This is a genomic window from Siphonobacter sp. BAB-5405, from assembly GCF_002872335.1.
Taxonomy (GTDB): Bacteria; Bacteroidota; Bacteroidia; order Cytophagales; family Spirosomataceae; genus Siphonobacter.
The window spans coordinates 1-57,671 of sequence record NZ_NJAG01000026.1 but is presented as its reverse complement, the minus strand read 5'-3'; the positions used below and the strand labels follow the sequence as shown (position 1 = coordinate 57,671).

General features: G+C 48.0%; 49 protein-coding genes. 17 read left to right on the top strand and 32 right to left on the bottom strand.

Annotated elements, in window-relative coordinates; translation table 11 throughout:
• Positions 1–14 precede the first annotated feature (14 nt).
• The 14 genes from BWI97_RS18060 to BWI97_RS17995 form a co-directional block, all read right to left on the bottom strand.
• Positions 15–566 (bottom strand): hypothetical protein, encoded by a 552-nt coding sequence (locus BWI97_RS18060; RefSeq protein WP_094813056.1) that lies wholly within the window; start codon positions 564–566, stop codon positions 15–17.
• Positions 563–1,312, bottom strand: a complete 750-nt coding sequence (locus BWI97_RS18055; RefSeq protein ID WP_102202228.1) for a porin family protein — start codon at positions 1,310–1,312, stop codon at positions 563–565. The genes BWI97_RS18060 and BWI97_RS18055 overlap by 4 nt, the downstream gene beginning before the upstream one ends.
• An 8-nt stretch (positions 1,313–1,320) precedes the next feature.
• Positions 1,321–2,646 (bottom strand): LVIVD repeat-containing protein, encoded by a 1,326-nt coding sequence (locus BWI97_RS18050; RefSeq protein ID WP_102202227.1) that lies wholly within the window; start codon positions 2,644–2,646, stop codon positions 1,321–1,323.
• Positions 2,647–2,772: 126 nt separating this feature from the next.
• Complete coding sequence (locus tag BWI97_RS18045; protein WP_102202226.1) at positions 2,773–3,156, bottom strand: hypothetical protein; 384 nt, start codon at positions 3,154–3,156, stop codon at positions 2,773–2,775.
• 196 nt (positions 3,157–3,352) lie between these two features.
• On the bottom strand, positions 3,353–4,012 hold the full coding sequence (locus BWI97_RS18040; RefSeq protein ID WP_102202225.1) for a phosphatidylserine decarboxylase family protein: 660 nt from the start codon (positions 4,010–4,012) through the stop codon (positions 3,353–3,355).
• 138 nt (positions 4,013–4,150) lie between these two features.
• Positions 4,151–4,498 (bottom strand): protease inhibitor I42 family protein, encoded by a 348-nt coding sequence (locus tag BWI97_RS18035; protein ID WP_102202224.1) that lies wholly within the window; start codon positions 4,496–4,498, stop codon positions 4,151–4,153.
• Entirely contained in the window at positions 4,498–5,196 is a 699-nt protein-coding gene (locus BWI97_RS18030) for a molybdopterin-dependent oxidoreductase (protein WP_102202223.1), read from the bottom strand. Before BWI97_RS18030 ends, BWI97_RS18035 begins: the two co-directional genes overlap by 1 nt.
• Positions 5,197–5,295: 99 nt before the next feature.
• A complete protein-coding gene (dxs, locus tag BWI97_RS18025) occupies positions 5,296–7,224 on the bottom strand; it encodes a 1-deoxy-D-xylulose-5-phosphate synthase (RefSeq protein WP_102202222.1) in 1,929 nt (642 codons plus the stop codon).
• Between the two features lie 228 nt (positions 7,225–7,452).
• Positions 7,453–8,358, bottom strand: coding sequence for a rhomboid family intramembrane serine protease (locus BWI97_RS18020; protein ID WP_094813073.1), 906 nt, complete (start codon positions 8,356–8,358; stop codon positions 7,453–7,455).
• Between the two features lie 100 nt (positions 8,359–8,458).
• Positions 8,459–9,241: a rhomboid family intramembrane serine protease gene (locus BWI97_RS18015; RefSeq protein ID WP_094813075.1), complete on the bottom strand. Its 783-nt coding sequence runs from the start codon at positions 9,239–9,241 to the stop codon at positions 8,459–8,461.
• A 73-nt stretch (positions 9,242–9,314) separates the two neighbouring features.
• Entirely contained in the window at positions 9,315–9,986 is a 672-nt protein-coding gene (gene nth, locus BWI97_RS18010; protein WP_094813077.1) for an endonuclease III, read from the bottom strand.
• Between the two features lie 70 nt (positions 9,987–10,056).
• Entirely contained in the window at positions 10,057–10,308 is a 252-nt protein-coding gene (locus BWI97_RS18005; protein ID WP_094813079.1) for a hypothetical protein, read from the bottom strand.
• Entirely contained in the window at positions 10,283–10,882 is a 600-nt protein-coding gene (locus BWI97_RS18000; protein ID WP_094813081.1) for an RNA polymerase sigma factor, read from the bottom strand. The genes BWI97_RS18005 and BWI97_RS18000 overlap by 26 nt, the downstream gene beginning before the upstream one ends.
• Before the next feature lie 291 nt (positions 10,883–11,173).
• A complete protein-coding gene (locus BWI97_RS17995) occupies positions 11,174–12,709 on the bottom strand; it encodes a lipopolysaccharide biosynthesis protein (protein WP_102202221.1) in 1,536 nt (511 codons plus the stop codon).
• Positions 12,710–12,838: 129 nt separating this feature from the next.
• On the opposite strand from BWI97_RS17995, the gene BWI97_RS17990 reads away from it, so the two are divergent.
• The gene (locus BWI97_RS17990; protein ID WP_094813085.1) at positions 12,839–13,312 is read left to right on the top strand and encodes a hypothetical protein; all 474 of its coding nucleotides are present in this window, start codon (positions 12,839–12,841) and stop codon (positions 13,310–13,312) included.
• A gap of 69 nt (positions 13,313–13,381) precedes the next feature.
• Here the strand turns inward: BWI97_RS17990 and BWI97_RS17985 are convergent, their stop codons facing one another.
• The 3 genes from BWI97_RS17985 to BWI97_RS17975 form a co-directional block, all read right to left on the bottom strand.
• Complete coding sequence (locus tag BWI97_RS17985) at positions 13,382–15,034, bottom strand: S41 family peptidase (protein WP_102202220.1); 1,653 nt, start codon at positions 15,032–15,034, stop codon at positions 13,382–13,384.
• An 88-nt stretch (positions 15,035–15,122) separates the two neighbouring features.
• Complete coding sequence (locus tag BWI97_RS17980; RefSeq protein WP_094813087.1) at positions 15,123–15,698, bottom strand: hypothetical protein; 576 nt, start codon at positions 15,696–15,698, stop codon at positions 15,123–15,125.
• A gap of 15 nt (positions 15,699–15,713) precedes the next feature.
• Entirely contained in the window at positions 15,714–16,058 is a 345-nt protein-coding gene (locus BWI97_RS17975; protein ID WP_094813089.1) for a hypothetical protein, read from the bottom strand.
• Positions 16,059–16,276: 218 nt separating this feature from the next.
• On the opposite strand from BWI97_RS17975, the gene prfA reads away from it, so the two are divergent.
• The 5 genes from prfA to BWI97_RS17950 all read left to right on the top strand — a co-directional run bounded on the left by prfA (position 16,277) and on the right by BWI97_RS17950 (position 20,540).
• Complete coding sequence (prfA, locus tag BWI97_RS17970; protein WP_102202219.1) at positions 16,277–17,347, top strand: peptide chain release factor 1; 1,071 nt, start codon at positions 16,277–16,279, stop codon at positions 17,345–17,347.
• A 247-nt stretch (positions 17,348–17,594) separates the two neighbouring features.
• Positions 17,595–17,795, top strand: a complete 201-nt coding sequence (locus BWI97_RS17965) for a hypothetical protein (protein ID WP_102202218.1) — start codon at positions 17,595–17,597, stop codon at positions 17,793–17,795.
• Positions 17,796–17,814: 19 nt separating this feature from the next.
• A complete protein-coding gene (locus tag BWI97_RS17960; RefSeq protein ID WP_102202217.1) occupies positions 17,815–19,077 on the top strand; it encodes a DNA recombination protein RmuC in 1,263 nt (420 codons plus the stop codon).
• A 97-nt stretch (positions 19,078–19,174) separates the two neighbouring features.
• Positions 19,175–19,747, top strand: a complete 573-nt coding sequence (nadD, locus tag BWI97_RS17955) for a nicotinate (nicotinamide) nucleotide adenylyltransferase (RefSeq protein WP_102202216.1) — start codon at positions 19,175–19,177, stop codon at positions 19,745–19,747.
• Positions 19,748–19,751: 4 nt separating this feature from the next.
• Complete coding sequence (locus tag BWI97_RS17950) at positions 19,752–20,540, top strand: NAD(P)H-binding protein (protein ID WP_102202215.1); 789 nt, start codon at positions 19,752–19,754, stop codon at positions 20,538–20,540.
• A gap of 3 nt (positions 20,541–20,543) precedes the next feature.
• Here the strand turns inward: BWI97_RS17950 and BWI97_RS17945 are convergent, their stop codons facing one another.
• Together BWI97_RS17945 and BWI97_RS17940 are read right to left on the bottom strand one after the other, a co-directional pair.
• Positions 20,544–21,329: a (Fe-S)-binding protein gene (locus BWI97_RS17945; RefSeq protein ID WP_102202214.1), complete on the bottom strand. Its 786-nt coding sequence runs from the start codon at positions 21,327–21,329 to the stop codon at positions 20,544–20,546.
• A gap of 27 nt (positions 21,330–21,356) precedes the next feature.
• On the bottom strand, positions 21,357–22,679 hold the full coding sequence (locus BWI97_RS17940) for a (Fe-S)-binding protein (RefSeq protein ID WP_102202213.1): 1,323 nt from the start codon (positions 22,677–22,679) through the stop codon (positions 21,357–21,359).
• 212 nt (positions 22,680–22,891) lie between these two features.
• Between BWI97_RS17940 and BWI97_RS17935 the strand changes: the two genes are divergently transcribed.
• The 7 genes from BWI97_RS17935 (at position 22,892) to BWI97_RS17905 (ending at position 29,153) form a co-directional block, all read left to right on the top strand.
• Positions 22,892–23,191, top strand: coding sequence for a hypothetical protein (locus BWI97_RS17935; RefSeq protein WP_094813101.1), 300 nt, complete (start codon positions 22,892–22,894; stop codon positions 23,189–23,191).
• A 55-nt stretch (positions 23,192–23,246) separates the two neighbouring features.
• Positions 23,247–24,350 carry a DNA topoisomerase IB gene (locus tag BWI97_RS17930; RefSeq protein ID WP_102202212.1) on the top strand — a complete coding sequence of 368 codons (1,104 nt, stop codon included), beginning with the start codon at positions 23,247–23,249 and terminating at the stop codon, positions 24,348–24,350.
• A 182-nt stretch (positions 24,351–24,532) separates the two neighbouring features.
• Positions 24,533–26,071 (top strand): YifB family Mg chelatase-like AAA ATPase, encoded by a 1,539-nt coding sequence (locus tag BWI97_RS17925; RefSeq protein ID WP_094813105.1) that lies wholly within the window; start codon positions 24,533–24,535, stop codon positions 26,069–26,071.
• Between the two features lie 88 nt (positions 26,072–26,159).
• On the top strand, positions 26,160–26,642 hold the full coding sequence (folK, locus tag BWI97_RS17920) for a 2-amino-4-hydroxy-6-hydroxymethyldihydropteridine diphosphokinase (protein ID WP_369826603.1): 483 nt from the start codon (positions 26,160–26,162) through the stop codon (positions 26,640–26,642).
• Positions 26,643–26,843: 201 nt separating this feature from the next.
• Positions 26,844–27,563, top strand: a complete 720-nt coding sequence (locus BWI97_RS17915) for an SIMPL domain-containing protein (protein WP_094813145.1) — start codon at positions 26,844–26,846, stop codon at positions 27,561–27,563.
• A gap of 128 nt (positions 27,564–27,691) precedes the next feature.
• Entirely contained in the window at positions 27,692–28,627 is a 936-nt protein-coding gene (locus BWI97_RS17910; protein ID WP_102202211.1) for an L-threonylcarbamoyladenylate synthase, read from the top strand.
• A 31-nt stretch (positions 28,628–28,658) separates the two neighbouring features.
• Positions 28,659–29,153, top strand: a complete 495-nt coding sequence (locus BWI97_RS17905) for a hypothetical protein (RefSeq protein WP_102202210.1) — start codon at positions 28,659–28,661, stop codon at positions 29,151–29,153.
• A 5-nt stretch (positions 29,154–29,158) separates the two neighbouring features.
• Here the strand turns inward: BWI97_RS17905 and map are convergent, their stop codons facing one another.
• The 4 genes from map to purB form a co-directional block, all read right to left on the bottom strand.
• Complete coding sequence (gene map / locus BWI97_RS17900) at positions 29,159–29,923, bottom strand: type I methionyl aminopeptidase (RefSeq protein WP_102202209.1); 765 nt, start codon at positions 29,921–29,923, stop codon at positions 29,159–29,161.
• 62 nt (positions 29,924–29,985) lie between these two features.
• Positions 29,986–33,093: an AAA family ATPase gene (locus BWI97_RS17895; protein WP_102202208.1), complete on the bottom strand. Its 3,108-nt coding sequence runs from the start codon at positions 33,091–33,093 to the stop codon at positions 29,986–29,988.
• 53 nt (positions 33,094–33,146) lie between these two features.
• On the bottom strand, positions 33,147–34,352 hold the full coding sequence (sbcD, locus tag BWI97_RS17890; RefSeq protein WP_102202207.1) for an exonuclease subunit SbcD: 1,206 nt from the start codon (positions 34,350–34,352) through the stop codon (positions 33,147–33,149).
• A 285-nt stretch (positions 34,353–34,637) separates the two neighbouring features.
• Positions 34,638–35,984: an adenylosuccinate lyase gene (purB, locus tag BWI97_RS17885; RefSeq protein WP_102202244.1), complete on the bottom strand. Its 1,347-nt coding sequence runs from the start codon at positions 35,982–35,984 to the stop codon at positions 34,638–34,640.
• Between the two features lie 340 nt (positions 35,985–36,324).
• Between purB and BWI97_RS17880 the strand changes: the two genes are divergently transcribed.
• Complete coding sequence (locus tag BWI97_RS17880) at positions 36,325–37,734, top strand: APC family permease (protein WP_102202206.1); 1,410 nt, start codon at positions 36,325–36,327, stop codon at positions 37,732–37,734.
• 72 nt (positions 37,735–37,806) lie between these two features.
• Here the strand turns inward: BWI97_RS17880 and BWI97_RS17875 are convergent, their stop codons facing one another.
• The 9 genes from BWI97_RS17875 to rnr form a co-directional block, all read right to left on the bottom strand.
• Positions 37,807–39,615 (bottom strand): long-chain fatty acid--CoA ligase, encoded by a 1,809-nt coding sequence (locus BWI97_RS17875; RefSeq protein WP_233207898.1) that lies wholly within the window; start codon positions 39,613–39,615, stop codon positions 37,807–37,809.
• A gap of 130 nt (positions 39,616–39,745) precedes the next feature.
• Positions 39,746–40,873, bottom strand: a complete 1,128-nt coding sequence (locus BWI97_RS17870; protein ID WP_094813119.1) for a M48 family metalloprotease — start codon at positions 40,871–40,873, stop codon at positions 39,746–39,748.
• A 151-nt stretch (positions 40,874–41,024) separates the two neighbouring features.
• On the bottom strand, positions 41,025–42,860 hold the full coding sequence (locus BWI97_RS17865; protein ID WP_233207897.1) for a tetratricopeptide repeat protein: 1,836 nt from the start codon (positions 42,858–42,860) through the stop codon (positions 41,025–41,027).
• Positions 42,861–43,445: 585 nt separating this feature from the next.
• A complete protein-coding gene (locus BWI97_RS17860; protein ID WP_094813121.1) occupies positions 43,446–45,077 on the bottom strand; it encodes an Ig-like domain-containing domain in 1,632 nt (543 codons plus the stop codon).
• Positions 45,058–45,942 carry a methyltransferase domain-containing protein gene (locus BWI97_RS17855; protein ID WP_094813123.1) on the bottom strand — a complete coding sequence of 295 codons (885 nt, stop codon included), beginning with the start codon at positions 45,940–45,942 and terminating at the stop codon, positions 45,058–45,060. Before BWI97_RS17855 ends, BWI97_RS17860 begins: the two co-directional genes overlap by 20 nt.
• A gap of 149 nt (positions 45,943–46,091) precedes the next feature.
• The gene (mnmG, locus tag BWI97_RS17850; protein ID WP_094813125.1) at positions 46,092–47,954 is read right to left on the bottom strand and encodes a tRNA uridine-5-carboxymethylaminomethyl(34) synthesis enzyme MnmG; all 1,863 of its coding nucleotides are present in this window, start codon (positions 47,952–47,954) and stop codon (positions 46,092–46,094) included.
• A gap of 141 nt (positions 47,955–48,095) precedes the next feature.
• Positions 48,096–48,512, bottom strand: coding sequence for an rRNA maturation RNase YbeY (ybeY, locus tag BWI97_RS17845; RefSeq protein ID WP_094813127.1), 417 nt, complete (start codon positions 48,510–48,512; stop codon positions 48,096–48,098).
• A 211-nt stretch (positions 48,513–48,723) separates the two neighbouring features.
• Positions 48,724–52,224, bottom strand: a complete 3,501-nt coding sequence (locus BWI97_RS17840) for a DUF4175 family protein (RefSeq protein ID WP_199182038.1) — start codon at positions 52,222–52,224, stop codon at positions 48,724–48,726.
• Between the two features lie 184 nt (positions 52,225–52,408).
• Positions 52,409–54,832, bottom strand: coding sequence for a ribonuclease R (gene rnr, locus BWI97_RS17835; protein ID WP_102202204.1), 2,424 nt, complete (start codon positions 54,830–54,832; stop codon positions 52,409–52,411).
• A gap of 221 nt (positions 54,833–55,053) precedes the next feature.
• On the opposite strand from rnr, the gene BWI97_RS17830 reads away from it, so the two are divergent.
• The 3 genes from BWI97_RS17830 to BWI97_RS17820 all read left to right on the top strand — a co-directional run bounded on the left by BWI97_RS17830 (position 55,054) and on the right by BWI97_RS17820 (position 57,637).
• Positions 55,054–56,085, top strand: coding sequence for a rod shape-determining protein (locus BWI97_RS17830; protein ID WP_102202203.1), 1,032 nt, complete (start codon positions 55,054–55,056; stop codon positions 56,083–56,085).
• A 123-nt stretch (positions 56,086–56,208) separates the two neighbouring features.
• Positions 56,209–57,051 (top strand): rod shape-determining protein MreC, encoded by an 843-nt coding sequence (gene mreC, locus BWI97_RS17825; RefSeq protein ID WP_094813133.1) that lies wholly within the window; start codon positions 56,209–56,211, stop codon positions 57,049–57,051.
• An 82-nt stretch (positions 57,052–57,133) separates the two neighbouring features.
• Positions 57,134–57,637 carry a hypothetical protein gene (locus BWI97_RS17820; RefSeq protein WP_102202202.1) on the top strand — a complete coding sequence of 168 codons (504 nt, stop codon included), beginning with the start codon at positions 57,134–57,136 and terminating at the stop codon, positions 57,635–57,637.
• Positions 57,638–57,671 lie beyond the last annotated feature (34 nt).

The following is a 57,671-nucleotide window of genomic DNA, read 5'->3' as shown; positions in this document are numbered from 1 at the left end:
CGGCTCTTTTTTATTCAAAAGCTCATCCCCATTCGCATCGAAAAGCGATTATAAGCATAGTCGTAATATACTCCTTCGCCGTAGCCGTTTTCAATACCGCTGGATAACAACTGACGTTTGTACCCTACACTCCAGCTCAAACTCGAACCGCCTCCGGTAGCAAAGCGTAAGCCCAGAGCCGGATTCAGGTGAAGACCGCCTCGCTTGTACGAAAGCGTATTGTTTTTGATCAGCCCGGTCATGCCTTTTCCCACGTCGAGTGCATAAAAAGGCGTTACTTTTTGATTTTTCAGGAAATCGCCCCGTAAGCCGAGCGATAGCGGCACAATCATTTGCGTTCGATACGCGTCAACGCCCACGGTAAGTCCTACGGCCAAAGCGGGAATAAATCGGTATCCGTTAAAAGTCAGTGCTGAAAAACTGGCCTTGCTTATGGCCGGCTGGTTGTTGAACGCTACCCGGCCCAGTAATATACCCATCTCCGTATGGTTCGTATACCCTCGGCGTTGGTTCACCTGAGCATACACGGAGCTACTCAGCAGGATAAAGAATAGAATTTGCTTCATAAGGGTAGGTAGTAAAGGACAGAGGCCTGAAAGGATTCCATACGACCCCGTTGCTTTCCGGTCATGTTGGGACTAACCACGTTTAACAAACCAGTCTGGTACCGAATTTCCAAGCCCACCTGCTGACCAAACCATTCGCCCTGCGTACCCAGGCCCAGAAGGCCGCCAAAATCCGTCTGTCGGTAGGTTTCATTCCGGTTATACATGTATTCGTAAAATGTAGGCAGACTGGACCTCCAGGGTTCGTCAATTCTTCCTTTTTCCAAAGCCTTTAATTGATACGCTATTTGTAGTCCTGCGAATCCATACAGCCGCCAGCGGGAACTCAGGGGCTGATTGTATTCGGCCAGTAGGGGTAGGCTGATGAGATCCCGCATGAAACGGATCGGTGGGCCGTAGGCGATCTGTTTCGTTGGCGTATTCCGCAATTGATCAATTCTTCCTCCGGCTTGTTCGTAATTCAGCTCCGTACGAAAGGCCCAGTGCGTACTCAACCGATGCCGCCAGCCCAGGCCGCCCGTAAATCCGGATTTAAACCTATTCCCTAAAAAGTTGCTTGCACGGGTCATTTGAGCAGGCCAAATACCGGGGTAATTTATTTCATTACTCGTCCAGAGTTGCGTTTTTGAAGAAGCACTTTCTCCCGTAAAGTGCGATCGGCTCAATCCGCCGCGTAGGTACAACTGATTCGTCTGCCCCTGAGCAAACCCAGTAGTTAGCAGTACTAGCCACACTAAATGTTTCATAAGGCTAATTAGAGGTCTTTACGTCGTACGGGAATTTTGCTTATCAGTTTGGGATTGTTCCGATTACTGTAATCGTATTGATAGAAACCATCCTTTCCAATCAGCATCAGCACTTTGCTATTGAGCGGAATCACATCGTACGCATCCATGCCCTTGAAGTGGTTGAGCAATTTTTTATCCAGTTGTAAAGGATCGCTCACATCATAGCTTTTCAGGCCGTACTTGCCTTCGCAAACGAACAGGGTTGGGTGATCCACGCCCAGCCCGTAAGGCTCCTGCATGGGAAAGCTTTTCAGTAGTTTCGGGCTATACATGTTCGAGACGTCGATCACATCCAGTTGGTTATTCTGGGCCGGTCCACACGTCGCACTGCCCTGTTGAGCCCGTAGAGTCACAAAAGCATACGTATCGTGTACTACGACCGGATCGCAGGCTCGCACGTGGCTTAGCGTAGATACGCGAACGGGATTATTCGGATCGGCATTGGAAAGAATGTGCATACCCGTCGTAGAACCTACGTACAGGCGGTCTTTATACGGATAAATGGTTTCAATGCCCCAGCCTAGCGTAACGACATTGCCTTTTTGCGGATTTTTAGGTTGCGTAATGTCGAAAAGCTGCATATTCTGGTTCGTAACGGCGTACAGAATATTATTCACAATGGCAAAACGAGCCATCGAGCCACCCGTACCGCTTCCCTGACCTCCTCCGGAACTTTTACTATCGGAATACATGGAAGACGAAGCGAAATTCATCCAGCCGCCCCAACCCCCTGGATTCGTTGTATTGCCTTCGCAGTCCGTTTCCGTCACCTGAGTGATGAGGTTAGGGGTGTAATCGATAATCGTCGTAGCCTCCTGCTGGCTATTTCCCCAATTCACTGCGTTTGTAGACCAGCTAATCCCTTCTACCATACCGCTCTGAAAAGCATTCGTAATCCGTTGCAATTGAAGCGGTTGCCGGGGGTTGGAAATATCAAAAACCAAGAAATCCGTATAACTGTCGGCATACAACGTGTTGCCTTTCACCGCCATATCGGCATTACCCAAAATACTAATAAAGGATACATTGACGGGGTTGGCCGGGTCCGTATTGTCAATGATGTGAATACCCTTTTTTACTTCATTGATGAAGAGAAAGTTATCCTTGGCGTAGATTTTACCAGGATTTTCTAAACCCGTAGCTTCCTTAATGGCTACCCCATTCTGGCGTAATTCACTCAAGGAAACCTGAAAGGGGGAAAGCTGGCGGTATACACGGGTTTGCTGACACTGGTCTTCGCAGGAGCTAAGACCAAATGCCGCCAGAAAGAATACGAGTAGAGGCTTTTTCATCGAGTAGTCGTAGGATATAAGGTGAATGAAGGGTTAAAGACGCGAAGATCCGGGTTGCTCCAGCAGGAACAGCCGATTACTACTTCTTTATTGGATGATTTCCGGTTTACCTTACCTACCTGTCACTCAGTCCTTTACTGTATAAGGCAGGCATTGCCCATCAATGCAGTCTACCGTTACCGGAGTTACCTGTACGCAATCCGAGATTTTTCCTTCCCGGATATTTACTTCCTTTTCTAACTCATTGTAACTCTGTACTTTCTCTTCCAGTCGGGCCACGTCGGCGGTTTTCAATGAATACACCAGATATTTCCAGGGGCCACCGCAGGGTTTGCTACCAAAGGCAATACTACCGCACACTCGCTCGCTCTGACAGGCTTTGTCCTGAATAAAGGCAAGAATCTCCTGCTCCATTCCACGAAGTCGCTCGCTGTCATCCCGGTAAATTTTCTCTTTTTCACAGGATACTAAAATCAGCAAAAGCCCTCCCAGAGCGAGTATGCGTTTCATAACTATTCATTTTAAAAATTGGCTTTTACAGGAAAGGTATGGTAAAGACCCTCTTGAAGACCAGAAAGTTGGAAAGGCAAAAAAGTTTTTTCAAAAAAGTTTACTTAAAAAACGTTAAGACCCCGACTTTTCAGGCATAAGCACAAAAAAAGAGCAGCCTAAAGCTGCTCTTTAGAGGAATATATGAAAAGCGAAACTAGGCTAGCTCGGCAATTACCGTTTGACCAGACACGGGTTTATCGCCTAGTTTAACCAGAATCTTAGCGTCTAAGGGGAGAAAAATATCCACCCGGCTACCGAACTTGATGAAGCCAAATTCTTCGCCCTGCGTGACCGCGTCGCCTTCTTTTACGTACCAGCAAATGCGGCGGGCCAAAGCTCCGGCAATCTGACGAAACATGACTTCCACGCCAGATTCATGCCGTACCACGATGGTCGTACGTTCGTTTTCCGTCGAGGACTTGGGATGCCAAGCTACCAGGTATTTTCCGGGATGATACTTGAAAAAAGAAACCATGCCGGAAAGCGGGCTACGATTCACGTGCACATTAATCGGCGACATAAAGATACTCACCTGCCGGCGGGGACCGTTGAAGTACTCCGTTTCAACCGTTTCTTCAATCACTACTACTTTTCCGTCCGCCGGGGCAATGATATGCTTGGAATCCTGAACCGTTTTACGGCGGGGACTTCTGAAAAACTGTAGAATGATTAAGTAGACAATAATACTCACCACGATCACGACCTGACGGGTCAAAGTCTGGGTCGGAAATAAGTAGGCAATCGTAGCATTAATGGCCAGCAAGATGGCCAGAGCCAGGGACAACGTAGCAATACCTTCTCGGTGGATGGTCATAGGGCTAAATCTTGAGAAACAATCGACTGTCCGGGCTTTCGTACGCCCTTTAACAGCGAATCAGCTTTTTTTCTTAGGTGTACCCGAGCCAAAGCGGCTTCGGTTGGGGCCGCAAGGTACGAAAAATAGCACGATTCCTTAGTGTACGGTAATCAGATAATGAACCGTACGAGCGGGCTTTTGCGTAGGGTCGGAGGGGACATAGTTAAGAATCCACAGTGTCGTTCCTTTTCGTAAGCCCTTGACCCTATAGATCTGTTCACCGCCAGCACCGGGGCGAGGCGGCTTATTGGCCTGATACTTACTGGTAATCTTCACTACGCTTGAGTCGCTCAACGCGTAGGTCCATTGATGACCCATCTCAGGATTACTTCCCAGACGAATTTCACGGCTGTTTCCTACCCCCAACGTCAATCTACCCGGTCCCTGAGCCCAGGCTCCTACACTCAGGAGCAGTAAGGCTCCCATCAGGCTCCATTGTTTCATCAGCTATAGCGGTCGTTACGCCAGGGATAAGCCGTATTGGAATACCCCCGCTCTTCCCAAAAACCTAATTTATTCTGCGGTAAAAACTGAATCCGTTTGATCCATTTCGATCCTTTCCAGGCGTACAGCTGGGGCGTAATCATCCGGACCGGACCGCCATGTTCGAGGGCGAGCGGTTCGTCGTATACGGTATGTGCCAGCAATACGTCGGGTTTCAGGGCTTCCTCCAACGAAACGTTCGTGGTGTAAGTGTCGTAGCCGTAGCACAACAGATGCGTAGCCGTTTCCCTGGGTTGTACCAGAGCCGCCAAATCCATGAGCCGAACGCCTTTCCAGACCATGTCCAGCTTCGACCAGGTCGTTACACAGTGAAAATCGGAGGTATCTTCCGTTTGCGGCAACGCCATGAAATCGTCCCATTTCAGTACAACGGGATGTTCCACTTCACCGTCGATGGTCAATCGCCAGCGATCCAGTGAAATATCGGGGTGGTAACCTAAATCCAGTACGGGCCACTTTTGCGTAATGGTTTGTCCAACAGGGGCTTGCGGCATTCCGTGGCGATTCGTCGGGCCCTTTCCCTGCGGCCGTTCGTCAGCGATGGACGGTGTATTGTTCATGCGTTCTTCGAACCGGGCTTTAAGCTTCATCCGGGCTTCGATGATACGCTCCAGTTTTTCGTCGGGTGACTGTTCCATGGCAATTGAGCTTCTTCTACTTCAAATGTATTAAATACCAAGTAAAAAGCCCATTCCTAAGGAACGGGCTTTCACAGCATTCTACTAATTTCTTATCGATTAGACTAAAGTCAAAACCGCCAGTTCGCGTACGGCTCGGGCGATTCCCTCGGGATCAAACCCACATTCCCGGTGCAATTCAAGCTGCTCGCCGTGTTCAACGATGCGATCCGGAATGCCCAGTCGTTTTACTTTAGCCGTATACCCATGTTCTGTCATAAATTCCACTACGGCTGAACCCATACCTCCCATCAGACAGCCATCTTCTACCGTAATGACTTTATCAAACTTCTGGAACACTTCGTGTAACAGAGCTTCGTCTAACGGCTTCACAAAACGCAGATCGTAATGAGCGGGGGTCAAGCCCTCTTTTTCGAGTAGCTGACAGGCACTAGATACGTAATTACCAATCGGACCGATGGTCAGAATCGCAACTTCTTCGCCATCCTGTACCTTACGACCTTTACCGATTTCGATCAGTTCGAAGGGCGTACGCCAGTCGGGCATCACGCCTTCGCCCCGGGGATACCGGATTGTGATGGATTGAGTACCGGATTGTACGCTGTCACTTTGAGCGGTATACATCAGGTTCCGTAGCTCCTGTTCGTTCATCGGAGAGGCTACGATCATATTGGGAATGCAACGCATAAAAGCGATGTCGTACGCTCCGTGGTGCGTCGGTCCGTCGGCTCCGGCAAAACCAGCCCGGTCCAGACAGAAAACGACGGGTAACTCCTGAATACAAACGTCGTGTACGACCTGATCGTAGGCCCGTTGCATGAAGGTACTATAGATGTTACAGAATACCGTCAGGCCCTGCGTGGCCATACCCGCTGAAAACGTAACCGCATGCTGTTCCGCAATGCCCACATCGAACGCCCGTTCCGGCATGGCCTTCATCATGATATTCATGGAAGAACCACTCGGCATGGCGGGGGTTACGCCTACGATTTTAGCATTCTGTTCCGCCAGTTCCACCAAAGTATTACCAAAGACTTCCTGATATTTCGGTGGTTGAGGTTTCTCGTATACTTTCTTGAAAATCTCTCCGGTAATCTTGTCGAATTTTCCGGGAGCGTGCCATTTAGTCTGATCCTTCTCGGCCGGACCGTATCCTTTGCCCTTGACGGTTACGCAGTGCAGGATTTTGGGCCCCGGAATGGCTTTCAGATCCGAGAAAATTTCGGTCAGATGATCGACATCATGCCCGTCTACGGGACCGAAATACCGTAAATTCAGGGATTCGAAAAGATTACTCTGATGCAGTAGCGTCGCTTTAAGACCGTTTTCGATTTTCGAAACGATCTCTTGAGCCGTCCGTCCGAAGTTACTCATTTTACCGAGCAGGTTCCAGACTTCATCTTTGACCCGATTGTAGGTATGAGACGTGGTAATATCGGTTAGATAATCCTTCAGAGCTCCTACGTTCGGATCGATACTCATGCAATTGTCATTGAGGACAATCAGCAAATTCGTGTCCTTCAGCGAACCTGCGTGGTTCATGGCCTCGAAGGCCATACCTCCCGTCAGAGCCCCATCGCCAATAATGGCTACATGCTGCTGTTGGGTATTGCCGTTGTGCAAGGCTCCTACCGACATGCCCAAGGCCGCTGAAATCGACGTAGAAGAGTGTCCCACACCAAAGGCATCATAGTGGCTTTCCTTGCGTTTGGGAAAACCCGAAAGCCCCCCGTAGAAACGGTTGGTATGAAAGCGATTACGGCGACCGGTAAGAATTTTATGGCCGTAAGCCTGGTGCCCCACGTCAAAAACAATCTGATCTTCGGGCGTATGCAGGGCGTAGTGCAGGGCTACCGTGAGCTCTACGACTCCTAAGCTAGCTCCAAAGTGTCCGCCGTAGACGGAGACATTATCAACAATGAATTGACGTAACTCCTGGCAGACCTGAACCAACTGCGATTTATCCAACTTCCGCAATTCCTCAGGGGTGTCAATTTGAGCTAGCAAAGGACCAGGCGTAATAAGCATTGCATAAGGGGATTCAGGAACTGAATGAGTTACTCGTTAGCACTCGCTCATTCCATGATTCATAGATGAACTGTGAGTCTTAAACCCTTGAAAGTCACGAAATGTTTCGTAGGCTAACGTGGGTTTTGGTAAAAACGAGGACAAAGGTACGGTAAAAACCGGTTAGGTACCGTATAATCCTTCGTATCCCGCATTGAAAAACCCCTCGTTAGGCGAGGGGTGCTTCCTTTAATTCTTCTGACTGGCTTTGTAAAGCTTCTGCTTTTCTTCCCGCGTAAGACTTTCGTAGCCGGATTTCGAGATCTTGTCCAGAATCGCGTCTATTTCTTCATCGCCGGGATAATCCTCCGTAGTGGTACTATACGTTGTGAAGCTCGTCCGCGTTTGTGATCGGTACTTGACCTGCATCGTGGGGCGAGGTTCGCGGGCAAACAGGCGTTTGAAAAAATCCAGTACGGCTTCGACAGGCTGACCCAGATCAATGCCCCGACGTAGCATTCGGATGTACAAATAACCAAATAAAGCTCCGCTCAGGTGAGCAATGTTTCCGCCCGCATTCGTACCCGGAATCTGGGCAAACGAAACAATGACGCAGAAAGCTGCAATGTATTTGATCCGAACGGGACCAATAATCAATACGTGAAAGGTATAGTTTGGTAACAGTGTGGCCGCTCCGAGCATTACGGCGTATACCGCTCCCGAAGCTCCAATGTTCAGTTCTTCCAGATTGGCCTGAAAATAAGGAACTACATTGTATAAGGTCAGATAGATCAAGCCACCAAAAATGCCGCCCAGCAGGTAAATACTCACCAGCCGACGGCTTCCCAGATACTCCTGCACCAGTTGACCAAACCAGAAGAGAAACAGCATATTGAATAAAATATGCAGTACCTGCTGATGGACGAAGCAGTACGTCAGTAGGGTCCAGGGTTTATAGAGAATGTGGCCTAGATTAGGTTTCATCGCTATCTGGTCGAGAATCATCCCGTAGATACCCGGTTTTCCGGCCAGACTAAAGCTTACCTGAATTACTAACAAAACCAAGAATACAAAAACGTTGATCAGAATCAACTGAATCAACCCATTGTCTCTTCTGGAAAAAGCCTCCTTGATATCGTCGACAAAGCCGCTCATAGCTAAAAAATAGCGTTAATAGTTCCCATGGTTACCCTATAGTTAGTCATGAAAGCTAACGCATACGGCTCCTGTAAATCTTGAAAAAAATAATGCCTGATCAATAGAAATTTTTCCGTTGCCCGGCCCAGTACCGAATTAAAATAAAAGCAAAAAGCATTCCGCCGATGTGAGCAAAGTGTGCCACGTTATCGCCGGGAGTGCGGTGTAAACCAGAGTATAACTCAAATATTCCATATAAAGCTACAAAATATTTAGCCTTGATTGGAAAGGGAATGAATAACAAAAACAACGTAGTATTTGGGAACAACATCCCAAAGGCCATTAGTAATCCGAAAATAGCTCCGGAAGCCCCCACCATCGGAGCATTTAACGCTAAGCTCACGTACTGCTTCGTCAAATAAATACACTGATTTTGGTACAGAGCTACGTCCGGATTTTCCAGGTACCGTCGCACTTCAGGTATTGAATTGAGCTGAGGGGCGTAATCGTTCACAAAACCTACGAAGTTTGTGGGATCGGGGTCTTGAATGAACAACAGAGCCGCTTCTTTCAACTGGCTTATCTCATAGTAGTTGATTCCCGAATACAGTAGGCCTGCTCCAATTCCCGTAAATAGATAAAAAAAGGTAAATCGTTTGGTACCCCACAATTGCTCCAGTCCTGGACCAAACATAATCAGGGCGAACATATTACTGAAAATATGCCCTAGATTGCCATGCAGGAACATGTGCGAAACCATCTGAATCGGATTGAAAAGCGGAGAACTGAAATTGTGCAGTCCCAGCAATTCATCCAGATTGGGTACTAACAGGTTCTGAGCAGCAAATACCGCTACATTAAGAATCAGGATAATTCGTACGGCCGGTGTAAGATTAAACATAGGATGTATGCGTACGCTTGTAGATAAATCGGACTTCGGCAAAAGTGCACAAAAAACCGTTCTCCTTCAGCAATTATTCGTTTAACTTCCTTCCGCCAGGTACCAGGAGATTTTTCTGAAAGTACTGACAAAATTCCGTCAGCGGGCATTCCAGGCACTTGGGCGAACGGGCTACGCAAACGTATCGCCCGTGCAAAATCAGCCAGTGATGAGCCCTCGGGACCAGCTCCTTGGCAATGTACTTCATCAGCTCTTTTTCAACGGCTAAAGGCGTCGTAGCCGTTTTGCTAACCAACCCTATCCGGTGCGATACCCGAAACACGTGGGTGTCGACCGCCATGGTTGGCTGGTTATAAATAACCGAGGCAATCACATTTGCTGTCTTCCGACCCACGCCCGGCATTTTCTGTAAATCTTCAATCCGGACGGGCACTTCCGCTCCAAACTCTTCGACCAGTATCCTTGCCATTCCAACCAAATGTTTGGCCTTATTGTTTGGATACGAAATGGATCGAATGTACGTAAAGACCTCATCGGCCGAAGCCAGAGCCAGCAATTCGGGCGTTGGAAACTGCTCGAACAGAGCAGGCGTCACCAAATTGACGCGTTTGTCGGTACACTGGGCTGACAAGATTACGGATACGAGCAGCTCGTAAGGATTTCGGTAATTCAGCTCGGTTTCGGGCTGGGGAAAATGTTCGGTAAAGTACGCCAGTACACCAGCGTAACGTTCTTTCTTGGTCATAAGCAAAAAAACCCCGACTCCCGAAGAGAGAGGGGGTACGCGAAGATAATAAAAAACCAATCCCGCTGAATCAGTACGATTGCTGACGGGATTGGTTCTTCTGGCGACTCACTCGCGAGTATTCCAGAATAGTATCAGTAACGCGGGTGGATGGCTGCAGCTCTACTTTATTTAAGCCGGCTTTCAGATCCATGATATCCAGATAGAAGAGCAGTAACTCATGGTCGTGCATGAGCAGTTCTTCGATCTGCTGGTTTTCTTCCGTGCTGGTTTCTTCGTATGCGTACCGAAGAATGTCATTTTGTGTAAAGGTTTGTATCATACGTCCGAACGTGTTTACTCATCATTTTCCGTAAGTTAATGAGAGCATAACGCATACGGCCTAAGGCGGTGTTAATACTAACGCCCGTGGCGTCAGCAATTTCCTGAAAACTCATGTCTTCGTAATGCCGCATCACCAGCACTTCACGTTGCGGCTCGGGAAGCCGCGTAATGAGTTCTTTCAGGTGTTCATACGTTTCTTTTCGAATCGTGGCCGACTCGATTGAATCGTCCGCAAATTCCAGCGTATTGAACACATTGCTGCCGTCCTCGAACACCACTTCAGGGTAGCGTTTCTCCCGGCGGAAGTAATCAATAGCGAGGTTATGGGCGATTCGGACGATCCAGGGAAGAAATTTACCTTCTTCGTTGTATTTACCCGATTGCAGCGTATCCACAGCCTTAATAAAGGTATCCTGTGTCAGATCTTCTGCAACGAATGAATCCTTAACGATGAGGTAAATAGTCGTGTAAACCTTCGATTTATAGCGATTGACTAAATGCTCAAAGGCACGCTCATTTCCACGGATGTACAGCGAAACCAGCTCACTGTCGCTAAATTGGACTTTTGCCATTTACTTTCCAGTTTAGTTAACGTAAAGCTGTGCTTCATGTAGTATCTCCTATCCGTGTTTTTTTTTTATTGTAGCATTCAAAATTAATCTCTTCCAGCAAAATACCAAAAACGTTAAGCCGTGCCGGAGCCCTTCTGACGCGGTTTTAACAGATTTTAACAATACTTTCAAAAAATAGAGCTGAAAACCCCTCCTTCACCAAATCTAATTTGGAAGATAAGCCTTAAATCTTTGTATTATTTTTTTGTGAAGAATCACAAAAATAGTACAATAAATCCATTATTTAGACTTTTACCCATTTTTAGCGGGTAAAAACTTTAATTTTTTCCGGATGGTGGGTGGTAACGCATTTTGCTCGACAACCAGTATACCCACCAGAAAGCCTACCACTAACAGGCCATGCACCAGGGCAGAAACGAAGAGATTAGAGAACGTATATAAGGAAGAGAGTCCAATTAATAATCCACCTGCCCCGATATACCCCACGGCTGAAGCGACGTGATACGGAATGGGATAATATTTGTCGCCCAACACATAACAGGTTACCATCATCACCAGGCAGGAAAGAGCAAAAGCAATCGCACAACCTAAATAGCCAAGCCAGGGAATCAGCACAAAGTTCGCAACCAGGGTAACCGCCGCTCCAATGAACGTTAGTAGGGTACCGTATTGCGTTTTATCCGAAAGTTTGAACCAGACCGTTAAGTTGTAGTACACGCCCAGAAACAGGTTCGCCAGCAATAAAACGGGTACGACGGGCAAACCTTCCCAGTATTCTTTCCGCCGCAGGAACAAATGAGCCACCAGATCCAGATTCAGCGAAACAACTACCCAGATTACTACCGAGACGATCACAAACCATTTCATGACATCCGCAAATACACTCGGAGCATTTTTATCTTCCGCTTTGGAAAAAAAGAAGGGTTCAGCCGCGTAACGGAATGACTGAATCACCAGACTCATAAAAATGGAAAGCTTGTATACATTGCCGTAAATTCCTAAAGCTTCCTTCGAAGTGCGCCCCGGATAGAATCCTGAGGGCAACCAGCGTTCGAGCACCAGTCGGTCAAAAAGCTGATTGAAATTACCCGCCAGGCCCAGAATAAGGATAGGGTACGCGTAGATCCACATGGGCTTGAAGGCATTCCAGTCCCAGCGAAATCGAAAATCCCGAAGCTCTCCCCATAACATGGGAATCGTGGCCAGATTGGCAATAAGATTCGCGAAAACGATATAACCTACCCCTAACGCAGGATTGTAATTAAACAACCAGGTGCCTTTCAGAAAAGGCAGAAAATTACCTTCGTGAATGTTTCGACAAAACCAGAGAAAATAGAAATTCAGCCCCACGTTGAGGACGATATTGGAAACGCGAATGGCGACGAACTTCCGGGGACGTTTTCCGAGTCGGATCCGGGCGTAGGGGATGGCGACCAGAGCATCGATGACCATAATAATGGCTAGCCAGGAAACCAGCTGCCCCCGGCCCGGATACCCAAATTCATTGGCAATGGATGAAGAAAGCAGAATGATCATCCCCGAGCCAATGCAGCTGATCGTCAGAATGGCCGTAATCGACAGGTTGTAGAATTCCTGAAAACGTTCCTTCTCCCGGGAAGCAAAACGGAAAAAGGTAGTCTCCATCCCGAAAACGTAAATGACATTGAGTAAGGCCACCCAAAGAAAGTACGTTACCTGTTCAGCCAAAGGTCCGGGACCAAATACGGCCGTGTGCAGAGGTACCAGCAGATAGCCAATCACCCGACCCAGAATACTGCTGACACCATACAGAGCCGTGTCACTGGCTAGTTTCTTCAAAACACCCATACAAGTCTTTCCGTACCTGGCAGAATATTCTCGTGTACGTTCCGCAAAGGTAGGCAAGGCAAGAGCCAAATTCCCAAATCCCTAGCTAATGAGGACCAGAGAATCGTACTTTTGATAAAACGTTCACGTATGAAATTTCTTTACCTGGTGAGTGGACTGCTGCTGACGTCGGCTTTTCAGTCGCTGTGTGCTCAGGTCGTAGTCGGCTATTATCCCTTTAACAGTGTATTGACGGTCAGTAGTAATCCCCGTCATCGGATCTGGGGGGAAGCTCGTTTTCAGACAAATTCCATTTTTTCTTCCCTCAACACCGAACTGGCTCCAATGGTAACGTTTGTTCGTAAGCCCCAGCATTTGTTTTATGCCGGTGTAGGGGCAAATATGGGAATTGTAGGCAAGCTGGTCGATTCCAAAACGCGGTTGGTGCAGGGTTATTTTCTCAGCGTTGGTACGCGGGTTACGCCACTGGTTAAAGTCCCTCAGCTGGGTATCTCCTTTGAGCTGACGCCGTATTCACGTCAGGATTTCAAAACGGGTAATTTCCGTAGCTGGCTGGGGGTAACCTGGCAACTACGGAAAACAGAACCCGTCGTTACGGAATAATCACAAAAAAGGAGGAGCGTCCTGCTCCTCCTTTTTTGTAAAATGCACCTGAGAAAATTGCGTTCCCCGTTACTGCTTGGCCGCCATTTGATCTGCCTGCGGGAAATACATTAACGCTTTTTTATACAAGGCATCGTTCGCGTTCAGAACCTGATACAATTCATTCCGCAGCCCCGCCGTACTCGAACGCTTTTCCCAGATATAACTCGCTACCAAAGCTTTCACCTGATCCTGAATGTAGCGTTTAGAACGGCTCAGGTCGGCCTCGTTTCGCTTGATTCCTGAGGCGGCAGCCATCGTGGCTACTTCGTTGATCATCGCATCGCTTACCGTAAATTTCTGTAAGTAGTCCTTAAACGTTTGTTCGCTCAATTTGGCCCGATTGTCCAGAGCATACCGGAAGGCGTACTCCGCAATAACGTTACGAGCGGCTAGCTGATACAGATATTTGGTACGATAACTCGTATCCACCGAAACAAAAATATCGGGAATAATACCGCCACCGCCGTAGACTGCCCGACCGTTATCCGTTTTAAACGCCTGATTTTTGTCGAATTTGATACTATCTGCTACGAATAGCTCGCCGTCTTTGTACCGATCATCTGACTCGTAAATGGCGTAAGGTTTCTGAATGCAACGGCCACTGGGCGTGTAATACCGCGAAACCGTGATTCGAATCTGTGAACCATCCGACAAATCGATGGGCGTCTGTACCAGTCCTTTTCCAAACGTACGACGGCCTACGAGTAATGCCCGGTCATGATCCTGCAAGGCTCCGGCTACGATTTCAGATGCCGACGCCGAGTTTTCGTCAATCAATAAGACGACGGCTCCTTTTTCAAAGAGACCTTCCTTGCGGGCGTACGTTTCATCGTCGAACTGCGTACCCTTGCCGTCCGTTTTGACAATGAGCTTATTACCACCCAGTAATTCGTCCACAATATCCGTCGCCCGATCCTTGAAGCCGCCCCCGTTGCCGCGTAAGTCCAGTACCAGCCGACTCATTCCCTGCTTTTTAAGCGAAGCCAGCTGACTACGGAATTCATTGTAAGTCGATTCCGCGAAACGATCAATTTTGATATAGCCCGTATTGCCGTCAATAAGATAGCTGGCCGAAACGGAATAGGAAGGAATCCGGCCCCGGGTTACGTTAAAATTCAGCAGGTTTTTTTCGCCCCGCCGCTGAATCTCCAGCTTCACCGCCGAACCACCCGGCCCCCGGAGTTTACTAAAGATCAGCTGGTTATCCACTTTTTTACCGGTCAACGGCGTACCATCCGCCCGAATCAACCGATCCCCCGAACGCATGCCTGCCGTAGCCGCCGGTCCGCCGGGAATGGCATTGATCACAAAAACTGTATCGTTAAAAATATTGAACTCAACGCCAATGCCGTCAAAGCCTGATTCGAGCTGAGCTTTGGCCGCCGCTACCTCCTTCTTGGGAATATAGACGCTGTGGGGGTCCAGGTGCGTCATCATTTTTTCCAGGGAGTAGTCTACCAGTGTATCCGTATTTACGGAATCGACGTAGGCGTTATCAATGTAAGTCAGTACTTCCCGAAACTTATTGAGGTTGCGTACCAGATCGCCTGAATAGCGGGTACGGCCCCCAAAAAAGGTCGCTCCAATTAGGATACCTCCGGCCAGCGTAGCCGCCAGTAACATCGGCAAGCGAATCATCGACGTACTGTTGCGGATGTTTTTATCAGAATGATTTTCCATGAAGGATAAGCTAAATAATGCCGTTATGGTATCAAAAAAACGTTTCCAGCATTAGAAACGTTTTTTCAGGTAGAGGCGATGCAAGGTCTTACAATTTACCTTTTTCCAGCGTTTTTGGATCAATTCGCCGTACAATTTCTTTCCGACTTAAATGAACCGCCCACAAACCCAGCAATTCCTTTTCTCTTTGCGGTTGAAGACCAGGAAGCTGCTTTTGGTTAAATGCTGTTGTCAATTCCGGCGTCATGACTACTGGAATCGTATACAGCCATTCGCTGCCATCGCCAATTTTCTGGATGTTATTTTCCTGCGGCAATTGTTTTTCGGCATTGTACTGATACGCCGCGAAGACTTCTTTCGTCTTGGCATCAAAGCGGGGCTGATTCCATTGAGAAACCGGTACAAATTCAATACGGGCTCCGTACGCCTGAGCGAGCGAATCCACCAAAGCTTTGGTCATTAAAGCCCGTACAGGTTGACGCTCCATGACCCGGCCTATGGCATCCCCCTGCTCAGTAGCCAGGGTAGAAACCTGAGCACTGGTCACGTGCTTAATCTTCTGATTTTGTATTTCCTGCTGCATTTTAGCAGTATCCAGGCGTTTGAATTCGCAGGACGTAATCAGGAGCGTACTTACTACAAGTACACTTGCTACTCGTTTCATAATCGGTGTGCTTCGTTAACGGGCAGCCAGCTGGGGGAATTTCTTTGAAAGAGCCGGCGTGGAAAAAGAGGTAAAGTCGGGGACTTCGTTCGGGGCCGGAGTGAGCACTCGAAGATACGAGGGAGGGGCAAAGACCCGATCCGCCCGTAAGAAGGGTAAATTCACAAATTCGCTCAGCTTGTCAAATTGCCGACGACCCCAGGGTGTATTAAAAGCAGTGATCCGTACGTCCGGACTCACTTTCAAAATGACGTTTGCTCGCCGTACCCGCACCACCTGTCCATTGATGACAACTTTTCGGGTTTTTCCGAACAAAGGAATATCGATGGCCCAAGCGGAATGCACGCTCAGTACCAGCAAACAAAAAACTCCTATGCTTTTGAAGAATTTCACGCAGTAAATGTAAGAAGTTCTCAAAAAAGAATTAGAAATCAGCGGTACTTATCTTACTCAACACGAAGCCTTTGCTTTAGGTTCTGTCGTTGGTACATCTTATTATAGTTATCTTTGTGGAAAATTTGTCCTTGTTTAAAAGCAACGTTTTCCGTTAGTAGGGAAAACCTATTCATAGTATCCTTATGCTTGAGCAATTAGAAGCCATACGCGAACGCTTCCACGAAGTATCCCAGCAGATCGTTCAGCCCGAAGTGGCCAGCGATGTGAAACGATATAAAACCCTGAGTAAAGAGTACAAAGATCTGGAAAAAATCGTCAAGAAATACGAAGAGTACCAATTGCTGCTGGGACAAATCGCCTCGGCTAAAGAAGTACTGACGACAGAAAAAGACGAAGAGTTTCGGGAAATGGCCAAGATGGAACTCGATGAACTCGAGCCCAATCAGGAAGTACTCGAACAGGAGCTGAAAGAATTACTGATTCCGAAAGACCCTAACGACAGCCGGAACATCATCCTCGAAGTTCGCGGCGGTACGGGTGGTGACGAAGCGGCCATTTTTGCCGGAGACATTTTCCGGATGTACCAGCGTTTTGCCCAGAATCAGGGCTGGCAGTTCCAGATCATGGACCAGACCGAAGGTAGCTCGGGTGGTTTCAAGGAAATCATCGTTTCGGTACAGGGGGAAGACGTATACGGAAAACTCAAATTCGAGTCGGGCGTACACCGCGTTCAACGCGTACCCGCGACCGAAACGCAGGGCCGTATTCACACCTCAGCCGCATCCGTAGCGGTACTGCCCGAAGCGGAAGAAGTGGACGTACAGATCAACATGAACGATATTCGGAAGGATACCTTCTGTTCGTCGGGTGCGGGTGGACAGTCTGTAAACACCACGTACTCGGCCGTTCGGGTGACGCACTTGCCCACGGGACTGGTCGTGCAGTGTCAGGACGAACGTTCGCAGATCAAGAACTTTGAGAAAGCCATGACCGTACTGCGGTCACGCCTCTACGAAATGGAACTGGCCAAGCAACAGGCCGAGATTTCGGGTGCCCGTAAGAGCATGGTAGGCTCCGGCGACCGTTCCGACAAAATCCGGACGTATAATTATCCACAATCCCGCGTGACGGATCACCGCATTGGCTATACCGTGTATAACCTTCCGGCCGTTATGGACGGAGAGATTGGTGATTTCATCGAACAATTGCGAATCGCCGAAAACGCCGAACGTTTGAAAGAAGGAGCGGTGTAAAGGTTGGTTGATGGGTTTGAGAAAGTTTGAGGGTTTAAAGTACAAGGTTTGAAAGTTTAAAGTTTGAGTTTTTGTGAACTGATTTGTAAGGGTTTAAGGTTTCATACGTTTGGAATGGGTGGGCTGCCATCAAACTTCAAACGAATTCAAACCTTAAACTCAGCTCAAACCTGAATGATTGTCGAATATTAGTTGAAGTGCGATCAAACCTCAAACCCATCAAACGTTAAACGAGAAGCGTGAAGTCATGAAAATTACAATTGATATCCCCGAAGATCAGGCTGTTTTTATGAAGCAGTTACTGGATCATTTGCCTTTTGTTACCATTACGGAAACCGTTGAAGCCAGCCAACCAGTGGCTCCGGCGGAGTTGATTGAGGCTTTCCCCCTGTTACAGCAGGAAGCTAATGTTCGTGTGTCGAACATACTGAAACCCCATTTGAATTAAGTTTTTAATCGGCTGATTCTTGAGCGATTTTCTCTTTCTTTTTCTCGGGCTGGCGATTGGAGCCGTGGCTGCGTGGCTGGTTGCCAAAGGGCAAAGTGGTTCGCAGGTACGGGTGGCGGAAGCTTCGCTGAAAACCGCTCGTGACGAGAACGGCCAGCTCCGAACCGCTCTGGAAAAAGAACGCGGTAGTACGCTGGATCTGAACCGTCAACTGGCGGCTCTGGAAGCTGATTACCGCAATCTGGAAGATAAACTTCACTTCCAGCAGGAAGAACTCTCCGCCCAATTCCGGCTCTTGGCCAACGACTTACTCGAAGAAAAATCGCGTCGCTTTACGGAACAGAATCAGGTTAATCTGCACCAGATTCTGCATCCGCTGGGCGAGAAGATTCAGGCGTTCGAACGGAAAATCGAAGAAAATTACAAGGAGGAACTACGGGATAAAGTCAGTTTGCTCGCCGAAGTACGCAAGTTGCACGACTTAAGCCAGCGACTCAGTCAGGACGCTGATAACCTTGCCAAAGCCCTCAAGGGCGATACGAAACAGCAGGGTAACTGGGGCGAAGTGATTCTGGAAAAAGTACTGGAACGTTCCGGTCTGGTCAAAGGCAAGGAGTACCTGACGCAGGTACTGACCCAGAATGTGGATAACAGCATCATCCGGCCCGATGTAGTCATCTGTTTACCCGATAACAAGCACCTGATCGTGGATGCCAAAGTTTCGCTGGTCGCCTACGAACGCTGCATTGGCTGTGATGACGAAACCGAGCGGCATAAGTACCTCTCGGCTCACTTGACTTCCGTTCGCAGTCACATCCGGATTCTGGCCGAAAAACGTTACGAAACGGCTCAGGGCCTGATTTCCCCCGATTTTGTATTGCTCTTCATGCCGATTGAGCCGGCCTTCAGTCTGGCCATTCAGTCGGATGCCGAATTGTTTAACTTTGCCTGGGAACGGCGGATTGTACTCGTCAGTCCTACTACCTTGCTGGCTACCTTGCGTACAGTATCAAGCCTCTGGAAATTCGAAAAACAGAGTAAGAATTCACTGGAAATTGCCCGCTTGAGTGGTGAACTGTACGACAAATTTGAAGGCTTTATCCGCGACTTACAGAAGGTAGGTGATACGCTAAAATCTTCTCAATCCGCTTACGACGAGGCCGTCAAGAAACTCTACGAAGGCAAGGGCAATCTGATTCGCACAGCCGAAAAAATCCGTACACTCGGAGCCCGGGCTACCAAGGAGTTACCGAAATCGTGGCTGGATCAGGCAGAAGAGTAAGAGATTGGTTGTTGGTTTTTAGTTGTTGGTTGTTGATAATTTGCTCAGTAACGAACAACTAAAAACCCATAACGATCAACTAAAAACTAATAACAACATGAACATTGGTCTCTTTTTCGGTTCGTTTAATCCCATTCATATCGGCCATTTGATTGTAGCGAATGTTATGGCCGAGACGACCGATCTGGATCAGGTTTGGTTTGTGGTTTCTCCCCAGAATCCCTTCAAAAAAAATAAGCAACTCCTGCACGAGGAAGATCGGTACAAACTGGTTTCGCTGGCCATTCAGAACAATTCCAAGTTCAAAGTCAGTGATGTGGAGTTTACCATGCCGCGTCCGAGTTATACCATCGATACGCTGCTGAAGCTACAGGAGAAGTTTCCCCAGCATACCTTTCGACTCATCATCGGTGGCGATAACCTGGGCCAGTTTCCAAATTGGAAAGAACACGAGCAAATTCTGAGTGAATTTGGCCTATACGTCTATCCCCGGCCCAATGCCGAGCCGAGCGATCTGGTGGATCATCCCAACGTCCGGCTGGTGGAATCACCCCTGTTGGATATTTCGGCTACATTCATCCGGGCACAAATCAAGGCCGAACGAACCATTCGGTATATGGTCCCCGAAGAAGTAGAAGCCTATATTCGCTGGAAAAAATTTTACGTCTAAAGGAATGAACGTTAGTATTCTGGGTTGCGGCTGGCTGGGCTTACCGCTGGGCAAAGCACTGGCCGAACAAGGGCATACGGTGATCGGAACGACCACTTCGGAAGCAAAACTTACATTGCTGGCTCAGGCGGGCATTCAGCCCGTGCTTCTGAATTTCAATCCCGAACCAACAGGGGATTTAGCTGCTTTGCTAAATGCAGAGGTACTGATCATTAGTATTCCACCCCGGGCCAGCTCGCAGGGCGACGATTTTCATCCGCAACAGATTCGCCAGTTACTGCACCAGATGACCGATTTCCGGGGAAAACTGATCTACATTTCCTCGACTTCCGTGTATCCCGAAACCAGTACGGAACTCGATGAATACGGACCAACGCTGGAAAATCATCCTTTGGTTACCGTTGAACATCTGCTACAGGAAAGCACGTTTCCGCTGACCGTACTCCGCTGCGGCGGCCTAATGGGCTATGACCGGATTGCCGGGAAGTACTTCATCGGGAAAACGGTAGATACCGGAGATGTACCCGTCAACTTTGTGCACCGTGACGACGTCATTGGCATTATTGAGACCCTCTTACAACAAGACGTCTGGAATGAAACCTTCAACGTAGTAGCTCCCGAGCATCCGGTACGGCGGGCCATTTACGAACGAAACGCGGAACAACACGGCTGGGCTCCGCCCATATTCAAGACACCGGAAGCACCCGTCCCGTTTAAGGTAATTTCTTCGGAAAAACTGATCACTCAACTGGCGTACACGTTCCAGTACCCCGATCCGCTGGCGTTTCCGTAAGGCTCACCAGCCGTTCGACTGACTGATCAGTTCGGCCAGATCCAGGACTTTGATCTGGTCTTCTTTTTCTTTGGCTTTGACGCCATCCGTCATCATCACCATACAGAAGGGACAGGCGACGGCAATGGTTTTCGCTCCAGTACCCAGGGCTTCTTCCGTTCGTTCGATGTTGATGTCTTTTCTACCGGGTTCGGGTTCCTTGAACATCTGGGCACCACCCGCCCCGCAGCAGAGGCCGTTTTTCCGGGAACGCTTCATTTCCACTAAATCAGCATCCAGAGCCTGAATAAGGGTTCGTGGAGCTTCGTATACGCCATTTGCCCGCCCCAGGTAACAGGAATCGTGATACGTGATTCGCTGGCCACGAAAGGCTCCGCCCTGTACGGTCAGGCGGCCTTCATCGAGCAACTGCTGGAGAAAGGTAGAATGATGAATGACTTCGTATGTGCCGCCCAGAGCCGGATATTCGTTTTTCAGCGTATTGAAGCAGTGGGGACAGGCCGTCACGATTTTCTGTACGCCGTAGCCGTTTAGCACTTCAATATTGGTTAAGGCCTGCATCTGAAACAGAAACTCATTTCCGGCCCGACGAGCCGGATCACCCGTACAGCTTTCTTCCGTACCCAGCACCGCAAATTTGATTCCCGCCTGATTGAGAATCTTGGCGAAAGCAACGGTTACGCGTTTGTAGCGATCGTCGAAACTGCCCGCACAACCCACCCAGAACAATACCTCGGGCGTATCTCCATGAGCCATCAGTTCGGCCATGGTAGGTACTTTATAGTCCATACTCATACACGAATTGCTTTGAAATGGTTACAACTGCTCGGCCCAGTTAAAGCGGTCGCCGGGCGAGAATTTCCACGGAGCCTGATTGTTTTCCACATTCTGGAACATGGCATTCCAGGCGGCCGGAGCGTTGGATTCCTCCATGGCCTGATACCGACGCAATTGCAGAATAATGTCAAGCGGATTGATCAGAATAGGGCAGGCCTGTACGCAAGCCTGACAGGTTGTACAGGCTCGTAATTCTTCCGTCTGGATATAGTCGCCCAGTAGAGATTTTCCATCGTCCTTCAGCTCGCCGCCGTTGGTTTGCAGGTTTCTTCCCAGGTCTTCCAGCCGATCCCGGGTATCCATCATGATTTTCCGGGGCGAAAGTTTTTTCCCGGTCAGGTTTGCCGGACAAGCTGCCGTACATCGTCCGCACTCGGTACAGGAATAGGCGTCTAGGAGGTTTTTCCAGGAAAGATCCATGACGTCTTTAGCTCCAAATCTGCCCGCTTCCGGCGGCGTTCCCGTATCCGTTTCGGTACCGAGCATTAGTTTTACTTCCCGCGTGACGGCAGGCATAGCATCCATGGTTCCCTGCGGCTGAATTCGGGTAAAATAGGTATTGGGAAAAGCCAGAAAGATGTGCAGGTGTTTGGAATAGGTAACGTATACGGCAAAGGCAAAAATGCCCAGAATATGAAACCACCAGGAGACCCGTTCGATGACGAGCAAAGCTTCCGTACTAAAACCCGCAAAAATAGGCTTCAAAAACTGGCTGATGACAAAATCACCCACAAGCGGATAATGGGCCTGTCCGCGTTCCTGTAACAAGCTATCAGCAGCATTCATACTCAGAATGGCCACCATCAGTACGATCTCGGTAATCAGAATAACGTTGGCATCCAGCACGGGCCAGCCCTTCAATTCCCGGTGCTGACGGGCTTGCAAACGGGGAATCAGCCGGGCATCCCGGCGAATCAGAAAAAGGATACAGGCTACGAGTACGCCCAGTGCCAATACCTCAAAAAAATCAATCAGGAACGGATAAAAACCGCCCAGTACCGGAGCAAAAATTCGGTGCGTGCCGAGTAAGCCATCCAGTACAATCTCCAGCACTTCAATGTTGATCAACAGAAAACCCGCGTACACCAGCAGGTGCAGTATACCCACCAGCGGTCGATCGAACATGCGTTGCTGCCCAAACGCGATCCGGAGCATGGTACGCCAGCGAAGACCCGGCTGATCCGTCAAATCCTCGGCCCGGCCAAGTTGAATCGTTTGCTGAATGTTTCGAATCCGTCGAACCATCATCCAGCCAACCAATCCTACTACTAATGCAAAGACTACTTGCGGTAGGAGTTGCATATCTTCTTTGTTTTGCTCGAAAAAATCAATTTACTCTAGCAAAGATACCATTATCAAAATAGTATGCAAGCATAATAACTAGTTTCCTGAACAGGGTTGAAATCAGAAAAACAAGGGAATATTTTCTACATCAAAGGGCTTTAGATTCGGGGGAAATTCATGAAGGCACTCTTTTTTATCCTATTTCATGCTCAAAATAATAGCCAACAGCCATGAATACCGAACCGAAAGAAAACAGTGGACTGAGAGAAAACACGGAGAAGCAGGAGCCGGAAAAGTTATATCTGGGCCTGAACCCCTCTGAACTGAAGGCTCTGGAAAGTGAAGGGGTTGAGAATTACGAACAATCCTTTGAGAACGAAAAGGGCGAGTTTGATCCAACTGATATGGAAACAGAAGTAAATATTCGCGAACGGGGAAGTGTTGACCGGGCCGACCGCCACCAGCAGGACGCCGATCGCCATAGCCAGCATGACGAAGCTCCGATTAAGGAAGACGATCCGCTGCTGTAATTGATATTTGTTGGGAAGGTGATACCTTCTCTGAAACCCACAACCCTTTAACTTTATGAGTGCTGTTGCACTACCTCCTTCGAAAGCCACCCGTCGCCGCCGTACCCGTCTTTGGTCAAAAGATCCAAAGCGGTCGGCCAAGGTGGCAGGGTTGGTCTACACGACCGACGATCAACCGGGTATTCATCGCTTACGCCATAATAAATCGTTTCGGTATGTCGACGCTGATAAAAAGCCGATACGCGATCTGGATACGCTACGGCGAATCCGTTCACTGGTTATACCGCCGGCTTGGGAAAAAGTGTGGATAAGTCCGTTATCTAATGGTCACTTACAGGCTACAGGTTTCGATACGAAGGGTCGTAAGCAGTATCGGTATCATCCGGACTGGAATGCCATTCGCAATGAAACCAAGTTTTACCGGCTGGTAGAGTTCGCTGAAGTACTACCTAAGATTCGGGAGCAGGTTGAAAAAGACTTACGTCGCCCGGGACTACCGTACGAGAAAGTACTGGCACTCATTGTTCGGCTTATGGAAAAGACTAGCATTCGGGTGGGTAACGAAGAGTATAAGAAGCAAAATGGCTCGTATGGTCTTACCACCATGCAGGACGAACACGCTGACATCGAAGGATCAAAAGTTACCTTTCGTTTCAAAGGGAAGAAGGGTGTTTTCCACGAAATCAGCCTGAAAGATAAACGGCTGGCTAAACTGATTCAGCGGTGTAAGGATGTACCCGGCGAGGAGCTTTTCCAGTATGTAGACAACGAAGGTAACCACCGTAGTGTCGGCTCTGGTGACGTCAATACGTATCTACGTGAGATTACGGGTGAAGAATTTACGGCTAAGGACTTTCGTACCTGGCGAGGTACACTGGGAGCTTTCGAGGCTTTCCAGTCTTTGGGATTATTCGATACGCCTACGGCCTGTAAACGTAATATCAACCGCTGTTATGATCTGGTAGCTGAGGCTTTGGGTAATACTCGGGCCGTCAGCAAGAAATACTACGTACATCCCAAAGTAATTACGGCTTATGAATCCGAAAAACTTTGGGGCTATTGCGAAGGACTGGATACGGCTCCCAGTGAAACGGCAGATCCTTCGTCTTTGTCTCCGCTGGAAATGAAAGTGAAGCAATTGCTGGAGGCAACGGTCTAGTACCGTTCCCTAAATATGTATTCGACATTAGTTAGCATGTACACGAAGAACGCGTTGGTAATCAATTGATTACCAACGCGTTCTTGCTTTTTTATGGCTTTGGTTCTGGTTAAATACCGGGCCCTATCCGCTATAACTCCTAAACCGCTTAAGTTTGCTACCTGATTTTAGGTAAGAAAACTATGTTGGCAAAGACTTACGGAGCGGCCATTTTCGGCGTGAATGCAACCCTCGTTACCGTTGAAGTAACGGTAGGACAGGGTACAGGTACTTTTTTGGTGGGATTACCCGACAGTGCAGTGAAAGAGAGCGTGCAACGCGTGGAAGCCGCCATCAAATATCACGATTACTTTTATCCCCGAACAAAGACCGTAATCAACCTGGCTCCGGCAGATGTACGTAAAGAAGGCTCCGCGTATGATTTGCCCATTGCCTTGTGTGTATTACACGCTTCGGAACAGGCGAACCTGAAAAAGCTGGAAGAATACCTAATCATGGGTGAGCTTTCACTTGACGGCAAATTGCGACCCATCAAAGGAGTACTGCCCATTGCCATCGAAGCTCGCAAAAACCAGTTCAAAGGATTCATTTTACCGAAAGAAAATGCTTCGGAGGCTTCCATTGTCAATAATATCGACGTGATTGGCGTCGATACGCTCAGCGAGGCAGTGGATTTTCTGAGGGGGACGCTAGATATTGAACCTACCACATCCGACACACGGGACATTTTTCTGACCACCCTCAACGAATACGAAACCGATTTTGCTGACGTACAGGGCCAGGAAAATATCAAACGCTCGCTGGAAATTGCCGCCGCCGGTGGGCATAACGTGATCATGATCGGACCACCGGGGGCGGGAAAGACCATGCTGGCCAAACGCCTTCCCAGTATACTTCCGCCCTTGTCTTTACACGAGGCTCTTGAAACAACGAAGATTCACTCCGTGGCGGGCAAGCTGGGCAGTCGGGCCACCCTCATTGCCCGTCGCCCCTTCCGGAATCCGCACCATACGATTTCGGATGCCGCCCTGGTGGGTGGCGGTGGTATGCCGCAACCCGGCGAGATTTCACTGGCTCACAATGGTGTCCTGTTTCTGGACGAACTCCCTGAGTTTAAGCGGTCGGCTCTGGAAGTCATGCGGCAACCGCTGGAAGAGCGGACCGTCAGTATTTCGAGGGCTCGGTGGGCGGTGGAATTTCCGGCTAATTTCATGCTCATTGCCAGTATGAACCCTTGTCCATGTGGATACTACAATCATCCCGAAAAGGAATGCACCTGCCCGCCCGGTAGCGTCAGCAAGTACCTGAGCCGCATATCCGGCCCTTTACTGGATCGGATTGATTTACACGTGGAAGTGACCCCGGTCAATTTTGAGCAATTATCTTCTACCCGCAAGTCGGAAGCGAGTGCCGCCATTCGTGAGCGGGTGATTAAGGCTCGGGAAATACAGACGGAACGGTTCACTGAACATGCGGGCGTTTATTGCAATGCGATGATGCCGTCGGAGTTGGTACGGAAAGTGTGTGACCTCAGTGAAGCGGGTAAGATGTTACTGAAGACAGCCATGAATAAATTGCAACTTTCGGCCCGAGCGTACGACCGGATTCTGCGGGTAGCTCGTACCATCGCCGATTTGGCAGGCTCTCCCGAAATCAAAATTGAGCATTTGGCTGAGGCCATTCAGTACCGAAGTCTGGACCGGGAGAGCTGGGGAACGTAGATTTGGGTACCCTTCTTTCCGGTTACTGGTGTTTCCCGGTACTCTATTTTTACATTTGTACGCATACGACGACCATTCAATCTGTATTTTGAACGTATTCTTACTTTTAGGAGCCAACTTAGGCGATCGGCTAGCCACGTTTCAACAAGCCCGGAAACGTATTGAAGACACGATCGGACCCATCCGCGTCGAGTCGAGTTTGTGGGAAACGGCCGCCTGGGGCTTGACGGATCAACCCGCCTTTTTGAATCAGGTAATCGAAGTAGATACCGAATGGGAGCCTTTAGAGCTGCTCCGGCGTACGCAGGCCATTGAAATGGAATTGGGTCGGGTACGAAAAGAAAAATGGGGAGCCCGTCTGATCGATATTGATTTGTTGTACTACGGTACGGAAGTCATTAACGAACCAGAACTGAGTATTCCTCACCCTTATCTGGCGGAACGACGTTTTACGCTGGTACCGCTGGCCGAGATTGCCCCCGATTTCATCCATCCCGTGTTACAGCTAACCCAGCAACGATTACTGGACGTATGCACCGATAATTCAAGCGTGTTACGTCTGGAAGTGTAAAGACAGCACCCGGTTTCTTTCGTATTTATAGGAATTTCAAAAATTCAATTTAGTCATAAATCATTCATTATCAACCTTTTTTATTCACCTTATCATTTCCAATTTATCTTTAACTTTCATTAACACCTTCTCCGTATGGAATTTTTGGATCGATCGCATCTACTGGGTGTAAACGATTCAAAAACTAATTCTTACAAAGCCATGAAAAACATTCTTTTGCTTGCCGCTTCTTTCATTTTCAGCACTGCCGCATTCGCTCAAACCGTGGAAAAAGAACCCGTTCGTAAAATTGAAGTAACCGGAACTTCCGAAGTAGAAGTCGATCCGGATGAATTTTACCTGACCATTAGCCTTAAAGAGTTTTATAAAGACGAGAAAAACCAGAAAGATAAAGTCACCATCGATATTCTGGAAAAACAATTGATTCAGTCGGTACAGGGAGCGGGTTTGCCCAAAGACGCCCTGACCATTCAGGGAATCACGGGTTACCAGAACAGCATTGGCAAAAAGAAAAACCCGGCTCAGTTTCTGGAAAGCAAACAATACCAGCTCAAATTAGCCAAGTTGTACGATGTGGATAACTTGCTTTCAAAAGTGGATTCCCGTGGCGTTGCCAATACCCACATTAGCCGGGTGGATTATTCCAAAAAAGAGCAGTTACGCAAAGAGGTAAAAATTAAGGCTTTGCAAAATGCGAAGGAAAAAGCCGGGTATTTGGTCGAATCGCTGGGTAACAAATTAGGAGAAGTGCTGGAAATCAGTGAAACTGAAGACAGTTATAATACGCCAACGTATCAAATGATGCAAATGCCAATGGCTCGTATGGTAAAAGCTGATACAGAGGAGGTAGGTCAAAGTGATCTGGAATTCCAGAAAGTAAAGTTCACCTCCCGCATTCAGGTTACTTTCCGAATCAAATAATCGCTATTTCTTTTCAGTCATTCGCTGCCAGCCCCAAGCTGGCAGCTTTGTTTTGTACCTAAGTCAACCGTATTTTTGTCGGAAAGCCTACTCTGTGAACGGCAACAAAAGACTGAAAATTAAGAAGAATGATTGGTACGGATATACAGCAAGCAAAGGCCTTTTTGGAACAGAGAGAACTCGTCGCCATTCCCACCGAAACGGTGTACGGTCTAGCGGGTAATGCCCTCGACCCGGCGGCTGTACTATCTATTTTCCGGGTAAAAAACCGTCCAGCCTTCGATCCGCTCATTGTGCATACGAACGCTTTTGAACGTTTGCGGGAGTTTGTGCGGGAAATCCCCGAGAAGGCTTTGGTACTGGCGGAACACTTAACGCCGGGTCCGATTACATTTTTGTTACCCAAAGCCGAATCCGTACCTGATCTGGTGACCAGCGGTCTGGATACCGTCGCCGTACGCATTCCCCGACACGAGCTAAGCCTTTCGCTGTTGAGTCAACTAGACTTTCCGCTGGCGGCTCCGAGTGCAAATCCGTTTGGATACATCAGTCCTACCACCGCTCAGCACGTCGAACAGCAACTGGGGGAGCAGATTGCTTATATTCTGGATGGGGGAGCCTGCGAGGTAGGCGTGGAGTCAACCATTGTGGGTTTTGAAGGCGATCAGGTCATTGTGTACCGCAAGGGAGGTACGCCCATCGAACGCATTGAACAACTGGTAGGCCCTGTCGAGGTACGGGCTCATTCCAGCTCGAATCCACAGGCTCCGGGCATGTTGAAAAGTCATTACGCCCCCCGTACGCCACTGACCTTGATAAACGATTCTGCCTCGGTACCAAACTCAGATCGAGTAGGAGTGCTTAGTTTCCAGAATGATTACGGCCGGTTGCATCAGGAAATTCTCTCCGTAACGGGTGATTTTGCCGAAGCAGCCCATAATCTTTTTGCCGCCATGCGACGATTAGATGCTTTGGGCCTCGACCGGATCTACGCCGAATTAGTACCCGAACGGGATTTGGGAACTGCAATCAACGACCGGATCAGAAGAGCCGCGGCCGAGTAAAAATACTCGCTTTTTACTTTCTACTGACGGCATGAAAACGCTTTTGAGTACACTCGCTTGCCTGTGGATTTTTCTTCAGCCAACCACCGCTCAGGTCCCGTTTGGGGAAGCCTGCGTAGGTACGTGGACGGGCCGGATGGAAATCTTTGCTCGTGGAAAACTACGCGATACGGTTACCGTTCGGCTGACGGTGGGAAAAACTACCGAGCTGGAAAGCTGGTCCTGGAAAACCGAGTACCTTTCCGCAAAACAGCCAGCCGTCAAAGATTACCGGTTACGATTGAAAGATGCCGCTACGGGCCTGTACCTCGTGGACGAACGCGACGGAACGGAGTTAACGAGCTATCGCTTTGGAAATAAGCTGTATAGCGTATTTGAAACAGAAGGAATTGTGCTCACCTCCACGTATGAACTGCGGGAAAATGAGTTAATTTTTGAGGTTACTTCCGGGAAAAAAGGTTCGCCGCAATCCGTCGTCAACTACTCCGTCGATCATCTGCAACGTGTCGTATTGCGGCGAAACTAAATTTCTTAATTCCAGATTTCGTTCATCGCCGTAAGGATCAGCGGCTGATCATCCGTAACGACAATGGTATGCTCGTGCTGAGCCACAAATCCGCCCCGGTTGCCAATCAGCGTCCAGCCATCGTTGGTTTCGTTAGCGTACATGGAGTCCGTGGCGATAAACGTTTCAATGGCTACCACCGAGTTTTTCTTGAAACGAGCCTTGTTAAAACGGTCGTAGCAATTCAGAATACTGCTCGGTTCCTCGTGTAATTTGCGGCCAATACCGTGACCAGCCAGGTTTTTAATCACCCGGTACCCCGCTTTTTTTGCTTCCGTTTCGATCAGTAAACCAACATCCGCAATGCGTACGCCCGTTTTGATGTGGTGAATCGCCTTATGTAAAATCTCTTTAGACGTATTGACCAGCGGCTGGTGCTTCCGGGTATCCTGTCCCAGTACGAATGAACCGCCATTATCCGCCCAAAAGCCGTTCAGCTCGGCGGATACGTCGATATTAATCAGGTCACCTTCGCGAAGTACTTTTTTGGCGGTAGGAATGCCGTGGGCTACTTCGTGATTCACGCTGATGCAGGTCCAGCCGGGAAAACCGTAACTCAGGCGAGGAGCCGAGCGGGCTCCCAGTTTCTTAAGAATCTTTCCACCAAAATTATCCAGGTCTTTCGTCGTGAGACCGGGGCGGGCGTACGCTCGCATTTCCTTGAGGGTCAGCCCGACGGCTTCGCTCACCTGTTGCATTCCCGCTAATTCGGCCTGTGAGGTAATCGACATATGTTTCCTAATTTGTGAATAAAGGTATTGCTTGTGGATAACTGTGGATAACTCGAATTAGTTTACCCGACAATTTCCATTTCACTGAATCCGCTGGCCTGTTTCCGAAGCCGGATTTGGGTAGTGATTCGTTCTTTCAGGGCTTCCACGTGGGAAATAATCCCGATCATGCGGTTAGATTCGGCCTGTAATTTTTCCAGCGTTCCCAGAGCAATTTCCAGCGTATCGGGATCAAGGGTACCGAAACCTTCATCGATGAACAGACTTTCAATCCGGACGTTTTTCGATACCATATCACTGAGACCCAAGGCCAAAGCCAAGCTTACCAGAAAGGTTTCTCCGCCCGAGAGCGTAGCTACCGCCCGGCGTTCGTCAAAATTCCGGTCAAGTACCCACAGGTTTTCCTCATCGCCTTCGGGTGGCAGGAGCAGGTACCGATCCGACAAATCCTTCAAACGACTATTCGCCGAACGGGCCAGATTCGCCAGGGTTAATTTCTGAGCAAACTGGTTGAATTTCTTTCCTTCGCGGTCACCCAGCCCTTCGGCCAGTAGTCGCCATTTTTTATAGCGTTGTTCGAGATCCGCGATTTCCGCAATCCGGCGGGCATTTTCGGCCCGGCTCGTTTCATTATCCTTCAATGATTGCTTCCAGCCACCAATTTTCTGTAGATACTCCCGTTCAGAATTGCGGTAATCCTCCATTCGACTTTTCAACACATCAATCGACAAATCCGAATCGTCGGCCTGAATCAGACTTTCTACTTCCTTCGTCAGATTCTCCATCTGGGTTTCCAGTTGGGTTCTCCGGCGAATGAGCTGGTCTTTACGCTCAACCAGGGTGCGGTATAACTCAGTAGACAACAAAGCTGACCGAGCTTCTTCCACACTGGCAAAGCCCGATGTGGATAACTCTGTGGATAACTTTGTCTGCAACTGGTGGAAAACTCCTTGCGTATCCAGAAGGAGCCTTTTGTTTTCCACAAGCTCTGGTTCATACTGCTGCGGCGAAAAGGTTTTTTGTACCAATTTGCGAAGCAGTTCGTCACACTCAGCGTTTAGATATTTCGGGTCTTTTGGATAGCGTTTCTGTAGCTCTGCGGTGAATTCCTGCTGTTTCTGGAAGAATTCGAGGCCATTTTTCAGGTGTTTCCCAAAATGAGCCAGACTATCGCTCCGTTCCTGTAGCTGAATAAGTTCTTCGAGCAACTGGAATCGTTCGACCTCCGCCTGTACCCAGCCTTTTATTTCTTCTGACTTACCAATCTTTTCAATGGCTAACTGAGTTTTCCACATTCCCACCGCTTCCGCAATGGGCTGGAGTTCCATCTGGGCCTGGGTTTTCTCCCGCTCCAGGGTTTGAATCGTTGCTTCCGCAGCTTTGGTCACAAGTTCGACCTGCCGCAGTTGCTGCTCCGTCGTACTCAGCGAGCGTTCACGAGCTTCAAAACGGGCTTTTAAACTGGCTAATTCCTGCAAGTAACGTTCGATGCTAAAATGATCATCGCTACTATTTTCAGCGGGATGATCCATAGAGCCACAAACGGGACAGGGTTCATCCGGACGTAACTCCGTACGCAACCGGGGAATAGAGGTTTCCCGAATAAAGGTAAGTTGCTCTTCCTGAGCGATCTGTACTAAATTCTTAGCTTCTGTAACGGCCTGCTGAGCCGTTTGTAAAGCGGGTTCATTAGCCCGTATCAGCTTTCGTTGTTCGTCTACCTGACGATCGTAGTCAGCCAATCGTCGGCGAACGGTTTCGTACTGACGAACCTGTGTTTCCAGTTGTTGTAAAGCATCGCGGCGAGCCTGCGATTGCTGGCGAATTTCGGGCAGATTGGCCTGCGTATCCCAGTTATACAGCGTTCGTATGTCCGTTTGACGCCGTTGCGTTTCTTTCCACAATTCCCGCGAACTGCCCAGACAATCGCCGTACGATTCCCGTTTCCAGAGGGATTGTAATTCCCCCGAACCCGTTTTATCGAGCCAGTACGTCCCTTGTTCTTTCGCCGATTGCCACTGCTGAGCCACTTCCTGACGAGCGGTAATCAGTCCCGAAACCGTTTCCCGAAACCGTTCCAGTCCACTTTGAGCCGATTGATCCGTTACCAGTTCACCCGTCAGTTTGGCAATATCTCCCAGCAGCTGCGTACGGTTTTGCTGGGCCCGCTGATATTCGTTGGCCAGTCGTTCCGCCTGGATCTGAGCATTTTTTACGTTTTGCTCCTGGATCTGATATTCCGTTAACTGGGCTGAAAACTGCTGTACCCGTTCGTGCCGACTCAGGGCGGGGGTATGCTGTTCGTCGAACTGCCGTTGCTCGCGGTCCCAGGTGGGCCACTCCGTTTGCCGGATGGCTTCCAGCGATTTCCAGATTTCACTAATCCGTACTTTTCGCTGCAATTGAATTTCCAAGCCTTTGCGTCCAGCTTCGGCCTGTCGGCAAAGCTCGTCGTACTCTTTAATGAACGTTTCGTATTCGGTAACGTCTTCATCGGATAAAAGCTTCTGTAAATCAAGCGATTGCTGTTTCTGCTCAATTTCCCTTTTGTAGCCATCATGCCAGCGGGCATACGCTTCCATCCCGAGCTTTCGGTAGATTTCCGTGCCCGTAATCCGTTCCAGCAACTCGGCTCGTTCTTCCCGTTTCGCTTTTAGAAAAGCCGCAAAATCACCCTGCGAAAGCAAAATGGCCTTGACGAACTGTTCGTAATCCAGTCCAATTCGTTTTTTGATTTCTTCCTGTACTTCTTTTTTCTTCTTGGATGCCAGTATAACATTGTTATCCACATCGGCAATTTCGAAGTACTCTTCTAACTTATACTGCCCTTTCTTAATCCCTTTACTAATAGTATCTCTTTCTAAACTCCACTTGGCCCGATACGTACCGCCGGGTGTGGAAAACGTCACTTCGGCCTGAGCCACGTGTGTATCACGGGTGAGTATACCGCCGAGTTTTTCCAGCAAATTGGTATTGACTTCGCCTAATCGGGGGGTACGGTGGTATAGAGCCAGCGTAATCACATCCAGAATCGTGGTCTTTCCCGCTCCCGTTGGCCCGGTAATCGCAAACAGGTTGGACGTACGAAAGGCCGTTTCGTTCTGAAAATCAATGGTATGCTGTCCCCGTAGTGAATTTATATTTTCGAAAGATACTTTTAGAATACGCATGCGATCTTATCAACCCCCCGCTGTAAAATGTGGATAACTTATGTGGATAACTCTTACAGACTATGTAGTAATTCTTGAAAGGCTTCGGTAAGTAAGGTTTTGGATTCTTCCGTCTCCGCATTTTCCTGGAGCCATTGTTCAAATACCTCCGTTGGAGCCAGTTCGGGCAGGGCCATCGTCTCACCAAACAATTCATCCGTCGTTTTTAACTGTTGTTGAAAACGGAACCGCCAGTTGAGTACGGATAGGTAGGGATGGTTGAGTTTGAGAAAATAGCTCTTGGCCACGTCAATCAGCATCGGATCGCGGTGTTCTTCCAGAATCTCAATTTCAGCCAGCGTCCGTAACACATCAGAATGTTGGTAGGCATGAACGGCTGCTTCAATTTCGGTAAACGAACCGCTAAACCGCCGCAATTGTCGAAACTTCGGCACTTTAAGTTCTTGAATATCAACAACCTTCTGGTTTTTGATTTCCAGTTGAATAATTAGCTTTTCATCCAGCCGCTCGCTGAAACTCAGGGCCGTTGGTGAGCCTGAGTACCGAACGTATTCCATTTTACCCAGCATCTGGGGTCGGTGGATATGTCCGAGAGCGAGATAATCGAAGGCTGGAAACAAGTTGACTTCGAATAAATCCAGCGTACCGATGCTGTGCAGTTTTTCGTCGTTGTCCGATGTAGCCGAGCCGTTGACAAACAAATGCCCCATTCCCAACACAGGTACGCTTGCGTACGTTTTCCGACCGTGGGCGTGCACCTGCTCATACCGACGCTGAATACCCGCTCGCACGGCCATCCGGCGATCTTCAAAACTTTCTCCCTCAACTGAACGCTTCAGATCTCGATCCCGCAGAAAAGGTACAGCCGCTACGGCCGCCTGTAGATTACCCCGGCGGTCGAGTAGGGGCAGTACCTCCTCGCAACAATCGTCACAGGCACCACCAATAACGTGAACGTCGAGTAATCGCAGAATTTCACGGGGAGCGTTCAGGACCGCCGCCGAATCGTGATTGCCACCCGTAATGACTAGGCGACACTTGGAAGCGATGAGTCCTTTTAGAAAATCATAGTATACCTGCATGGCTTCCACCGATGGGTGAGCCGTATCGAAAATATCGCCCGCCACCAGCAGCACATCAATCTGTCGTTCTTCAATCGTTGCCAGCAGCCACTCTACAAAGCGGCGACTGTCTTCCAGCAAATCCGTTTGATACAGGCGTTTTCCCAAATGCCAGTCCGCCGTGTGTAAAATCTTCATTCTTCAAAAATAAAACATTCGCCACGAAAAAACCCCGGCGGGCCTGAATGACCGACCGGGGCTCTCGCCAAAATTTTGTTAACGGCTCTACAAAATGGCTTTTTGAGGTCGCTGAGAATGATTTATAGCTGCACAAAAGTACAGCTCCATTTTTCTATCAAAATCTCAGTGGCTAACTCCAAGCGATTTTCAGTCGATTAAAAATTGATTGTCAACAAGTTATCCACAGTTTTTTCCACATTCAAATCCCTTGTCCACAAATCGAATGAAACGCTCTTTTTAGCCTTATTCCATTACACCGAGGTAATTAAACGGCGAAATAGCCCGTAATTCGGCTTTGATAACCTCTGCTACGTCCAGCGTCTCGATAAACTCGGCAATGGTCTTCGCCGTGATTGCTTCGTTCTTTCGGGTAAGAGCCTTCAATGCTTCGTACGGTTGTGGATAACTTTCGCGACGTAATACCGTTTGAATCGCTTCAGCTACTACGGCCCAGTTGGCTTCAAGGTCCGCGTGGATAGCGGCTTCGTTCAACTCCAGTTTGTCCATACCCCGTACCAGCGATTTCAAAGCGATAAGCGTATGAGCCAGGGGCATTCCCAGATTCCGCAGTACGGTTGAATCCGTAAGATCCCGTTGCAAACGAGAGATGGGTAACTTGGCCGACAGGTGTTCGTACAGGGCATTCGCTACACCCAGGTTTCCTTCCGCATTTTCGAAATCGATGGGGTTGACCTTATGCGGCATGGCGGAAGAACCAACTTCCCCCGCTTTGATTTTCTGCTTGAAGTAATTGGTGGATACGTAGCTCCACACATCCCGTGAGAAATCGATGAGAATCGTATTCAGACGTTTGAGCGTATCCAGCATCGCTGCTAAATGATCGTAATGTTCGATCTGCGTGGTATACCGACTCCGCGATAATCCCAAACTACTTACGAAATCATTTCCGAATTCCGGCCAGTCGAAGCCGGGATAGGCTACGTGGTGAGCGTTAAAATTACCCGTCGCTCCACCAAATTTTGCTGCATAGGGAATCTGAACGAGCAGGTTTCGCTGTTGCTGCAAGCGTTCGACGAATACCTGTAGTTCTTTTCCCAAGCGGGTCGGTGACGCGGGCTGACCGTGCGTACGGGCTAGTAATGGAATATCTTTCCACAAAGCCGCTAGTGAACTCAGCTTATAGATAACCTCCTCGAAAGCTGGATTGATGACGGCATCCATCGCTTCTTTGAGCGAAAGGGGAATAGCGGTGTTATTCACATCCTGCGAAGTGAGTCCGAAATGGATGAACTCCAGGTACTGCTCAATGGACAGATCGGCGAGTTTTTCTTTGATAAAGTACTCAACCGCCTTTACATCGTGGTTGGTCGTCTTCTCAATTTCTTTAATTCGCAGGGCGTCTGCTTCGGAAAACTCGGTGTAAATAGACCGTAGCTGATCGAACAGCGAGGTGTCAAAACCAGCGAGTTGGGGCAGGGGAAGCTCACAAAGAGCGATAAAATATTCGATTTCTATCCGAACCCGATAGTGTATTAACCCAAATTCAGAGAAAAAGGGGGCCAGCGATTCCGTAGTCCGACGATAGCGGCCATCTACGGGCGAAATAGCCGTAAGGGTAGTAAGAGCCATACTGATTTGCTTCGTAAAAGACAAAGTTACATAGAGAATCGGGTTTAGGGTTGCGGGTTGGGTTTTGAGTTTAGGGTTTTGAGTTATCCACTGTTGCAGGCTTCCAAACCTGTACCTACTATGAAGCAGTTTCCAACTGCTTTTGCAACCAAGCGGTTAATCACAAGTAACCTCAGAAGCATAGTATAGGTATGGTGTACACTTGTCTATCACTCAGTAAGAAACCGGGTAGTCAGCTAGGCTACACGAAAACTCTAAACCGAAAACTATACCAACTTCGCCATTTTTTTCCGAATTTGCTTTTTCATCTAACCGCTTTTCCCAACTAAAATTTGCTTGTATGCCTGAATCTCAGGGTCACCTTCGGCGTTCGATTGGTCTGGTCTCCGGAATTGTTTTCGTGATTAGTGCCGTTATTGGAACGGGCGTGTTTAAGAAAGTCGCCCCCATGTCGGCGGAATTGCAGTCACCAGGACTGGTACTGGCGGCCTGGTTACTGGCCGGAATGATTAGTCTGGCCGGAACGCTCAGTAACGCTGAAGTAGCCAGTATGCTGGTGGATTCAGGGGGTGAATACGTTTATTTTCGTACGATCTACAATCGATTTTTTGCTTTTTTACTAGGCTGGACCAACTTCGCAGTTATTCGAACGGCCTCTATTGCTTCCATTTCCTACGTTTTTGCTCAGTCGTTAGGCTCGCTTATTACGTTGCCCGCTACCCCTGAATCACTCGCTGCCATACACGTATTTGGTTTACAACCACTGGATAACCTGAGTGTCAAACTGGTAGCCATCGGACTGGTACTGATTCTAACGCTTCTCAATGCCCGGGGGTTGAAAATGGGCGAAACCATTAGCCGAATTCTGACGGTAGCCATGATTTCCACCATGCTGGTCATTATCGTTCTAGGTCTGTTCTCCGCTACGGGCAGTTGGGCGAATATTGAACAGCCTTCGGTGAATTTCGACGCCGATAAAATGTCAGGTGGTACACTGGCGAGTGCATTAGCCTTGGCGTGTTTAAGTGCTTTCTGGGCGTACGAAGGATGGAATAACCTTGGCTACATTGGCGGTGAAATTCGTAACCCGCAGCGAAACTTGCCCTGGGCGTTGACCATTGGCACGCTCATCATCATGACGATTTATCTCTTGATGAACTTTGTTTACTTCTACGTTTTACCAATTGACGACATTATTGCGGTCCATCAATCCAAGAATGGTATTGCTGCGGTAGTGGCTGTGAAGCACTTTTTGGGGAATGGCGGAGGTTTAGCCATCTCATTACTAATCCTGGTCACAACGTTCAACTGTACAAGCAGTACCATTCTCATGGCTTCCCGTCTGTTTTATGCCATGGCCAAAGACGGCTTATTCTTTAAAACAGCTAACTACATTCACCCAGTTTTCAACACACCCTCCAAGGCATTGTGGATTCAGGGCTTCTGGTCTTCGGTGCTGATTTTATCCGGTACTTTCGATCAATTAACCGATATGCTCATTTTTGCCTCCTTCATTTTCTACGGAGCTACCACTTTAGGGGTATTCATTCTTCGTAGAAAAATGCCGGACGTCAACCGTCCGTATAAGGTTATTGGGTATCCAATTGTACCCGGCTTATTCCTGATCTTCTGTGCCTTTCTAGTGGTCAATACTCTGTTCACCCGTACCACGGAAGCCATGATTGGACTTTTGTTGATGGCTACCGGATTACCTTTTTATTGGATCTGGCGAAAAAGAGCTACTGTATAAACTCATTTTCTAGTGATAAAAGGGCTTAGCACTGATGTTGCTAAGCCCTTTTAGTTTAAACCTATTATTCAATTACTCATAAATACTATCGATAACAGCCTGATGATTCTTATAAATTACTTTCCGTTTCAATTTTAGGGTAGGCGTCAATTCACCAGCTTCCAGCGTAAACGGCTTAGCTAGCATTTTAAACTTTTTCACCCGCTCATACTGAGCAAAGCTCTCATTCAACCGCTCCACCTCCTGATGCATTTTCTCCAAAACCTTCTCATTTTTTACCATCTCCTCCGGCGTAGTGAATTCAATCTGGTTAAGATTGAAGTATACTTTTAATGCTCCAAACTCAGGTACGATCAGAGCCGCCGGAAATTTCTGCCCTTCACCTACGACGAGTACCTGCTCGATATACTTGGATTCTTTGAGTTTGTTCTCTACCAACTGCGGAGCCACATACTTACCTCCTGAGGTTTTGAACATCTCTTTTTTACGGTCGGTAATTTTAAGAAAACGACCTTCTACCATTTCTCCAATGTCGCCGGTATGAAACCAGCCTTCTGCGTCAATAGCCTGAGCTGTTAGTTCCGGTTGGTTATAATAGCCCTGCATGATGTTGGGACCTTTCACCAGAATTTCTCCATCCTCAGCAATTTTCACTTCAACTTCCGGTATGATTGTACCCACACAACCTACGCGTAGATCCGGCGGGTCAACCCGGCCTACCGATACTACCGGCGAAGTTTCCGTTAATCCATACCCTTCAGCAATGGGTATTCCAGCCGCCCAGAACACCCGGGATAAGCGAGGTTGTAAAGCCGCTGAACCCGTCGCTACTATGCGGATTTTACCTCCTAAAGCTTCTTGCCACTTACTGAAGATTAATTTACGAGCAATTTTCAACTGCGTATTGTACCAGAATCCCATGTCCTGTACGGGATCGTATCGGAGGCCCAGATTCAATGCCCAGAAGAAAAGTTGCTTTTTAATGCCTTTCAGTTCATATCCCTTTGCTACGATTTTGTCGTATACTTTTTCCAGCAGACGGGGTACGGTGGTAAAAACAGTGGGTTTTACTTCCCGTAAATTTTCCGCGATGGTTTCCATACTCTCCGCGTAAAAGATGGAAACGCCGTACCGCATATGAACGTACAGGATGGTACGCTCGTAAACGTGACTTAAGGGAAGAAAGCTTAAGGCTCGTTCGTGGGGCTTCATGGGCATGTATGGATTTACCCCTTCAATGTTCGAAACGATATTCCGATGCGTCAACATTACCCCTTTAGGCGTACCTGTCGTCCCTGATGTGTAAATTAAGGTCAATAAATCAGACGTGCGGATACTGTCTTTAATGCGTTCCAGTTCTTCCTGATTATCTGGATTGGCTAGTTTAGTAAGTTCTGACCAGTGCGTAGCTCCGTCAATAGCATCGAAGGTGTAAATGGCTTGTACCGTTGGTACTTCCTGAACCGCTTGCTGTACTTTCACCAGTAAGTCTTTGCTGGATACAAAAACTACTTTTGCTCCAGCATCGCGTAGAATATAGCGGTAATCCTCAATCGTAATGGTCGGGTACATAGGTACCGATACGGCTCCTACTTGCTGAATGCCAAAGTCAACAATATTCCACTCCGGACGATTATTCGAAATGATCGCCACTTTGTCATTCTTTCCAATACCAATTTTCAATAAACCCAGGCTTACCTGATTCGCTTGCTCAGTAAATTGCTGAGCTGTTATCTTTTTCCAGGTTCCATTAATCTTGGAGGCCAGGGCTTCGTCGCTATTGGTTTGCAGTACATACTGCGGCAGTATATCGAAAACCCTGTCGTAGGGATAGTGCGTTTCACGCATGGGAGGGCGGGGTGTTAGGGTCTGCGTTTCCATAGTGGTACAGGTCCAATCTATTCCTTTTCGAAGTTCAAGTTAAAACATTTTGATATTGAACGTCAAAAGTCGCTGGATTATGCACAAAAAAAGGCCGGAATCCGGCCTTGTCTCTGTAAATACTATACCATTATTTTTCGGGTTGCCGCTTATCGTTCAAATAATACAGCACTTCCTCGTATCCACTAGCATAAATATATTTACCTTTTCCATGGCGGTAGCCATTTTTAAAATCACCCAGGTAGCGATCGCCGTTAGCGTACCGTAACATCCCTTTACCATGGCATTGGCCCGCGGAGAAATCACCGGCGTAAATAGCCCCGTTGGTGTACCACAAGGTACCTTTGCCATCGAAGCGTCCGTTGAGGAAGGTTCCTTCGTATTTCTTTTTGCCCGTTGAATAATACTGCGTTCCAAAACCGTTGGGACGACTTTCCTTCCAGTCACCTTCGTATTTTTCCAGCGTTTTCCGGTTTACGTAGAGCCCTGTACCATTGTCGCAATTGCCCGCCAAACATCCCGTCTGAGCAATCTCCGGAGCTTTAGTATCCACCTTGTTCACGGGTGGTGCGGACGGAAGCTTGGCAACGGAAGTCGATGGGGTAGGGGAGGAAGCCGGTTCCTTACTGGCTATACGTGGGTAAAAATTATCCGCTTCTCGCCATCCTTTCTCAATTGCGGATAATCGATCACGCTTGGGTGGATGGGTGTAATCTCCTTCGTCGTTTTGTAAGAGCTTGATGGCAATCTGAGCATTCTCTAAACTTCCACCCAGATTGTGTAACACGAAGCCCGAGAAATAGTCGGCCTGAAGTTCTTTATCAGGACGGCTACCGGTACCATCGGACGTATGACCCAGAATATGATGCCCGATTTCATGAGCCATGATACTTACCGCCGACCAGTCAGTTTGGGTTCGGTTTTCCACCAGCTTCAGAAAAGCGTTATCATAAACAACGTAGCGGGTGCCATTGATGATAGTCGCGTAACAGTTATCAGTATTAGGGCATTCGACTACCTGGAAATTACGTTTACCAAAGCCCATACCCGCCGATTTCAAAATGTTATCCACAACCGTCTCGGCGTGTTGATTCGACTTGAATAGGTATACGTCACAAGGACCTTTTTGCAATTTCTGCGATCCGTAGCTCCAGGTAGGAAAGCGATCTTCTTGATTATCAGTGGAATCTTGAGCCATTACGGGTCCACTTACCGCTAATAAACCCCATAGAAGGCCTTGCTTGAAAAAGCTGTTCATAGGTGTGTAAATGTGGATAACTTGTCTGAGTTATTAACAATGAGGGGTACTTGTCCACAAAACTAAAGAAAAGCCCGTGGCTTATTTCACTGCGGCCCTGTACATATCGTATCACAAGCCACGGACTTTATTGTACAAATGGTATTTCGCCTTAATTTATTGCGTCTCCCCGCAGATTTCTGAAACGTTTCCGGGCTTCGGCGGTATAAATACTTCCAGGATACTTCTGAAGAATTTCCTGATACAGCTTCATGGCAGTGTCTTTATCATTCATATTTTCCTGCTGAATCTTAGCCGATAGAAACAGGGCATCGTCTCCCAGAATATCCACCGAATAGTTTTTAAGGATTTTATCCAGATCCGCCAGAGCCTCGGCGGGACGGTTTTGCTTCACCAGGGTATTCGCCCGACGCCACAAAATTTCATCCGCCAGCGGGTGTTCCTTGTACTGTTCATAGAGGGTATTCAGCGAAGCTAAGGCTTCCTCCGTCCGGTTCTGGAAGAGCAACAGATCTACCGCAGCGTAAGCTTTCATCGCCGTTTCGGTTGTATCCATGCCCGTATTGTCCTGAATGAGCAGGCTCAACTCGATCGCATCGTTCGAAATTTCGCGGGTGGTGGCTTTTTTGAGAATGTCGAGCACTTCCTTCGCTAGTTCAAAATCGCCTTTGTAGTAGGAGAGTTTCGCATTCTTCAGCTTGGCGTCATAGCCTAAGGGGCTTTCCTTGGCTGACTTTTCCACCTGCGAATACAGGAGCGTTGCTTCCCATGGTTCACTTTTCAACAAGTACACATCGCCTAAATCCAGCTTGCACTTGTCGATGAAATCCTGATCCATTCCCGCACTCCTGATCGCTTTTTGCAAAATAACGGCGGCCGTGTCCTTTTCGTTCAGGTAAAACGCGTACAGATGGGCTGTATTTCGCAAAGCTTCCAGCGTACGCGGGTTTTCTCCGACTTCGGCAAAGAATCGCTGGTATTCGTTAATCAAAAGCCGGATATCGTCTAATTTGACGGGGTAGGTAGTTTTGACCACTTCCTCTTTAGCGTTGATCAACAGTCGGCGGTAGACGGGGTAGTTGGGACTTTTGGGGTATTCCTTCACCAAATATTCAAAAACTTTCCCCGCTGCCTCGTAATCTTTGTTCTGCATGGCCATGAAGCCAATCTCGGTTACTTTCTGACCTTCCTGCTTTAAGCGACGATCCAGAGCCCGGGCCTGAATAAAGGCTTTTCCAAACTCTTTTTGCTGAATGAGGTACCAGACCAGCATTTCGCCGTAGTACTTTTCATTGGGTACTTCCTGCACTTTTCTGTACAGCAGTTTTTCCAGAAGCAGGGTCATTTTCTCATCCTTCATCTCATCCTGAAGAATGCCCTGAACTAAATCCGTATTGCCTTCCTGCGATCCAAACCGGAGGTATTCTTCCATCATCGCTTCATTTTGCTGCAGAATGCGATAGAGCCGTGCAATCTGGATGGAGTAGCGTAGGGGATCATTTTGCGTTTTGCGAGCCTCCTGGAAGAGTTTTACAGCTAAATCGGCCTGATCCTTGTCGGCCAGGTTCTTTCCAAGGCGATAGGTCAGCTCTTCTTTCTTCTGGGCTTTGAGCAGAGCTTCGGCGTAAAGCTTATCCGATTCCTTCATCTTGCCCTGACTTTCCTGCAGGCGGGCATAGTCGAGCAAATAAAAGGGGTTGTCCCCATCACTCTTGATCTGACGCTTCAAAAACTTTTCAGCTTCGCCCAGTTCTTTCAGACGCATCAAACTTTCCAGATAGGGCTCGTACACTTCACCCACCGTTTCCTTGTTCCGCGTCAATTTCTCAAGGGTAGCACGGGCTTTTTCATATTCCCCATTACGAAGGTATTCCCGCCCCAACTGTACTTCGGGCATTTCCACTTGAGCGGGCTGGAGCTGAGCCTGTACATTCAGCGTGAGCAATAGAGCCCCAACGAAAATCAGTTTACACAGATCGTTTACCATTACATTTATTAACAATATCTTTCTTTTAAATCTTTTTTAATGGTTGTAATAAGGGCGGTGGAAAAGTGGGAAAGTTTTTCTTTTCAAATCCTTGCCTGATACTTCGTTGATTATTTACCTACTTCTCCACAACTATCCACACGCTTCTCCACATCTAATATACTGATTTACAATCAAACCGTAGTTATGCACAAAATAGTGTTTTATCCACGGTGGAAAAGTTTGTTTTTCGAAGGGTGTGAATTACGGTTAATAACTCGTGTATGAAACGGGGGATTTCTCCTGAGTTTTCAACGGGATCTTCCTCTTCAGGGGTTGTGCAGTAAGGAATGTGTATAGGTCCAGAAATCATCCACAGGGCTTATCCCCCGTTTCCACAGAAAAAGGCCCAGTTATCCACGGACTTATCCACGTAATCTTTGGACATTTTTTATTTTGAATGTAGCTTTTCCGTAGTAGCGATTTTAGGGCTCATTTCGCCACTTGTCCACAGAAGTTTTCCACATCAGAAAAGACACTGATAAAGGCACAAAAAAGCCCCGCCCAGATAGGCGAGGCTTGAAACCAATGTATCGCTTCGTTCAACTATTGTAAGGTGAAATCATTCCCCAATAATTCGAAGTTCGCTTTCAGTTTGATTTCACCGGGGAAAAGAATGATGGCTTCGGGTGGGATAAAGGCATCCGGATTTCCGGCATCCCAGCGTCCATTTTTATTAACATCTAAAACGAGTCGCAAACGGTAGGTTCCGGCCGGTACCGATTTAAACGTATACGGGGTTTGATTACGTATGCTTCGAACGACTTTGTAATCGGCAGCACTCAGGAGTTCGACAATAAAATCAGATTGTACATTTCGTACTTCCCCACTAATGGTACCATACTTCTCGGGATCACGAAGAGGATTGAGTAAGCGTATTGCCTGTGCCGTATCGCCTTCAATGGAAATGAATGTACCCTTGGGGAAGATGCTCCGAACATCCCGGCGAAACTTTAATTCCTTTTCAATTTTCAATTGTGTTCGGTACGGATTCCATTGGTAGTCGTTGGCTGAGAACATAACCCGACGAATGGTGTCTTCCTGAATTTCTACCCGTAGCGGATTGAACTGCGTAATGGGTTTGGAAAAATCGATGGTCAATTTGAAAAGCTGCTCCTGGTCCTCTCCCGTTTTTGGATTAACTTTTACCTCCATGGCTTCTCGCGTATCGGCATCACGTTTGCCCCGTTCCCGAAATCGGATTTTTTGTGTATGAGTGAAATCCCGGTTCAGCGAATCCTGTACGGTAATGGTAGCCCGTACCGTATCCGTCGTATTTAGAATATTGTAAAACCGTAACTGATTCGTCTCGATGAGTGCATAAGTCAAACTATCTTCCTTGCGTTCGAACCGCACTTGTACGGCTTGCAAACCCCGCGGATAAACCAGCGAAAAACTGCGGGCGGTAGCCACAGTTTTGGGCGTACGCTGGGGCGAATGATCCGCTGCCGTAATTTTCAGTTCGGGCGATTCTGTAAAACCCGGAAGTGTAATCGGGTTCGGGTGGAAGCCAATTTGTTCCTTTTCGGTATTGTAAAAAAGGTTGTTGTTAACATCCTTCAGAGCCGCCAGACGATACTGACCCGGTGCCATATTTTCCAGATCAAAGCGACCCGAGCTATCCGTTTTCGTTAAATAATAGGGCTTGTTTTTGGAGAACTTGAGCGTATCGCTCTGTTGGTACAAACCGACGAGTGCATCGAAAACCGGTTTTTCTGTAAGCAGTTCTTTGACGGTTCCCTGGAGTCGGAGTGAGTCCAGTTGCGATCCAGTACTAAAGACCAGCTTAACGTTACGGGCCGGGTTTCGCTCGGTTACGTCCTTGAAGGCATTCCGGAAATTCAGCGTGTACGTGGTGTTAGCCCGGAAGTCCTGATCGAAAGTAATGCGTACGCCTTTGGGATACGTTTTAAAGTCAAACGTCCCTTCGATGGCCGGGGTAATCAGTAATTGCTGGTTGAGATTATCGATGTTGATGTACTCGTCGAACTCAAGTTCAACGACTCTTCCTTTGAAATTGACCGTCTGATTCTGCGGCACCATTCGTGTCACTTTGGGTGGAACCAGATCCTTTTGACCTCCCGTCGGCGAGCTTTGCTGAGCACATCCCCACAACAGAATTCCGGCCAGACTTACCAGCACAGCTAGCCGGCTGCTCTTAGATTTTCTTAAAGACATAGATCAGACTTGAGTAATTATTCTTGTTGTGTTTGGCCCACTGATTCGATTGAAAACCCTTCTGTACCGCTTCCAGGTAATTAGTTTTTCCATCCCGGTATTTCGTACTGAGCATACTGACGTAAAACGAATCGAAGGGCATAGGTAGCGTCTGTTCGAGTCGGAATCCTTTCTGGCCGAGCAGAGCCCGCATGGTTTGCTGGGAGAAATGATACAGGTGGCGTGGAACGTCATAAGCCGCCCAGTACTTGCCATATTCCTGGGCATCGTAGGACTGGAAGTTAGGAACAGCAATAATCAAATGACCCGCCACGCGTTGCCGCAGCCAGTCCAGTGTTGCATCGAGCTGATGAATATGTTCGAGTACGTGCCAGAGCGTCACTACGTCAAAGGTCTCATTGGTATAGCTTTCCAGAATCGAAGACTGGATGATTTCGCCCGTTTCTTTCATGGCTAACGACCGTGCTCCGGGGTCGGGCTCGATGCCCGAAACCTTCCAACCGTCGGCTTTGCCTACCGACAGAAACATGCCCGTACCGCAGCCGACGTCGAGGAGTTTTCCTTTCGAGGGGCTCAGTTCGTTGATCAGTTTAAGCTTATTGCGAAGGGTGATTTTTCGTACCTGGTGGTAAGCCTGAGCAATGATTCCCTGTCGGGTATTACTATGGGAAATATATTCGGTGGACTGGTAGTAGGCACCAATCGCGGCTTCGGTGGGTCGGGGATTGGTAAAGACAAAGCCACAGGAGGGACATTGGACCAGCGTAAATTCTTCCTGACTTACGGTGTAATCTTTACAAACCAAATAGGGGGAATGGTGTTCACTTCCGCAGACGGGGCAACGACCAAGGGTTTCCATTTTCATACTTCAAAAATAGCCGAAGTCTTTTGAATCAACGCGTGTCTGTTTCGACAAGCTCGGTATGCTTGGTTAAATATCCTTAATACCTGGGCAAGGCTACGAAAAAACCCCTTCGATCCGAAGGGGTTTTTTTCGATAAGCAGTTGTATCAACTAGCGGCCCAGGTGTACCATTAATATAGAAATATCCGAGGGCGATACGCCGCTGATGCGGGAAGCCTGACCCAGGGTTTGCGGACGCATCCGCCCGAGTTTCTGACGACTCTCTTTGGAAAGGGCCGTAATTTTTTCGTAGTCGAAGTTGGGATGGATCACCAGGTTTTCCAGCCGACTCAGTTTCTCGACCTGAATCCGCTCCCGTTCCATATAGTCTTCGTACTTGATATTAATCTCGGCCTGCTCCTGAATTTCCTCCGAATATTCGCTCCGTAGTTCCTCTACAGCGGTGCTCAGCCGACCCAGACTCCGTACATCCAATTCTGGACGCTTTAAAAGTTGGTATAAAGTACCCTTTTCCCGGAGTAAAGCCGAGTTCTGAGCTTCCAGAGCGGGGTTCACTTCTTCGGGAGCCACCTTGAATTTTTTGAGTCGATCAATCAATTCAGCCGTCAATTGTTGTTTGGCTTGTACCCGTTGGTAGCGTTCTTCCGAAGCCAGACCCAATTGATAGCCTTTTTCAGTCAAACGTAAATCGGCATTGTCCTGACGTAACAAGGTTCGGTATTCAGCCCGCGAGGTGAACATGCGGTAGGGTTCTTCCGTACCCTTATTAATCAGATCGTCGATGAGTACACCGATGTACGCTTCCGAGCGATGGAGTACAAAAGACTCTTTTCCGTGTACCTGATTATGGGCGTTGATCCCGGCCATGAGTCCCTGACAGGCGGCTTCTTCATAACCCGTCGTTCCGTTGATTTGTCCGGCGAAGTACAGACCTTCAATGAGCTTCGTTTCCAGCGTTTGCTTGAGTTGCGTAGGAGGGAAGAAGTCATACTCGATGGCGTACCCCGGACGGAACATACGAACATTTTCAAATCCTGGAATTTTTCGCAAAGCCTGGTATTGTACATCTTCGGGTAAAGAAGTCGAGAAGCCATTGACGTAAACCTCTACCGTATTCCAGCCTTCAGGTTCTACGAAAATCTGGTGGCGATCTTTATCCGCAAAGCGATTGATTTTGTCTTCGACCGAAGGACAGTAACGAGGTCCCAGTCCTTTGATACGTCCGGCAAACATGGGTGATTTTTCAAATCCCGTCCGCAGAATTTCGTGTACATCCTGATTGGTGTAGGTAATCCAGCAGCTGCGTTGCTCAGTCAGTCGGGGCGTATCCAGGTAAGAAAATTTCTCAGGATTTTCATCGCCGAGTTGTTCTTCCATTTTTGAATAGTCCAAACTACGGGCATCTACCCGAGGAGGCGTACCCGTTTTCATCCGCCCTGCTTCGAAGCCTAGCTGTACGAGCTGTTCCGTAATTCCGGTCGCTGCCCGCTCCGCCGTCCGACCACCGCCGAATTGTTTTTCACCAATGTGAATGATGCCGTTCAGGAAAGTACCGTTGGTAAGTACCACTGCTTTCCCACGGATCTCAATACCGAGTTGCGTCTTCACTCCGACCGCCTTGCCTTCTTCCACGATCAAACCCGATACCATCTCCTGCCAGAAATCCACGTTAGGATTTTGCTCCAGAGCCAGTCGCCATTCTTCAGCGAACCGCATCCGGTCCGACTGACAACGCGGCGACCACATGGCGGGTCCCTTCGAGCGATTAAGCATCCGGAACTGGATCATGGTCTTGTCCGAGATGATCCCCGACATGCCCCCCAAGGCATCCACCTCCCGGACGATCTGGCCCTTGGCTACACCCCCCATGGCGGGGTTGCAGGACATCTGGGCGATGGTGTTCATGTTCATCGTAATGAGCATCACCTTCGACCCCATCTGGGCAGCGGCATGAGCGGCTTCGCATCCGGCGTGTCCGGCCCCTACTACAATTACATCGTACTCACTAAACATAGCTTGCTTCTAGTTGACTCATTTTCAGAAGCTAACTCCTTGAAAATTAGCTCAGTTTCGTCGGGTAAGAAATTGCTGGATTTTGATGTTTCACGTGAAAACTTTTAAAAATTTCAGAAATATGTTCCACGTGAAAACTTTTTAAATTCTGGTAAGAAGGTAGTGGCTCTCCAAACGTCTCATATTTTCCTCCTCTTCATCCGTCTCGTCCAGGTAGCCAGCCAAGTGTAGAACACCGTGTACCATTACCCGAGCGAGTTCATCCTGGAAAATGACGTTGAGAGAACGGGCATTGTCCTCAACTCGTTCCACGCTGACAAAAATATCTCCACTGATGATCTTCTCTTCTTCGGAGTTGTCAAACGTGATGATGTCTGTATACGTATCATGTTCCAGATACTCCACATTGATTTTATGGAGGTACTCATCGGAACAAAAAATATAGTTAAGCTCGGCAATCTGAAATCCTTCAGCCAAAGCAACGGTATTTAGCCAGCGGCGAGTCTTCTGAGGAAAGGGGACCTGAAATTCGACGTCCTCTACAAAATAACGGATCATGGGTAAATGAATTGATAATCACAAAGGTACAAGGAAAAAGAGTAGGGGCTTCGCTCTTTTGGGTCCAGAATACGTGTGTGGATAACTATGTGGATAAGTCAGTACATAAACCTCAATTCTTTTAAATTCACTGATAAATGACTGATTATGAGTAAGTATTAAACAAAAAAAGCTGAGACGTATGCCTCAGCTTTTTTTGTTGATTTTAAAATTATTTTAACTTTTTAAAATAGTTATCTACTTCTTTCTTGTAAAAAGGGGCCAACGAAGGCGGAACCGTTCGAAGCAACTCCGTCTGTTTCTGCTTCTCTTTTACGTACTGTTCGAAGGCAGGTGGTACCTTCGGTGGAACGGGTTTAGCCGTTTCAGACTTACGCTTCTCGTCTTCTTCCTGTTCCCGAATCGCTTTTTCCGATTCCAGTAAGCGGGTAAGAATGTCCTTGTTCCGATTGATCGTATTCGGCGTAATGCGTTTGTTAACCAGGTCTTCTTCCGTCTGATCCATTTTCTTCATCAGATCATTTACTTCACCCTGTAGTTTTTTCCCGGCTTCCGTACCTTTCAGCTTCTCCATCGCTTCCTGCAGTTGCTTGCGAATAGCGGCCTGTTGAGCGGCCATCTGAGCGAGCTGTTCTGAAAAAGCCTTGCCGCTCTTATTACCCTGCTGGGTTTGCTGCATTTGCTGATTCATCTTCTCCTGCTGTTTGCCCATACTCGGCATACTGCTTTTCTGCTTCTGCGGCTTGCCTTTGCCCATTGCCATCATATTCATGGCGTTTTCCTGCATTTGTTTGAGTACATCCGAAAGCATCAGGGCTAGATTATTCATGTTCGTCATGGCGAACTGCTGGCGAGCAGTGGCTTGCGATACCCGACGTTCACGAATAGATTTGGCCGCATCATCCATATTCTTCTTCATATCGCCGACTTCACGGGTGACGAACGACTGAATTTGCAGTACCCGTTTCGCCAGGGAATAAAGACTGTCTTCCACAATTTTCGCGTCTTCCTGAAGCTTGATCTGCTCCTGAGCCAGTTTCACGAAGCGGGGATCGGCGAGTTGAATACCACGAAAATCTTTCATCAGCCGTTCCTGAGCAAAACTCAGGTGGACAAGGTTTTCTAGAATGTCGCGGAGATCATCCATATTTTCCTGATTCTCCTTCATCTCCGCTTCCTGCTTCATCTCTGAGAGCTTCTGGGCCAGACTTTTCATTTGCTGAGCCGCCTTTTTCTGACGCTGGGAGGAGGACTTATTATTCCCACTCTTCATGTCCTGCATACTCTGCTGCTGCTGCTCGGAAATTTCCTGCTGCTCCTGCTTGCCCATGTCTTTCTCTTCTTCCTTCAGCTCCTTATTCAGTTCCTCCACGTCTTTCAGCTCTTTCTTCACATTTTCCATTTCCTCCTTCAGTTTCTGTTGCTCCTGCTGAAGAGCATTTTCACCGCTCTTGTTTTGGTCTTTTCCGCTTTGATCTTTAGTACTTTGATCCTTACTATTCTGATCTTTCTGATCTGATTTAGTATTCTGATCGGAGGGGTTTTCTTTAGAGTTCTGGTTTTTCAACGAATCAGATTCGTTCTTGCTGTTTTTATCGTTTTTGTTCTTTTGATCCTGCGAAGCCCCATCTTTTTGATCCTTCTGATCTTTCGCTTTTTCTGTTTCCTGAGCTAATTTCTCCTGATTTTCAGCTAGTTTCTTTAATTCTTCAATACTCTTGTCGAGCTTTTGTTCGCGTTGCAGACGTTTAAACAACTGCATGGCCCGGTCCAGATCTTTCTCGGAATTACGCTCTTTAGCTTTCAGACGATCCAGCATATCCAGCATCCGTTCGTCCTGATTCTTTTCGAGCATTTGTTTGAGTTGCTCGTACAGCTTGTCCGTATCGCTTTTCAGCAATTCGTTCATCAGCTTCTGTAACTGCTCGAATTTCTGAGCCAGTTCGGGTTTCTGTTCGTTGAAGCGTTGCTGCTTTTGCGTAAGTGACTGATTCAGTTCCTGTAATTGGCGAAGCTCGTTCTGGAGTTCTTCCTTCTTCTTCAGAAGTTCCTCGATCTGTTTTTTGTCCTGGAAATCCAGGTCTCGCTTGTTGCGAAGACGAGTTTCCAGAGCTGCCAGTTCCTTCCGTAATTGCTGGGCTTTACTGAGGGATTTATCAATCTGACTTTCCGTCTTCTCTACCGCCTGATCAATTTCCTTTTCAATGGATCGCTTGGAAGGAATGGAATAGTTGAGGACACCCGTCTTAGCTGACTTAGCTCCGTTAACACCGTCGTTATCCCATACCTGCACGAAATACTCGATTTTATCACCCGGAGCCAGTTTTAAACTATCCGTGGACCACTGATAGTAGAAACTCTGAATGGTTTGTCCTTTCGAGAAGGGGATACCTACCGAAGCATAGACTTTCTGGTCCTTACCACCTTCACGAACTACCTTATAGAAAAGCCGCAGGTTGGACACGCCGTAATCGTCGCCAATATTTCCGCCCAGTACGAGGTAATTATAAAGCGTAGAATCCCGGTACTGCTCCAGCGAAATAGTTGGGTATTTATCAGGAATTACGTTTAAAAAGAAGCTGACGGGCTCGCGGTTGGTCGCGTACTTATTCTTTAGAAAAACCTGATACTCGCCCGATTTTTTTGCCCGTTTTTCGAACGTAAATCCACTAATCATGGACTTTTCAGCCGTACTTTTTTCCTGATCGCCTTCAAAACTTAGCTCGACGGCCTCGGTCTCTGTGGCGGCAAACTGCCATTCGATCTGCGTACCTTCGGGAACGGTGAGATTACCCGTATTCTTTACCGCTTCGTTAGGCTTATTGAGATACGAAGGATAATTCAACTGCACTTCAAAGCCCGTCAGATTAGGCCGGGCGATAATATCGACTTCGTAGGTGGGAGAGGAGTAACCCGCCGCTTCGAACGTAAACGAAATATCCTGCTGTACTTTTCGGAAAGTGTACTCGTAATGCCGCTGATCAGTCGTTTCCATTTTAAACCGACGGCCCTCGAAGGTCAGATACACGCCCTCCGGGATGGCTTCACCCTGTAGATTGAGCTTAACCGTGTAATCTTCATTTTTAAATGCTTTGAGATTTTTGTTTTCCAATTGAAACGTAAAAGGAGCTTCCTCGGCGTATTCATTCGTAAAATGAACAATCCGGGTCGTTGATTTTGTGAAAAACTGCGGCCATACCAGCAGAATACCGGCAATGACCAAGGCCGGAACGAGGACAAATTTGAGGTAACGTTTATTCTCATTCAGCTTAACAGCATCGGCGAATTTCACGAAGGCGAGTTGCTGCGATTTCTGTTCAATGGAAGCCCGCAGTAATTCATTCTGATTGGGATTGAGACTCACCAGTTGAAGCGTATTCAGGAGACGATCGCCGACTTCCGGAAAGAACCTTCCAATCTGCTGGGCGGCTTCTTCGTTCGACAGCGGCTTTTGCTTTCCGTAGAGATACACGATGGGTTTGATTACCCAGAAGACCAGTGAAAACAGAAAAACGCCCAGAAAACCAAAGAATAGGAGTGTACGAAAGGTCGTACCAAAATGCCCGAAATATTCGAGTGTATTCAGGAACAGGTACGCGGAGAGTACGACCGCTGCTGAAAAAATGACGCCCTTCAGCAGGAGATTCGTATAGTATTTTCGCTTGTACTCATCTAGCTGAACCAGCAAGGTAGTGATCGAAGAATGTTGCATACGGAGCAGAGGCCTGACGATAAACCAGGTATAAAAGCTATACCCGAACTCGTCTAGTTAAAGTCTATTACTAGAACGAATTAAGGTACAAAAAATTTGCTGGAAAGCGGGCAGGATAGCGACGAAAAAAGAAAAGACATACTACCCAGGGCAGTATGTCTTTCGAACGGTGATGGATACACTATTAGCGTCGCTTGCGACCTTTGGATTCCGACTTCCCACTATTACTACTCTTCCGGCTACTTTCATTCCCGCCATTACCGCGGGAAGAGGACTTTCTTCCACCACTGCCTCGGCTTTCGTTACGTCCGGGGCGACCCGTGGATCGGGGTAGGGGTTTCATCCGGGGAGCTTCCCCTGTGCTCATAATACCCAGCAATTCCAGATCAATCGTACGGCGGCTCAGATTCGCTTCCTTCACTTTCACCTGTACCATATCTCCAAAGTTGATGATCCGGCCTGATCGCTGTCCGATGAGTCGGTAGTTGGCTTCGTCGAGTTCGTAATAATCGTCTTTCAGTTCGCTCAGGCGTACCATGCCTTCGCTGGCCGTTTCCTTGATCTCCACAAATACACCAAACTCCGTTACGCCGGAAACCATACCCGTGAATACTTCGCCTTCACGCGTCTGCATGAATTCGACCTGTTTGTATTTGATACTGGCCCGTTCGGCTTCAGCCGCCATTTTCTCCCGCTCGGAACTGTGCTTGCAGCGACCTTCAAATTCATTCTTATTAGGCGACTCCTTGCCATCCAGATAATGCTGGAGCAGCCGGTGAGCCATCATATCCGGGTAACGGCGAATCGGCGAAGTAAAGTGCGAGTAATGCGAAAACGCTAATCCAAAGTGACCAATCTCCTCCGTGGAATACCGGGCTTTGGCCATCGTCCGAATCGCCAGATTTTCCATCAGGTTTTGTTCGGGCTTGCCTTCTACGGCCGTCATCATGTTATTGAGCGAACTGGAAATATTACCCTCTACATTCACCTGATACCCAAAACGCAGGGCAAAATCCGCAAAGGTTTTCAGCCGGTCTTTGTCGGGAGCTTCGTGAATGCGGTAGACCATCGTATTCCGGGGTTCTTCTTTTCGCAGGTTGAAAACAAATTCAGCCACGCGTTTATTCGCCAGCAGCATGAACTCTTCAATCAGCTTGTGAGCATCTTTCCGGACTTTCTGATAGACTTCCAGCGGCTTGCCATTTTCGTCTAAGCGAAATTTAACTTCAACCGTTTCAAAATTAACCGCACCTTTCCGAAAACGTTCGTCCCGTAGTTTCTTCGCCAGATCGTTCAGCACGTGCAGGTGCTGGGTGAAATTTGTACTGGGTGGAAGGGCAGTTGTCTTTTTCTTCCGTCCTTTCGCCGGCTCTTGGGGTTGCACTTCTGCCTCCGTATCGGGCGTCAGTTCTGATTCCAGTAACTCCTGAGCTTCTTCGTAGCTGAAGCGGCGGTCGGAGTGGATAATGGTGCGACCAAACCATTCTTCTTTGATCCGGGCCTGCTCGTCCAGTTCAAATACCGCTGAGAACGTCAGCTTATCTTCATTCGGACGCAGCGAGCATAGATTATTCGAAAGCTTTTCAGGAAGCATCGGTACCGTACGATCCACTAAATACACCGAAGTCGCCCGCATGTACGCTTCTTTTTCCAGCTCCGTATTCGGCTGGATATAGTGGGTTACGTCAGCGATGTGTACCCCAACGCGGATATTCCCGTTATCCAGATACTCGATAGAGAGAGCATCATCAAAATCCTTGGCATCGGCAGGGTCAATCGTAAACGTCGTAATAGGACGGAAGTCGCGACGCTTCTTGATTTCTTTAACCTGAATCTTCTCTGAGATCGCATTCGCTTCGGCATCTACCTGAGCGGGGAATTCATTGGGCAAGCCGAATTCCGCCAGAATCGCGTGCATTTCCGTATCGTTATCTCCCGCATCGCCTAATACGATTTTAACCTTACCTTCCGCTCTCTGGCCTTCGGCTGCGAATTTCGTAATCTCCAGGATCACTTTCTGTCCGTCCTGAACGCCGTTGAAGTCTTCGCTACGCACAAAGAAGCTATTGTAAACGCGACGATTATCCGGGTAAACAAAGCCGTACTTCGGACTCATCTGTTCGAAGCTACCCACCAGTTCCTTACGGATTCGCTGGACGACTTCAATCACTTCACCTTCCGGACGATAGTTCGAACGGCGGCTTCCTTTCCAGATGGAAATCTTTACCTGGTCTCCATCCAGAGCCGTATTTAAATTTTCAGTAGGCACGTACACATCGGCTTCGCCTTCCTGAGCGTTATCTAAAACAACAAATCCAAAATTTTTATTGACGTGCTCAAGCCGTCCTGTACGGAATTTTAAGCCCGTATCTATCTGATACTTACCGTTTTCAAGTAGCAGCTTTCCGTCCTCGTGCAACTCCTCGATCATCAGGCGATAAATCTCCCGAAGGGATTTTCCCCGTACATCCATTCGATCGCACAACTCAGAAATTGTAAAAGACTCGTTGTAATTAATATCAAAAAAAGAGTGAATTTCGGCCTTTAGTTGAGTGATAAAGCGTTCTTCTTTCGAGGCAGTATGTTTTTCTTTGGAATTCTTTTTCATGTAAAAATATTGTTACGTATTGATTAACAGATGGTTGAGTGAATTGGTTCTGCGTTGAAAATAAAGCACATACGGCTTGGAAATACCTATACACGTAGCAAAGAACAACTAATTACGTTGTACGATTTAAAAAATCTTTCGCGGGCTATTCTGCGATAGATTCTCTAATTTTGCACATTCCTAAGAATTGAAACCAAAAAACTGACGCTCAGAGGCTTCCAATGGCATTATTCGATTTTCTAACCAGCGACATAGCGATCGATTTGGGCACGGCCAATACGCTCATTATTCATAAAGGCAGAATAGTAGTAGATGAACCTTCTATTATCGCCCTCGATAAAACTAGTGGTAAAGTACTTGCCATTGGCCACCGGGCCATGCAAATGCACGAAAAAACCAACGAAAACATCAAAACGATTCGGCCATTAAAGGACGGCGTTATCGCTGACTTCACGGCCGCCGAGTTGATGATTCGGGGGATGATTAAAATGATCGACGAACGTAAGGGACTACGTTTCTTCACGCCTTCACACCGCATGGTGGTTTGTATTCCTTCCGGTATTACCGAAGTGGAAAAACGAGCTGTAAAAGATTCGTGCGAGCACGCCGGTGCCAAGGAAGTATACATGGTGCATGAGCCTATTGCGGCGGCTCTGGGTATCGGCATTGATATTCAGCAACCCAATGGTTCCATGATTGTGGATATTGGAGGAGGTACGACCGAGATCGCCGTGATTGCTCTTTCCGGTATCGTCTGCGAGGCGTCGGTACGGATTGCCGGTGACGTATTCACCCGTGATATTGTGGATTACATGCGTCGTGAACACAACCTGCTGATTGGGGAACGTTCGGCCGAGCTGATCAAGATCGAGGTAGGTGCGGCATTACCCGAACTCGAAAACCCACCCGCCGATTTCGAAATCCGCGGTCGGGATTTGATGACGGGTATTCCGAAAGAGATCAAGGTAACGTATTCGGAGATTGCCTACGCACTCGACAAATCGATTTCCAAAATCGAAGAAGCAACGATGAAAGCTTTGGAAACGTCACCTCCGGAGCTTTCGGCGGATATTTATCACAACGGTATTCACCTGACGGGTGGCGGTGCCCTGCTGCACGGTCTGGATAAACGTTTGGGTGGGAAAACGAAACTTCCCATTCACATCGCCGATGATCCACTGCGGGCCGTCGTACGCGGTACGGGCGAAGTGCTGAAAGATCTGGATAAGTACAAAGCGGTGCTTATCAGCTAGAAAAGCGATTAACGTATCAGGCGAATAGATGATGGAGAGTAGACGTTAGCATAGCTAGTGTTCTGGGCTCCGTCATCTATTCGCTGTTGTCTATCGTTTGCCTGTAATCCGCTGTCCTATTCTATGAATTCGCTATTTGCCTTTATCGCCCGGCAGCGGGCCTTTATCGTATTCGTCTTGCTGGAAGTGTTGAGCCTGTGGTTTTACTTCAAGTTCAATAATTACCCGAGTGCTATTTATTTTCATACCTCGAATTATTACGTAGCCAAAGGACTTCAGTTGCAGGCTTCCATTACCCAGTACCTGAACCTGGGCCAGGTGAATGCCGGACTGGCGATGGAAAACGCCCGTTTAAACGCCGAACTGACGAAATTGCAAAGCAAACAGATACCTACGGCAATTAATTACAAGGCCGATTCGACCGTAGCTTCCCGCTTTCAGCCTATTGTAGCCAAGGTGGTGAAAAACTCTATTGTGGTTGCTCAGAATAATTACCTGACGCTCGATAAAGGTACGGCCGATGGCGTTTTGCCGGGTATGGGGGTTATTTCACCTACGGGCGTGGTGGGTATCATCAGAGGCTGTTCGGAACACTTTTCGCTGGTTACATCTTTATTACACCTGGATCCACCGATGCGGATTTCTTCGCAGGTTCGAAGAAGTGGAGAAATTGGTTCGAGTCGCTGGGAGGGTGGAAATACAGAAATCGTTAAACTTTTTGATGTATCGCGGTACAAGTCGGTGAAAATGGGCGATACCGTCGTAACCTCGCAACTGAACTCGGTATTCCCCGGCGGTATCATGGTAGGAACAGTGAAGAAACTGGGAGTAAGCTCAGATCAGACCTTCTGGGACATTGATCTGAAATTAGCCACGGACTTCCGTAATTTGTCTTACGTGTACATCATCAACAACCGCCTTCAGAAAGAGCAGGAGCAGTTGGAAAAAACAATCCAGGCGAAATAAGACTTTCAAACGAAAGGATTTTCGTTGAATGAACCCATCACTAGCTAAAAGCCTCCAGCTGATAGCTAACAGCCAGTGATCAATGAATCGGAATTTTTTTAGTAGTGCTCTTTGGGTACTTGTTTATTTACTGCTTCAGGTCTTCTTTTTCCGCAGCATGATTCTCTTCGATCATGCCTTTTGCTTTGTATACATTGCCAGTACGCTTTCGCTGCCCTTCGATACGCCTCAAACGCGGGTGCTGTTCTTAGCCTTTGTAACGGGATTCTTCGTGGATTTCTTCTACAATACGCTGGGACTACACGCGGCCTGTACGGTGTTTCTGGCTTTCATACGACCAGCGATTTTGCGTTTGCTGACACCAGCCCGGGGATACGAAGAACGGAACGAACCTACACTCGCAGTCATGAATCTCTGGTGGGTGATTCGATATACGTTTATTGCCGCTCTGATTCATCATACGCTTTTATTTGGTCTGGAATCACTAAGCCTGGCCCTGCTGATTCCCACATTACTCAAGATCATCACTAGTACGGTTTATTCAACGTTTGTGATGGTGACCTTACAGTTTTTTCGCGGAGAATAATAGTACGTAACCACAAAAAAACTCCCTGTATTCG

Excerpts from the sequence above, each read along its gene's own strand:
- BWI97_RS18060 (WP_094813056.1), bottom strand. The coding sequence starts at position 566 with ATGAAGCAAATTCTATTCTTTATCCTGCTGAGTAGCTCCGTGTATGCT.
- BWI97_RS18055 (WP_102202228.1), bottom strand. The coding sequence starts at position 1,312 with ATGAAACATTTAGTGTGGCTAGTACTGCTAACTACTGGGTTTGCTCAG.
- BWI97_RS18050 (WP_102202227.1), bottom strand. The coding sequence starts at position 2,646 with ATGAAAAAGCCTCTACTCGTATTCTTTCTGGCGGCATTTGGTCTTAGC.
- BWI97_RS18045 (WP_102202226.1), bottom strand. The coding sequence starts at position 3,156 with ATGAAACGCATACTCGCTCTGGGAGGGCTTTTGCTGATTTTAGTATCC.
- BWI97_RS18040 (WP_102202225.1), bottom strand. The coding sequence starts at position 4,012 with ATGACCATCCACCGAGAAGGTATTGCTACGTTGTCCCTGGCTCTGGCC.
- BWI97_RS18035 (WP_102202224.1), bottom strand. The coding sequence starts at position 4,498 with ATGAAACAATGGAGCCTGATGGGAGCCTTACTGCTCCTGAGTGTAGGA.
- BWI97_RS18030 (WP_102202223.1), bottom strand. The coding sequence starts at position 5,196 with ATGGAACAGTCACCCGACGAAAAACTGGAGCGTATCATCGAAGCCCGG.
- dxs (WP_102202222.1), bottom strand. The coding sequence starts at position 7,224 with ATGCTTATTACGCCTGGTCCTTTGCTAGCTCAAATTGACACCCCTGAG.
- BWI97_RS18020 (WP_094813073.1), bottom strand. The coding sequence starts at position 8,358 with ATGAGCGGCTTTGTCGACGATATCAAGGAGGCTTTTTCCAGAAGAGAC.
- BWI97_RS18015 (WP_094813075.1), bottom strand. The coding sequence starts at position 9,241 with ATGTTTAATCTTACACCGGCCGTACGAATTATCCTGATTCTTAATGTA.
- nth (WP_094813077.1), bottom strand. The coding sequence starts at position 9,986 with ATGACCAAGAAAGAACGTTACGCTGGTGTACTGGCGTACTTTACCGAA.
- BWI97_RS18005 (WP_094813079.1), bottom strand. The coding sequence starts at position 10,308 with ATGATACAAACCTTTACACAAAATGACATTCTTCGGTACGCATACGAA.
- BWI97_RS18000 (WP_094813081.1), bottom strand. The coding sequence starts at position 10,882 with ATGGCAAAAGTCCAATTTAGCGACAGTGAGCTGGTTTCGCTGTACATC.
- BWI97_RS17995 (WP_102202221.1), bottom strand. The coding sequence starts at position 12,709 with ATGGGTGTTTTGAAGAAACTAGCCAGTGACACGGCTCTGTATGGTGTC.
- BWI97_RS17990 (WP_094813085.1), top strand. The coding sequence starts at position 12,839 with ATGAAATTTCTTTACCTGGTGAGTGGACTGCTGCTGACGTCGGCTTTT.
- BWI97_RS17985 (WP_102202220.1), bottom strand. The coding sequence starts at position 15,034 with ATGGAAAATCATTCTGATAAAAACATCCGCAACAGTACGTCGATGATT.
- BWI97_RS17980 (WP_094813087.1), bottom strand. The coding sequence starts at position 15,698 with ATGAAACGAGTAGCAAGTGTACTTGTAGTAAGTACGCTCCTGATTACG.
- prfA (WP_102202219.1), top strand. The coding sequence starts at position 16,277 with ATGCTTGAGCAATTAGAAGCCATACGCGAACGCTTCCACGAAGTATCC.
- BWI97_RS17965 (WP_102202218.1), top strand. The coding sequence starts at position 17,595 with ATGAAAATTACAATTGATATCCCCGAAGATCAGGCTGTTTTTATGAAG.
- nadD (WP_102202216.1), top strand. The coding sequence starts at position 19,175 with ATGAACATTGGTCTCTTTTTCGGTTCGTTTAATCCCATTCATATCGGC.
- BWI97_RS17950 (WP_102202215.1), top strand. The coding sequence starts at position 19,752 with ATGAACGTTAGTATTCTGGGTTGCGGCTGGCTGGGCTTACCGCTGGGC.
- BWI97_RS17945 (WP_102202214.1), bottom strand. The coding sequence starts at position 21,329 with ATGGACTATAAAGTACCTACCATGGCCGAACTGATGGCTCATGGAGAT.
- BWI97_RS17940 (WP_102202213.1), bottom strand. The coding sequence starts at position 22,679 with ATGCAACTCCTACCGCAAGTAGTCTTTGCATTAGTAGTAGGATTGGTT.
- BWI97_RS17935 (WP_094813101.1), top strand. The coding sequence starts at position 22,892 with ATGAATACCGAACCGAAAGAAAACAGTGGACTGAGAGAAAACACGGAG.
- BWI97_RS17930 (WP_102202212.1), top strand. The coding sequence starts at position 23,247 with ATGAGTGCTGTTGCACTACCTCCTTCGAAAGCCACCCGTCGCCGCCGT.
- BWI97_RS17925 (WP_094813105.1), top strand. The coding sequence starts at position 24,533 with ATGTTGGCAAAGACTTACGGAGCGGCCATTTTCGGCGTGAATGCAACC.
- BWI97_RS17915 (WP_094813145.1), top strand. The coding sequence starts at position 26,844 with ATGAAAAACATTCTTTTGCTTGCCGCTTCTTTCATTTTCAGCACTGCC.
- BWI97_RS17910 (WP_102202211.1), top strand. The coding sequence starts at position 27,692 with ATGATTGGTACGGATATACAGCAAGCAAAGGCCTTTTTGGAACAGAGA.
- BWI97_RS17905 (WP_102202210.1), top strand. The coding sequence starts at position 28,659 with ATGAAAACGCTTTTGAGTACACTCGCTTGCCTGTGGATTTTTCTTCAG.
- map (WP_102202209.1), bottom strand. The coding sequence starts at position 29,923 with ATGTCGATTACCTCACAGGCCGAATTAGCGGGAATGCAACAGGTGAGC.
- BWI97_RS17895 (WP_102202208.1), bottom strand. The coding sequence starts at position 33,093 with ATGCGTATTCTAAAAGTATCTTTCGAAAATATAAATTCACTACGGGGA.
- sbcD (WP_102202207.1), bottom strand. The coding sequence starts at position 34,352 with ATGAAGATTTTACACACGGCGGACTGGCATTTGGGAAAACGCCTGTAT.
- purB (WP_102202244.1), bottom strand. The coding sequence starts at position 35,984 with ATGGCTCTTACTACCCTTACGGCTATTTCGCCCGTAGATGGCCGCTAT.
- BWI97_RS17880 (WP_102202206.1), top strand. The coding sequence starts at position 36,325 with ATGCCTGAATCTCAGGGTCACCTTCGGCGTTCGATTGGTCTGGTCTCC.
- BWI97_RS17875 (WP_233207898.1), bottom strand. The coding sequence starts at position 39,615 with ATGGAAACGCAGACCCTAACACCCCGCCCTCCCATGCGTGAAACGCAC.
- BWI97_RS17870 (WP_094813119.1), bottom strand. The coding sequence starts at position 40,873 with ATGAACAGCTTTTTCAAGCAAGGCCTTCTATGGGGTTTATTAGCGGTA.
- BWI97_RS17865 (WP_233207897.1), bottom strand. The coding sequence starts at position 42,860 with ATGGTAAACGATCTGTGTAAACTGATTTTCGTTGGGGCTCTATTGCTC.
- BWI97_RS17860 (WP_094813121.1), bottom strand. The coding sequence starts at position 45,077 with ATGTCTTTAAGAAAATCTAAGAGCAGCCGGCTAGCTGTGCTGGTAAGT.
- BWI97_RS17855 (WP_094813123.1), bottom strand. The coding sequence starts at position 45,942 with ATGAAAATGGAAACCCTTGGTCGTTGCCCCGTCTGCGGAAGTGAACAC.
- mnmG (WP_094813125.1), bottom strand. The coding sequence starts at position 47,954 with ATGTTTAGTGAGTACGATGTAATTGTAGTAGGGGCCGGACACGCCGGA.
- ybeY (WP_094813127.1), bottom strand. The coding sequence starts at position 48,512 with ATGATCCGTTATTTTGTAGAGGACGTCGAATTTCAGGTCCCCTTTCCT.
- BWI97_RS17840 (WP_199182038.1), bottom strand. The coding sequence starts at position 52,224 with ATGCAACATTCTTCGATCACTACCTTGCTGGTTCAGCTAGATGAGTAC.
- rnr (WP_102202204.1), bottom strand. The coding sequence starts at position 54,832 with ATGAAAAAGAATTCCAAAGAAAAACATACTGCCTCGAAAGAAGAACGC.
- BWI97_RS17830 (WP_102202203.1), top strand. The coding sequence starts at position 55,054 with ATGGCATTATTCGATTTTCTAACCAGCGACATAGCGATCGATTTGGGC.
- mreC (WP_094813133.1), top strand. The coding sequence starts at position 56,209 with ATGAATTCGCTATTTGCCTTTATCGCCCGGCAGCGGGCCTTTATCGTA.
- BWI97_RS17820 (WP_102202202.1), top strand. The coding sequence starts at position 57,134 with ATGAATCGGAATTTTTTTAGTAGTGCTCTTTGGGTACTTGTTTATTTA.